Annotated in this window: 55 protein-coding genes (2 of these 55 running past the window's edge); 21 read left to right on the top strand and 34 right to left on the bottom strand. The window is 67.9% G+C overall.

The window, feature by feature from the left end; genetic code table 11:
* Positions 1-671, bottom strand: partial view of a carbonic anhydrase gene (locus tag EV652_RS32240; RefSeq protein ID WP_132213052.1) — the 5' portion only. The gene continues 115 nt to the left of window position 1, outside the view; the window shows 671 of its 786 coding nt (coding positions 1-671); it begins with the start codon at positions 669-671; its stop codon lies beyond the left edge, outside the window.
* A gap of 131 nt (positions 672-802) precedes the next feature.
* On the opposite strand from EV652_RS32240, the gene EV652_RS32235 reads away from it, so the two are divergent.
* Complete coding sequence (locus tag EV652_RS32235) at positions 803-2,095, top strand: pyroglutamyl-peptidase I (RefSeq protein ID WP_132213051.1); 1,293 nt, start codon at positions 803-805, stop codon at positions 2,093-2,095.
* On the opposite strand, the gene EV652_RS44790 is transcribed toward EV652_RS32235, so the two are convergent.
* The 8 genes from EV652_RS44790 to EV652_RS32200 all read right to left on the bottom strand — a co-directional run bounded on the left by EV652_RS44790 (position 2,092) and on the right by EV652_RS32200 (position 10,311).
* The gene (locus EV652_RS44790; protein ID WP_199238504.1) at positions 2,092-2,337 is read right to left on the bottom strand and encodes a hypothetical protein; all 246 of its coding nucleotides are present in this window, start codon (positions 2,335-2,337) and stop codon (positions 2,092-2,094) included. The two genes, EV652_RS32235 and EV652_RS44790, sit on opposite strands and share 4 nt — an antisense overlap.
* On the bottom strand, positions 2,321-3,106 hold the full coding sequence (locus EV652_RS32230) for a Gfo/Idh/MocA family protein (protein ID WP_199238503.1): 786 nt from the start codon (positions 3,104-3,106) through the stop codon (positions 2,321-2,323). Before EV652_RS32230 ends, EV652_RS44790 begins: the two co-directional genes overlap by 17 nt.
* A gap of 10 nt (positions 3,107-3,116) precedes the next feature.
* The gene (locus EV652_RS32225; RefSeq protein WP_132213050.1) at positions 3,117-3,947 is read right to left on the bottom strand and encodes a carbohydrate ABC transporter permease; all 831 of its coding nucleotides are present in this window, start codon (positions 3,945-3,947) and stop codon (positions 3,117-3,119) included.
* On the bottom strand, positions 3,944-4,801 hold the full coding sequence (locus EV652_RS32220; RefSeq protein ID WP_242002137.1) for a carbohydrate ABC transporter permease: 858 nt from the start codon (positions 4,799-4,801) through the stop codon (positions 3,944-3,946). Before EV652_RS32220 ends, EV652_RS32225 begins: the two co-directional genes overlap by 4 nt.
* 116 nt (positions 4,802-4,917) lie before the next feature.
* On the bottom strand, positions 4,918-5,382 hold the full coding sequence (locus tag EV652_RS32215) for a VOC family protein (protein ID WP_132213049.1): 465 nt from the start codon (positions 5,380-5,382) through the stop codon (positions 4,918-4,920).
* Positions 5,383-5,500: 118 nt separating this feature from the next.
* Positions 5,501-7,396, bottom strand: coding sequence for a heparinase II/III domain-containing protein (locus EV652_RS32210; protein ID WP_242002136.1), 1,896 nt, complete (start codon positions 7,394-7,396; stop codon positions 5,501-5,503).
* 189 nt (positions 7,397-7,585) lie between these two features.
* The gene (locus EV652_RS32205) at positions 7,586-8,230 is read right to left on the bottom strand and encodes an HAD family hydrolase (RefSeq protein ID WP_132213047.1); all 645 of its coding nucleotides are present in this window, start codon (positions 8,228-8,230) and stop codon (positions 7,586-7,588) included.
* Positions 8,227-10,311, bottom strand: coding sequence for a DNA gyrase/topoisomerase IV subunit B (locus tag EV652_RS32200; RefSeq protein WP_132213046.1), 2,085 nt, complete (start codon positions 10,309-10,311; stop codon positions 8,227-8,229). The genes EV652_RS32205 and EV652_RS32200 overlap by 4 nt, the downstream gene beginning before the upstream one ends.
* 558 nt (positions 10,312-10,869) lie before the next feature.
* Between EV652_RS32200 and EV652_RS32195 the strand changes: the two genes are divergently transcribed.
* A complete protein-coding gene (locus EV652_RS32195) occupies positions 10,870-11,115 on the top strand; it encodes a DUF7455 domain-containing protein (protein ID WP_242002135.1) in 246 nt (81 codons plus the stop codon).
* A 90-nt stretch (positions 11,116-11,205) separates the two neighbouring features.
* Here EV652_RS32195 and EV652_RS32190 read toward each other — a convergent pair whose 3' ends face one another.
* Entirely contained in the window at positions 11,206-12,684 is a 1,479-nt protein-coding gene (locus EV652_RS32190; RefSeq protein ID WP_199238502.1) for an aminotransferase-like domain-containing protein, read from the bottom strand.
* An 86-nt stretch (positions 12,685-12,770) separates the two neighbouring features.
* Here EV652_RS32190 and EV652_RS32185 point away from each other — a divergent pair, with 86 nt between their 5' ends.
* Complete coding sequence (locus EV652_RS32185) at positions 12,771-13,394, top strand: LysE family translocator (protein ID WP_132213043.1); 624 nt, start codon at positions 12,771-12,773, stop codon at positions 13,392-13,394.
* A gap of 29 nt (positions 13,395-13,423) precedes the next feature.
* Here the strand turns inward: EV652_RS32185 and EV652_RS32180 are convergent, their stop codons facing one another.
* Positions 13,424-15,415 carry an amylo-alpha-1,6-glucosidase gene (locus EV652_RS32180; RefSeq protein ID WP_132213042.1) on the bottom strand — a complete coding sequence of 664 codons (1,992 nt, stop codon included), beginning with the start codon at positions 15,413-15,415 and terminating at the stop codon, positions 13,424-13,426.
* A 43-nt stretch (positions 15,416-15,458) separates the two neighbouring features.
* On the opposite strand from EV652_RS32180, the gene EV652_RS32175 reads away from it, so the two are divergent.
* From EV652_RS32175 to EV652_RS32160, 4 genes are all read left to right on the top strand, one after another.
* Entirely contained in the window at positions 15,459-15,944 is a 486-nt protein-coding gene (locus EV652_RS32175; RefSeq protein WP_132213041.1) for a DUF456 domain-containing protein, read from the top strand.
* 133 nt (positions 15,945-16,077) lie between these two features.
* A complete protein-coding gene (locus EV652_RS32170) occupies positions 16,078-16,620 on the top strand; it encodes a hypothetical protein (protein ID WP_132213040.1) in 543 nt (180 codons plus the stop codon).
* 76 nt (positions 16,621-16,696) lie between these two features.
* A complete protein-coding gene (locus tag EV652_RS32165; RefSeq protein WP_132213039.1) occupies positions 16,697-17,398 on the top strand; it encodes a response regulator transcription factor in 702 nt (233 codons plus the stop codon).
* Positions 17,398-18,879, top strand: coding sequence for a sensor histidine kinase (locus EV652_RS32160; protein ID WP_132213038.1), 1,482 nt, complete (start codon positions 17,398-17,400; stop codon positions 18,877-18,879). Before EV652_RS32165 ends, EV652_RS32160 begins: the two co-directional genes overlap by 1 nt.
* Before the next feature lie 110 nt (positions 18,880-18,989).
* Here the strand turns inward: EV652_RS32160 and EV652_RS32155 are convergent, their stop codons facing one another.
* From EV652_RS32155 to EV652_RS32110, 10 genes are all read right to left on the bottom strand, one after another.
* Positions 18,990-20,045, bottom strand: coding sequence for a Gfo/Idh/MocA family protein (locus EV652_RS32155; protein WP_132213037.1), 1,056 nt, complete (start codon positions 20,043-20,045; stop codon positions 18,990-18,992).
* Position 20,046: 1 nt separating this feature from the next.
* Positions 20,047-20,853, bottom strand: coding sequence for a sugar phosphate isomerase/epimerase family protein (locus tag EV652_RS32150; protein ID WP_132213036.1), 807 nt, complete (start codon positions 20,851-20,853; stop codon positions 20,047-20,049).
* Between the two features lie 35 nt (positions 20,854-20,888).
* Positions 20,889-22,049, bottom strand: coding sequence for an ROK family transcriptional regulator (locus EV652_RS32145; RefSeq protein ID WP_132213035.1), 1,161 nt, complete (start codon positions 22,047-22,049; stop codon positions 20,889-20,891).
* 95 nt (positions 22,050-22,144) lie between these two features.
* Positions 22,145-22,822, bottom strand: coding sequence for a membrane protein insertase YidC (yidC, locus tag EV652_RS32140; RefSeq protein ID WP_132213034.1), 678 nt, complete (start codon positions 22,820-22,822; stop codon positions 22,145-22,147).
* Positions 22,823-22,869: 47 nt separating this feature from the next.
* On the bottom strand, positions 22,870-23,124 hold the full coding sequence (locus EV652_RS32135) for a DUF6412 domain-containing protein (protein WP_132213033.1): 255 nt from the start codon (positions 23,122-23,124) through the stop codon (positions 22,870-22,872).
* 3 nt (positions 23,125-23,127) lie between these two features.
* Entirely contained in the window at positions 23,128-24,447 is a 1,320-nt protein-coding gene (locus EV652_RS32130) for an RNA polymerase sigma factor (protein ID WP_132213032.1), read from the bottom strand.
* Positions 24,448-24,707: 260 nt separating this feature from the next.
* On the bottom strand, positions 24,708-25,328 hold the full coding sequence (locus EV652_RS32125; protein ID WP_132213031.1) for an HhH-GPD-type base excision DNA repair protein: 621 nt from the start codon (positions 25,326-25,328) through the stop codon (positions 24,708-24,710).
* Position 25,329: 1 nt separating this feature from the next.
* Positions 25,330-25,743 (bottom strand): universal stress protein, encoded by a 414-nt coding sequence (locus tag EV652_RS32120; protein WP_132213030.1) that lies wholly within the window; start codon positions 25,741-25,743, stop codon positions 25,330-25,332.
* A 410-nt stretch (positions 25,744-26,153) separates the two neighbouring features.
* Positions 26,154-27,632, bottom strand: coding sequence for a glutamate-cysteine ligase family protein (locus tag EV652_RS32115; protein WP_132213029.1), 1,479 nt, complete (start codon positions 27,630-27,632; stop codon positions 26,154-26,156).
* A gap of 76 nt (positions 27,633-27,708) precedes the next feature.
* On the bottom strand, positions 27,709-28,473 hold the full coding sequence (locus EV652_RS32110) for an MBL fold metallo-hydrolase (RefSeq protein WP_132213028.1): 765 nt from the start codon (positions 28,471-28,473) through the stop codon (positions 27,709-27,711).
* A 57-nt stretch (positions 28,474-28,530) separates the two neighbouring features.
* On the opposite strand from EV652_RS32110, the gene EV652_RS32105 reads away from it, so the two are divergent.
* Positions 28,531-29,886, top strand: coding sequence for a DNA polymerase IV (locus EV652_RS32105; protein ID WP_132213027.1), 1,356 nt, complete (start codon positions 28,531-28,533; stop codon positions 29,884-29,886).
* 102 nt (positions 29,887-29,988) lie between these two features.
* On the opposite strand, the gene ddaH is transcribed toward EV652_RS32105, so the two are convergent.
* Entirely contained in the window at positions 29,989-30,750 is a 762-nt protein-coding gene (ddaH, locus tag EV652_RS32100) for a dimethylargininase (protein WP_132213026.1), read from the bottom strand.
* A gap of 67 nt (positions 30,751-30,817) precedes the next feature.
* Here ddaH and EV652_RS32095 point away from each other — a divergent pair, with 67 nt between their 5' ends.
* Together EV652_RS32095 and EV652_RS32090 are read left to right on the top strand one after the other, a co-directional pair.
* The gene (locus tag EV652_RS32095) at positions 30,818-31,327 is read left to right on the top strand and encodes a hemerythrin domain-containing protein (protein ID WP_132213025.1); all 510 of its coding nucleotides are present in this window, start codon (positions 30,818-30,820) and stop codon (positions 31,325-31,327) included.
* Positions 31,328-31,364: 37 nt separating this feature from the next.
* On the top strand, positions 31,365-32,597 hold the full coding sequence (locus EV652_RS32090) for an MFS transporter (protein ID WP_132213024.1): 1,233 nt from the start codon (positions 31,365-31,367) through the stop codon (positions 32,595-32,597).
* Here the strand turns inward: EV652_RS32090 and EV652_RS32085 are convergent.
* The 4 genes from EV652_RS32085 to EV652_RS32065 form a co-directional block, all read right to left on the bottom strand.
* Entirely contained in the window at positions 32,581-33,312 is a 732-nt protein-coding gene (locus tag EV652_RS32085) for an MBL fold metallo-hydrolase (RefSeq protein WP_132213023.1), read from the bottom strand. The genes EV652_RS32090 and EV652_RS32085 overlap by 17 nt on opposite strands.
* 7 nt (positions 33,313-33,319) lie before the next feature.
* Positions 33,320-33,712, bottom strand: a complete 393-nt coding sequence (locus EV652_RS32080; RefSeq protein WP_132213022.1) for a YccF domain-containing protein — start codon at positions 33,710-33,712, stop codon at positions 33,320-33,322.
* Between the two features lie 148 nt (positions 33,713-33,860).
* Positions 33,861-34,997 (bottom strand): saccharopine dehydrogenase family protein, encoded by a 1,137-nt coding sequence (locus EV652_RS32070; RefSeq protein WP_132213021.1) that lies wholly within the window; start codon positions 34,995-34,997, stop codon positions 33,861-33,863.
* A complete protein-coding gene (locus EV652_RS32065) occupies positions 34,994-35,887 on the bottom strand; it encodes an SDR family oxidoreductase (RefSeq protein WP_132213020.1) in 894 nt (297 codons plus the stop codon). The genes EV652_RS32070 and EV652_RS32065 overlap by 4 nt, the downstream gene beginning before the upstream one ends.
* A 103-nt stretch (positions 35,888-35,990) precedes the next feature.
* On the opposite strand from EV652_RS32065, the gene EV652_RS32060 reads away from it, so the two are divergent.
* The 4 genes from EV652_RS32060 to EV652_RS32045 all read left to right on the top strand — a co-directional run bounded on the left by EV652_RS32060 (position 35,991) and on the right by EV652_RS32045 (position 41,027).
* The gene (locus EV652_RS32060; protein ID WP_132213019.1) at positions 35,991-36,578 is read left to right on the top strand and encodes a TetR/AcrR family transcriptional regulator; all 588 of its coding nucleotides are present in this window, start codon (positions 35,991-35,993) and stop codon (positions 36,576-36,578) included.
* Between the two features lie 72 nt (positions 36,579-36,650).
* On the top strand, positions 36,651-37,454 hold the full coding sequence (xth, locus tag EV652_RS32055; RefSeq protein ID WP_132213018.1) for an exodeoxyribonuclease III: 804 nt from the start codon (positions 36,651-36,653) through the stop codon (positions 37,452-37,454).
* Positions 37,455-37,510: 56 nt separating this feature from the next.
* Positions 37,511-39,610 carry a S9 family peptidase gene (locus EV652_RS32050; RefSeq protein ID WP_132213017.1) on the top strand — a complete coding sequence of 700 codons (2,100 nt, stop codon included), beginning with the start codon at positions 37,511-37,513 and terminating at the stop codon, positions 39,608-39,610.
* A 457-nt stretch (positions 39,611-40,067) separates the two neighbouring features.
* Complete coding sequence (locus tag EV652_RS32045) at positions 40,068-41,027, top strand: sigma-70 family RNA polymerase sigma factor (RefSeq protein WP_132213016.1); 960 nt, start codon at positions 40,068-40,070, stop codon at positions 41,025-41,027.
* Between the two features lie 81 nt (positions 41,028-41,108).
* On the opposite strand, the gene EV652_RS32040 is transcribed toward EV652_RS32045, so the two are convergent.
* From EV652_RS32040 to EV652_RS46065, 3 genes are all read right to left on the bottom strand, one after another.
* Positions 41,109-42,026 carry an endonuclease/exonuclease/phosphatase family protein gene (locus EV652_RS32040; RefSeq protein WP_132213015.1) on the bottom strand — a complete coding sequence of 306 codons (918 nt, stop codon included), beginning with the start codon at positions 42,024-42,026 and terminating at the stop codon, positions 41,109-41,111.
* Between the two features lie 95 nt (positions 42,027-42,121).
* Complete coding sequence (locus EV652_RS32035; RefSeq protein WP_132213014.1) at positions 42,122-42,847, bottom strand: HAD family hydrolase; 726 nt, start codon at positions 42,845-42,847, stop codon at positions 42,122-42,124.
* A 46-nt stretch (positions 42,848-42,893) separates the two neighbouring features.
* Positions 42,894-44,258: a CPBP family glutamic-type intramembrane protease gene (locus EV652_RS46065; protein ID WP_158441328.1), complete on the bottom strand. Its 1,365-nt coding sequence runs from the start codon at positions 44,256-44,258 to the stop codon at positions 42,894-42,896.
* 51 nt (positions 44,259-44,309) lie between these two features.
* On the opposite strand from EV652_RS46065, the gene EV652_RS32020 reads away from it, so the two are divergent.
* The 5 genes from EV652_RS32020 (at position 44,310) to EV652_RS32000 (ending at position 49,496) form a co-directional block, all read left to right on the top strand.
* The gene (locus EV652_RS32020; RefSeq protein ID WP_242002134.1) at positions 44,310-45,275 is read left to right on the top strand and encodes a Dyp-type peroxidase; all 966 of its coding nucleotides are present in this window, start codon (positions 44,310-44,312) and stop codon (positions 45,273-45,275) included.
* Between the two features lie 145 nt (positions 45,276-45,420).
* Positions 45,421-46,956, top strand: coding sequence for an ATP-dependent DNA ligase (locus EV652_RS32015; protein WP_132213012.1), 1,536 nt, complete (start codon positions 45,421-45,423; stop codon positions 46,954-46,956).
* On the top strand, positions 46,949-47,632 hold the full coding sequence (locus tag EV652_RS32010; RefSeq protein WP_132213011.1) for a class I SAM-dependent methyltransferase: 684 nt from the start codon (positions 46,949-46,951) through the stop codon (positions 47,630-47,632). Before EV652_RS32015 ends, EV652_RS32010 begins: the two co-directional genes overlap by 8 nt.
* 88 nt (positions 47,633-47,720) lie before the next feature.
* The gene (locus tag EV652_RS32005; protein ID WP_132213010.1) at positions 47,721-48,590 is read left to right on the top strand and encodes a phosphotransferase; all 870 of its coding nucleotides are present in this window, start codon (positions 47,721-47,723) and stop codon (positions 48,588-48,590) included.
* Positions 48,591-48,623: 33 nt separating this feature from the next.
* Positions 48,624-49,496, top strand: coding sequence for a Sco1979 family transcriptional regulator (locus EV652_RS32000; RefSeq protein WP_242002133.1), 873 nt, complete (start codon positions 48,624-48,626; stop codon positions 49,494-49,496).
* A gap of 120 nt (positions 49,497-49,616) precedes the next feature.
* On the opposite strand, the gene ctaD is transcribed toward EV652_RS32000, so the two are convergent.
* From ctaD to EV652_RS31975, 5 genes are all read right to left on the bottom strand, one after another.
* Positions 49,617-51,404, bottom strand: a complete 1,788-nt coding sequence (ctaD, locus tag EV652_RS31995; protein ID WP_132213009.1) for an aa3-type cytochrome oxidase subunit I — start codon at positions 51,402-51,404, stop codon at positions 49,617-49,619.
* Positions 51,405-51,561: 157 nt separating this feature from the next.
* The gene (locus EV652_RS31990; RefSeq protein ID WP_132213008.1) at positions 51,562-52,092 is read right to left on the bottom strand and encodes a type 1 glutamine amidotransferase domain-containing protein; all 531 of its coding nucleotides are present in this window, start codon (positions 52,090-52,092) and stop codon (positions 51,562-51,564) included.
* Positions 52,093-52,155: 63 nt separating this feature from the next.
* On the bottom strand, positions 52,156-52,944 hold the full coding sequence (locus EV652_RS31985) for an LLM class flavin-dependent oxidoreductase (protein WP_199238500.1): 789 nt from the start codon (positions 52,942-52,944) through the stop codon (positions 52,156-52,158).
* A gap of 11 nt (positions 52,945-52,955) precedes the next feature.
* Positions 52,956-53,777 carry an alpha/beta fold hydrolase gene (locus tag EV652_RS31980; protein WP_132213007.1) on the bottom strand — a complete coding sequence of 274 codons (822 nt, stop codon included), beginning with the start codon at positions 53,775-53,777 and terminating at the stop codon, positions 52,956-52,958.
* A gap of 143 nt (positions 53,778-53,920) precedes the next feature.
* A complete protein-coding gene (locus EV652_RS31975) occupies positions 53,921-55,954 on the bottom strand; it encodes a DUF1906 domain-containing protein (protein ID WP_242002132.1) in 2,034 nt (677 codons plus the stop codon).
* A gap of 213 nt (positions 55,955-56,167) precedes the next feature.
* Here EV652_RS31975 and EV652_RS31970 point away from each other — a divergent pair, with 213 nt between their 5' ends.
* Both EV652_RS31970 and EV652_RS31965 read left to right on the top strand, forming a co-directional pair.
* Positions 56,168-56,743: a TetR/AcrR family transcriptional regulator gene (locus tag EV652_RS31970; RefSeq protein ID WP_132213006.1), complete on the top strand. Its 576-nt coding sequence runs from the start codon at positions 56,168-56,170 to the stop codon at positions 56,741-56,743.
* A 66-nt stretch (positions 56,744-56,809) separates the two neighbouring features.
* Positions 56,810-57,072, top strand: the 5' portion of a protein-coding gene (locus EV652_RS31965) for a Cmx/CmrA family chloramphenicol efflux MFS transporter (RefSeq protein ID WP_132213005.1). 1,012 nt of this gene lie beyond the right edge of the window; 263 of the gene's 1,275 nt are visible here — the first part of the coding sequence; its start codon is at positions 56,810-56,812; its stop codon lies off the right edge, out of view.

The raw sequence follows: 57,072 nt of genomic DNA, 5'->3' as shown, positions 1-57,072 counted from the left end.
AGGTCGACGTTGGCGTGGACGGCGTTGGTCAGGCGGTCTCCCGGCTTCCCCGCGACCTGGCGGACAGCCGGAGCGAGCGAGTCGACCAGGTAGCCCATCTCGCCTGCTTCGGCGGTGCGCTGACCGGAGTCGAGTGCCTTGATGGTGGCGGTCAGGGCGCCGCAGCGCTGGTGGCCAAGGACCATCAGCAGCGGCGTGTCCAACTCCGCGACACCGAACTCGAGGCTGCCGATCACTGAGTGGTCAAGCGCCTCGCCGGCACTGCGTACGACGACCAGGTCGCCGAGTCCCTGGTCGAAGATCAACTCGATCGGCACCCGGGAGTCCACGCAGCCGATCACGGTGGCGAACGGATGCTGGCCCTGGCTCACGGCAACCCGCCGGGCCACTCCCTCGTCGAGGTTCTCATCGCGGTCGGCGACGAAGCGCGCATTGCCCTCCAGCAGCCGCTGCAGCGCTTGGTTGCCGTCCACAACAGGCGGCGGACTCGGTGGGTTCGTCCCGATCGTCTGGGCGGCCGGGGCGGACGTCGTACCGGACTCCGCGCAGGCAGTCAGGGCGGCGCCGCCGGCGCCGGCGACGAGAGTAGTGTGCAGGGCGGTGGTCAGGAACCGGCGCCGCGAGGTGACGGGCGCCGCGGCAACCGACCGGCGACGAGATGTGATGCTCAACTGTGCTCCTTGGACAAGGCGGCGTGGGCGAACACCCGCCTTCTGAAGGTAACCCCTTGGATACTGTCTGCAATACCCGGGGTCTGTTCGGATGTCTCGGCGGATGTGGACGGATCTGATAGACAGCCCTTATGAGACTCCGCCCCAGTTCGTTCTCACGCTCACTGCTCGTCGGTGCGATCGCCCTGACCACCGCTCTGTCTGGCGCTCCCACAGTCCAGGCGGCCCCGATCACCGGCTGCCTCGAAACCGGCGTCAACGGCACCGTCGAGGAGCAACGTCTCGACAATGGTGTCGCCGGCGGCCCCTCGGTTCCGGCGGAGATCCTCCGCCGCTCCGGCTTCGACCGACACGTCGCACTCTTCACCCGCCTGCTCTGCTCGGCGCCGAACTCACGAGCCGCCGCGGTCCTAGTCCGCGTCCAGGGTGAAGCCCTCTGGCGTACGGCGACCCACCGCGCCCAACGCCCGCAGACAGGACCCGGCGCACTACCTGCGACCGACGACCGCGGCCTCTACTGGGCACGCATCTCGATGGCCCTCGCCCTCCGACAGTGGCAGCCGGACTTCGACCTCGGTACGGCGGAACGCGCCGGACTGATCCGGTCACTCGAATACGCGTCGCGTGGCATCACCAGCACGCGCCTCGCGCCCGGCGTACGGAAGATCCTGGTGACCGGATTCGACCCGTTCACCCTCGACGCGGACATCCGGATCGGCAATCCGTCCGGCGCCAACGCCTTGACGCTCGACGGTCAGCGCTGGGTGGTGAACGGCAAGACGTATGAGATCCAGACCGTCGTCTTCCCGGTCAGGTACACCGACTTCGACGCGAACATGGTCGAGAACGCACTCGCCCCGCACTACCGCCCCGGACCACAACGGGCCGATCTGGTCATGACCGCGAGCCAAGGACGGGTGGGGATCTTCGACCTCGAGGTGTTCAACGGCCGGCGCCGTTCGGTCAGCTCGATCGGTGACAACAACAACCTCTGGGGCGGCGGCACCATCAGCGCACCTGTGGTCTCTCCCAGCATGCCGGCCGGTCCCGAGTGGCTGACCTCGAGCCTTCCGCTGGCGCGGATGTCCCAGGCCGACGTCACGCCGTTCCGGATGCGCGTCAACACCTCGGTCCTCGAGATCCCGGCCGGGCAGACTCAACCGGTCCGCCAGCCGCTTGGACCCACGCCAGGTTCGATCGCGTCCGAGGGCGCCGGTGGCGGTTACCTCTCCAACGAGGTTGCCTACCGCAACACCCTGCAGCGTGACCTCCTCGACCCGTCGACGCCTGCCGGCCATCTGCACGTCCCGGTCCTGTCCTTCGACCCCGCCAACAAGACCGCCATCACCGACCCGACGTACGAGTCAAACCGCGAAGCGATCGTTCGAGGTGCCCACGCGGCCTTGCGCGCAGCGCTGAGTTAGAGCTTCAGTACGTCGGCAGTCCGGACCGGCTGACCTGTTTCGAACGACCGGTTTGCAGCCAGGCCGGTGACCAAGGCCAGAGCTGCCTGCCGGGCGTCGGCGATGTCTACGCCATCGGAGGAGTCGGTCGCACCGGTGTCGTAGGACACCAGCAACGCCATGTCGTCCTCGATCGTCACCCCTGGCGCGAAGACGTTGCGATCCCGGTAGTACCCGTCTTCGGCCTCAGCGTCCAGGTACAACTCCCGCAACGTCGCGTTGTCCGCCAGGTGCAGCGCGAACGGATCGTCGAGCGCCGCGGCCGAGGAATGCGCCCGCGAGTACTCGCGGGCGGGCGTACCCATGCCGCCGACCAGGACCGTAGAACGCCGACTGTCCTTGCCCGTAGACAAGCTGAGGCTCGGCGCCGAGCCACCAGTTCACCAGGTCGAAGTGGTGACTGGCTTTGTGCACCATCAAGCCGCCGGAGTTCGCCTTGTCGCGATGCCACCGCCGGAAGTAGTCGGCACCATGCGACACGTCGAGCAGCCATTCGAAGTGCACCGAGTGCACGTCACCGATCGCACCCTCGGCCAGCAAAGACCGCACCCGCCGATGCACCGGGTTGAACCGGTAGTTGTACGCGACGGACAACGAGCCACCCGTCTCCCGCAAGGTATCGAGAATGCTTTGCGCCTTCTCCGCATCGGTCGTCATCGGCTTCTCGCTGATCACCCGGACACCGGCCCGCAGCGCGGACTCGATGTAGCGGTCGTGGGTCGCGTCGACGCTCGTCACCACCAGCAACTCGATCCGCTCGACCCGCAACATCTCGTCGAAGCGCGCCGGCGGCCATTGATGAGCGGTACGGCGACCAGCCGCGAGCAGCATCCGGTTGTGGAACGCCATCCGCACCGAATTCGGGTCGCACAACGCCACCACGTCGTACCCGTCCCGCTTGGCGAGCCCTTCGGTGAACAGCTGGGCCCGGTTGCCGGTGCCGACGATCGCGGTCCGAATGGGTAAGGACATCGATGACCCCCTATTGCTTGACCGCAACGGCCAGGCCGTTGACGAAGAACCGTTGCAACAGCAGGAACAGCAGGGTGATCGGGGCGAGCGTGATCACGGTCCCGGCACACAGGAGCGTCCACTCGGTCGAGTTCTCCCCGATGAACGCGTACATGCCGATCGCGAGTGTGCGCAGCTCCGGCCGGCCCAGCGTGAAGACCAGCGGGATGAAGAAGCTGTTCCACGCGGTGATCGCGGTGAACAACCCGACCGTGGCCAGCATCGGCCCGGACAGCGGCAGCATGATCCGCGCGAACGTCTGGTGGAAGTTCGCGCCGTCGACCTGGGCCGCGTCCTCGAGTTCGCGGTCGATCGCCATGAAGTAGCCCATGAACAGGAACGTGCCGAACACCACGCCGCCGGACGCCTGCACGACGATCACGGCCCACAGGCTGTTGAGCAGGTGCAGCCGCTGCATCAGGTCGAAGACCGGAATGATCGTGTAGCCGTGCGGCAGGAACAACGTCGCCGACACCAGCCCCAGACAGAACCCCCGGCCCGGAAACCGTGTTCGGGCAAGTACGTACCCTGCGGTGGAAGTGACTACCAAAGTGACCAGTACCGTCCCGAGGGTGATCAGAAAAGTGTTCATGAAGTACCGGCCGAACGACGCCTCGCGCCACGCATCCAGGTAGTTCGACCACAAGAACTGCGACGGCAACGGGCTCAGCCCACGACCGAAGAACTCGTCGTCACTCTTCAGCGAACTGCCCAGAGCCCAGAACAGCGGATACAACCAGGCCAGACCGCTGACGAGTAAGGCGACATGCGTCATCACCGTCACCGCGCGACCACGCTTCATCGGCGGCCTCCTGTCCCCCGGCGCTGCGCGAGAGAGCGCAGTACGACGACCTGGACGACCGAGAAGACGATGAGCAGCACGCCGTAGATGAACGACGCCGCCGAGGCGAGCCCGATGTTGGGCTGCACCGCGTTGGCATTACTCCCGCCGAAGGCCAGGTGGTAGATGTAGGTGTTCACGACCTCGGTGGAGAAGTACGGCCCGCCGCTGGTCAGCACCTGGACCAGGTCGAAGATCTGGAACGTCCCGATCACCGCCAGGACGACGATCACGACGCCGACCGCCCGCAGCATCGGAATGGTGATGTACCGGAACTGCGCCAACCGGCCGGCACCGTCCAGCCGCGCTGCTTCGTAGAGCTCCTCGGGGATCGTCTGCAGACCAGCCAGGAAGTACACGAGGTTGTAGCCGAACGTGTGCCAGATCCCGACCAGGATGATGATCGCCAGCGCGAAGTGCGGATCCCCCAGCCAGTCGATGTGCCGATCGATCAGATGGAGCTTCAGCAGCAGGTTGTTGATCGAGTCGCCGAAGTTCGACACCAGCAGCTGGATCACGACCCCGATCACCGCGGCAGAGGTCACGACCGGCAGGAAGAACAGCGTCCGGTAGAACGAGGCGAACCGCAGCCGCTTGTTGTTCAGCACCAGTGCAAGTGCCAGTGCCAGCACCAGCTGGATCGGTACGACGAAGGCGGCGTACACGAAGGTGTGGCCGAGCGACCGCCAGAAGATGCTGTCGTGCACGATCTGCCGGAAGTTGTCCAGGCCGACGAAGTCGGTCGGGTCGCCGATCCCGTCCCACTTGTAGCCCCAACCCGTTGCCTCCGGCACCATTACGCTCGAGGGCCTCACCTACCGCGACCACACCATCGACGTGCACATCGCGCCCGACCGCAGCGAGATCACCGTCGACGGCCGGCGACTCTCCGCCGGCACGCACATCGCTGTACCGCCGCGCTGAGCCGGCCTCACTCCTCCGCGAACCCGGCCCTCGCCGCCTCGAACTCCTCGTCGCTCACCTGCCGGACGTGCGTCGCCAGCATCCAGCGAACCCCGAAGGGGTCGACGATCGTCGACGTCCGCGCGCCGTGGAAGGCATCCGCCGGCTGCCGCTCGACCGTCGCCCCAGCCTGCTCGGCCGCCGCGGTGGTGGCGTCCACATCCGGCAGATAGAGATTCAAGGCGTACGTCGGAAGCCGGCCCGGCGTTGGGGCGTCGACCAGCTCGGGATAGGCGTCCGACAGCATGATCATGGCGCCGTCGATCTCGAGCTCGGCATGACCGATACGGCCGTCGGGGTCGACAAAGGGATCCCAGGTCAGCCGTGCGCCGAACACTTCGCCGTACCACTCGATGGCCCTGGCGGCGTCGCGACAGCATAGGTACGGCGTCAGCACGCGGCCTTTCGGCGGGACGTAGGACTTCTCGCTCATACTCTCCCCCTCGGAGATGGTCGGTGTGTCCATCCTGTACCCGTCCACCGGCAAATGGACCCGCACCAGCAGGAGAGCGGTCTGCGCCCAGCCTGAGCTGGGCGCAGACCGGCCGGATCTACGTGATCCGGAAGACCGAGCCTCCTGCCGATACTCCGACCGAGACTCGTTGACCTGCCACGTTCAGGTTGATGACGAACGTCGTACCTGACATCCGGGTGGTGTAGGTGACCGAGCCCGTCGTCCGGACCGGGACGACGAAGGACAGGATCGAGGCCGAGTAGCCGGACCGGGCGAACATGAGCGTCGGCGCCGACTTCCGGATGAAGATGGTCCGGTAGTGCCAGCCCTGGATCGGATTCGTCTGCGCCTGCTTGATCAGGATCGCTCCAGCCGGCAGGGCCTGCCGGTACGGGATCTGGAACAGAATCGTCCTGGTCGAGTCGCCCGGCGCCGCGGCCACCGCGGCCGTGCGGGAGTAGACAGTCGCTCGCTGATCCGACGGCAGATGCCACAGGGTCTGGAACTGCTGCGCGGTCTTCGACGACCCGCGGTCCAACGTGACGATCAGATCCGGATCCTTCAGCACCAGCACCGCTCGGACCCGGCTGATCCCCGTCGCGGGAGCATCGACGAACTCGAAGAACTCCGCATTCGCCGTGACCAACGACCGGGTCAGCTTCGTCGCGGCCGCGCGGTCCACCGACAGCGGGGTCGTCATCACGCTGTGCGCGGTCGGGCCCTCCGCCCACGTCCGCCAGACGTCGTTCTGATAACCCGCGTGACCACTGTCGACCACGATGTCCCGCCCGCGGGAGGTGTAGGTCATGCTGGTGTGGTCACTGTGCCCGTGGAACCCCCTGACCCCGCCGAACCGGATGCTGTACGCCGATTCCCCGGCGAAGCCCCGGGTGGCACCCCAGCCGGTGCGGCCGAAGATGTATCCGGCCGCGAAGATGCCGACCCGCTTCGCCGGCGCCGCGCCCCTGGCCCCCAGCGAGCCCGCGTACTCCATCGGCGTGCCCACCCACGGATAGGTGGACACCACCTCGGAGTCCCCGATCTGGTGCAGCTTGCCCATCGAGTTCGTCGCCAGCGCGAGCCAGGTCGCCATCAGCGCCCGCCGGCTCGCGATCGTGGTTCCCGGATTCACCCCGCAGTTCTGCAGCACTGTCGCGGCCCGGCCCCAGAGCGAATAGTTGAACTGCGCGTAGGCCGTCGACTGCTCGTTCGTCGACCCTTCCGCGTCGATGGACGTGGTGATACCCGCGGCCAGCCGCTGCTGGGCCAGGTTCTTGTAGTCGGTGCGGTTCACCGTGCAGCCGACTCCGAAGAGCGCGATGCTCTCGTCGGTGCCGTGGTTCCACGCACCGCTCCAGTTGTAGGTGAGGAATCTCGCGTGACTCAGCAGCGCCGTATCCACCCAGGCGTACCGGGCCGGCAAGGTCGTTGTCTGAAGCCCTGAAATGATCGCCTGCCGCAGGCAGATCAGCACGTTGGTGCGGTGCATCGTGGACTCCCAGGCGCCGATGTCGCCCTTCCAGGAGTACGGATTGTCCCGGAACCAGTCGTAGGCGATCGTGTTCACCCGGGTCATCGCGGTCAGATCACCCTTGCCGGCGGCAATGATTCCCTGGCCGATCCAGCGCAGCGAGTGGAACCACATGTACCAGCTCGCGTTCTTGTACGGATTCAGCCGCCAGTTGATGTTTCCACCACCGTTCCCGACCTTGTACGGCGGGAACGGACCCCAGGTGTAGGCATCGCCGTAGAGGTTCTTGAGCGGGGTTTGGTCATCGACCGTGCCGAACCCCGAGCAGGTGTAGAAACCGGCGGCCGCTGACTGCATCGGGACCGCCCCGATGTCCTTCGCCGCCGGCGCGACCGGCGCGACGACAGTGCCCTGACCCGGCGCGAACTGAGCCTCCCCAGGCTCTGGAAGATCCGGTTGGATCGTGATTCCCGGTGGTGCCGCTTGTCCCGCCGGTGCGGATGAGGCGGAACTGACTCCCACCACGGCCACCATCGCAGCGAGTCCCCCAACCACCCCCGGCCACTCTTTTCAATTTTTCCAGCATGCTGCCACTCCCCCAGCCCCCAGGACGCCGCAAAAGAACGGCATCGTGGCATTCGACGCTACGCGGGGATTGGACAGCGTCGACAGAGGCTTAAGTCCCGATTCGACAGCCCCGGGCAGTGGCCGTCAGCTGGCGAGAATGACCGGGAACGCGTCCACGACCGACATCAGGTGGTGGTCCGCAATCGGCGTCGGCACGTCGTGATGGTCGCCGATCCGGATGGTGCTGAGCTTGGCGTTGATCCCACCGGCGATGTCGTACGGCGGATGGTCGCCAACCATCCACCCGTCAGCCAACGTCGCCCCGGCCCCCTCGGCCGCAATCGCGAAGATCCGAGCATCAGGCTTCCGCACACCGGCCGCCTCGGAGATGCAGCAGTAGTCGACCGCCCCGGCAATCCCAGTGTGCTCGAGCTTCCGGCTCTGCTGGACCACGTTCCCGTTCGTCACCACAGCCACCCGCCACCCCGCCGTACTCAACGAAGCCAGACCATCCAGCACTGCCGGCTCGACCCAGGTGAACCCCGGGTGCTCCCGATCGTAAGCAGCCACCAGCTCCTCGACCGACGTCACCACACCAAAGGCTTCGCGAGCCCCCGCGAACAACTGCGCCCGCGGCGTGAACCCACCGTTGTCATGAGCAACCAACCACTCGACCGCATCCGCACCCAGCCCGGACCGATCCACCCACCACCGGGCCCAGGCCAGGAACGCACCGTCCCGATCGATCAGGGTGTTGTCCAGATCGAAGCAGGCCAGCCGGGCCGTCATACGTCGATGCGGTTCTCGTCCAGTTCGTAGGCGCCCTGGACCAGGAACTCCTTGCGCGGCGCGACGTCGTTGCCCATCAGCAGGTCGAAGACCTGGGCGGCGGCTTCGCCGTCGTCGACGGTGATGCGGCGCAGGGTGCGGTGGCGGGGGTCCATGGTCGTTTCGGCCAACTGGTCGGCGTCCATCTCACCGAGACCCTTGTAGCGCTGCGGCGGTTCCTTCCAGCGCACACCCTTCTTCATCAGCTCGGCCGTCTTCCGCTGGTACTCGGCATCGCTGTAGGTGTACAGGAACTTGTCCTGCCCCTTCTTCGGGTTCGTCAGCTCGAACCGGTGCAGCGGCGGTACGGCGGTGTAGACCCGACCCGCGTCGACTAGCGGCCGCATGTAGCGGAAGAACAGCGTGGCCAGCAAGCAGCGGATGTGCGCGCCGTCGGAGTCGGCGTCGGCCATGAAGATGATCTTGCCGTAGCGGACCTGCTCGAGGTCGAAGCTGCGGCCCGACCCGGCACCGACCACCTGGATGATCGAGGCGCACTCGGCGTTCTTCAGCATGTCGCCGACCGACGCCTTCTGCACGTTCAGGATCTTGCCCCGGATCGGCAGCAAAGCCTGAAACTCCGAGCTCCGGGCCAGCTTCGCCGTGCCGAGGGCCGAATCACCCTCGACGATGAAGAGCTCGGACCGGTCCACGTCGTTGCTGCGGCAGTCCGCCAGCTTGGCCGGCAGGGCCGACGACTCGAGTGCGGTCTTCCGCCGCTGCAGCTCGCGGTGCTGGCGCGCGGCGACCCTGGTCCGGGAGGCGGCGACCACCTTCTCCAGCACGGCACGCGCCTGGGCCTTGTGCTCGCGCTTGTTCGAGGTGAGGAACGCTTCCAGCTCGTTCTGCACGACCTTCGCGACGATGCGCGAGGCGGCCGGCGTCCCGAGGACCTCCTTGGTCTGGCCGTCGAACTGCGGCTCGGCCAGCCGGACCGTCACCACCGAGGTCAGCCCCTCCAGGACGTCGTCCTTGATGACCTCCTCGCCGTTCTTCAGCAGCCGGGTGCCGTCCAGCGCGTTGGTGAAGCTCTTCGACAGGGCACGCTCGAAGCCCGCCACGTGCGTGCCGCCCTTCGGCGTGGCCACGATGTTCACGAAGGACCGGAGCTCGGTCTCGTACCCGTCGCCCCAGCGGACCGCGATGTCGACCTCGAGCTCGCGCTCGACGTCGGTCGGGGTCATGTGGCCGGCGTCGTCCAGCATCGGCACGGTCTCGGTGAAGTTCCCGGTGCCGCTGAGCCGGATCACCTCGGTGACCTTCTGGTCGGTGGCCAGGAACTCGCAGAACTCGCTGATCCCGCCGTCGTGCTTGAACGACTCCTCGGTGGCCTCGTCACCGCGCTCGTCGCGGATCACCAACTCGAGCCCCGGCACCAGGAACGACGTCTGCCGCGCCCGGGTGACCAGCTCGTCGTAGTTGAAGGCCGCGTCCCGGGTGAAGACCTGCCGGTCCGCCCAGTACCGGATCCGGGTGCCGGTGACACCCTTCTTCGCCCGGCCGGCCTTGCGCAGGCCCTTCGCCGGGCTGAAGCTCGCGTTGGCGCCCTCGCCGTCGAACTCTCCGGCGACGCCGCGCCGGAAGGAGGTGGTCCAGACCACACCGCCGCGATCGACCTCGACGTCGAGCCGCGCGGACAGCGCGTTCACCACCGAGGCGCCGACACCGTGCAGGCCGCCGGAGGCGTTGTACGACCCGCCGCCGAACTTGCCGCCGGCGTGCAGCTTGGTGAACACGACCTCGACACCGCTCAGCTTGGTCTTCGGCTCGATGTCGACCGGGATGCCACGGGCGCGGTCCTTCACCTCGACCGAGCCGTCCTTGTGGAGGACGACGTCGATCCGCTCGCCGTGTCCGGCCAGGGCCTCGTCGACGGCGTTGTCGATGATCTCCCACAGGCAGTGCATCAGGCCGCGGCTGTCGGTGGACCCGATGTACATACCGGGCCGCTTCCGGACCGCCTCGAGACCTTCGAGGACGAGCAGATGGCGGGCGTTGTACGTCGGGTCGAGCTCGGTACTGCGAGGCGTCGGGGCGGCCACTGGGCTCCTTCACTGGTTCACAAGCTGACTGCACCGCGTCCCGGACCGGCCGGGTCCGAACGCATGTTCACACCCTATGCCGCCGTACCCCCAAAACCTGGAAGGCGGGGCGGAGCTCTTGGCCGGGCCTTCGGCACCGGCGGGGTCATGGGGCCTTGGCTCCCGGCCTTCCCTCGTCACTCCAGTCGCTTCGCTCCCTGCGCTCCTCAGTCCAGGCCGGGAGGCCCCATGACCGGTCCAGGTCAGCGCCGGGGTACACCCGGAGCATCGATCGGCAGAGGAGAAAGGTGCTTCGGCAGGTATCGATCCGGACTCGATCCGGAGTGGTGTACGACACTCCGATCTTCAGCGCGCAGTGACGATGTCATGGCGCACAGTGAAAGAGGACACGCCCGACACGCGCCGGAAACAACAATTCGACTGCATCCGAAACGATTCCTCGTCAGGATGCGTCATACGGGAACAGGTGGTTCGTCTCACATACGGACACGCTGCCCCTACCGGGAAGCGATCCGCATGTCAGGATGTTGCTATCTGGTGAGTACGGAACTAGATGAGATGAGGCCTCAAGTGACTACAGCACTCGCCCCGAGTTCGACCCTGTCGGCTGCGGACCGTTGTGACCGCTGCGGCGCGCAGGCCTACGTCCGTGTCACCCTGACCAGCGGTGGGGAGCTACTCTTCTGCGCCCACCACAGCCGGGAACACGCGGAGAAGCTGCGCAACATCGCAATCACCATCCACGACGAGACGGGCCGCCTCGAAGCCGCCCCGACCGTCGCCGCGGCGGAGGACGAGCGGTAAGCCCTAGCTTCATAAACGCGCCAACGACGGCGCCAAAGTCATAGAGGCTCCGATGGCGGTCACCCGAGAGGGTGACCGCCATCCGTCACGTCAGACCATTGGTACGTCGGGTGGTGGGCCGTGGCGGCGGAGTTCCTGCCAGGCCCGGGCCAACCGGTCCACTGCGTCGTCGAGCACCGGCTCCGGATACGCGAACGGCACCCTCAGGTGGTCGTCGTACGCACCCGTCGGATCCATCGCCCGGCCGGCCACCACCTCCACACCATGTCGCAGCGCCACCTGGGCGAACACCCGAGCATCGGTCTCCGGCAACTTGATCCACAACGCCGACCCACCTTCGGGCTCCGACCATTCCCAGTCGGGCAGTCGTTCGGTCAGCAACTGACCCATCAGCTTCCGCCGCGCCGTCGCGACCCGCGCCCGCGCCAACGTCAGCTCCGTCAACCGAGGCAGCAGCCGGGCCGTGAGCGCCTGATCGATCACCGGACTCCCGAGATCGGCCAGCGCCTTGTGCCGGGCCAGCCGCTCCGCCAGCGGCCGCGACGCCCGGATCCACCCGATCCGCAGACCACCCCACACCGCCTTCGACACCGACCCGATCGACAGCACCTCACTACCGTCTGGGGCGTACGCCGCCACCGGCGGTGGGATCGACGGTCCGGCCGGGTCCCAGGCCGAATACGCGTTGTCCTCGACCACCACCACGCCATGCTTCGCCGCCAACTCCGCGACCTGCCGTCGCCGGTTCGCCGACATCAGCCGCCCGGTCGGGTTGTGGAACGTCGGCATCACGAACAACATGGCCGGCTCGTGCTCCGCGAACGCAGCGGTCAGCAGGTCGGGCCTGATCCCCGCGTCATCCAGCGGTACGCCGACCACCCGCCCACCGGCCGCCCCGAACAGATCGAAGCAGCCGGGCCAACTGGGCTGCTCGATCACCACAGCCGCGCCGCTGCGCAGATACATCTGGGTCACCAATGCGATCGCTTGATGCGCACCCGTGGTCACGACGATCTCGTCGGGCGACGTCGGCAGACCGGACTCGTCGAAGTGCTCGGCGATCCGCTCTCGCAGCACCTGCAGTCCACGCGGGTGATAGCCGACGTCGTCGAGCAGCGTAGGTAGGTCGCTCGTCGCCAGCTCGATCAGTTCGCCGGCGAGTTCCGGCATGCCCGGGTCGACGGCGTACGTCAGCGAGATGACCTCGCCCGGCCCGACCGCGATCCGGTGGAAGAGGGATTCGCCGTACCCCGCCGGCATCCGCTTGTCCGCTCGTGAACGACCACGGCTCGCGGCCCGCGCGACCGTCGTACCGCTGCCCCGGCGGCTCTCCACCAGGCCACGTGCGCGCAGTTCGTCGTACGCCGCGACGACGGTCGCACGACTCACCGCCAGGGCCTCGGCGAGGCGGCGTTCGGCGGGCAGGCGGGCGCCGACCGGGAGCTCGGCCGAGCCGATCAGCGCGGCGATCGCATCGGCCAGCCGGCGGTACAGGCCACCACCGCCGCGTCCGGTCAGCCGGCCGCCGATCAGGTCCGCCAGGACGGCCGCATCCCCAGAACGGTCCACTTCTCCCCCTATTGGCTCGGGTGGACTGCTTCTCGCGCCGCCAGGCTAGTACCAGAAGGCAGTCCAGTTCGAGAGGGAGAGAGATCATGGGGATCGCGCAGCTGTTGGGATTCGCCGGTACGACGGTGGTGCTGGTCGGGATGCCCGGGCCGAACAACCTCTACATCTCGCTCCGCAGCCTCACCCAGGGGCGCCGGGCCGGGGTGGTGTCCGCACTGGCGATCGAGACCGGCACGCTCGTCTACATCGTCGTCGCCGCGCTGGGGCTGGCGACGCTGGTCAAGGCCTCACCGGCCTTGTTCACCGCGATCACCCTGACCGGCGCGCTGTACCTGGCCTACCTCGGCGTGAAGATGCTCAAGGCACCCACCACCGAGCCGACCGGCGGCGTCCCGCCCGCACCGCTCGCCCGGATCTTCCGCGACGGCGTGGTGGTGAACCTGCTCAACCCGAAGGCGGCCCTGTTCTTCCTGGCCTTCCTCCCCCAGTTCACCAGCCGCGGCGCCGGCCCCGACCAACTCCGCACCGAGATGCTCCTGCTCGGTGTCGGCGCGCTCATCATCGGACTGTCGCTCGACCTCTGCTACGCCGTCGGCGCCGACGCCATCGGCCGCCGCGTCCGCTCCGTGCGTACGACGAGCCAGTGGCGCAACCGTCTCGTCGCCGCGGTCTACCTGGTGCTCGCGACGGCCGCCGTACTCACGGTCTGACCCCCGCGACCAGACGCACCGACCCGCGATCAGTGCTGGAGGTCCTTCGGGGCCTCCAGCACTGTCAGTTCGCCGGAACGCCACTCCAGTGACAGCGGGTCTTTGCCCAGCCGCAGGCCGGACACCTTGAGGAACTCCCAGGGCATCGACTCTGCCGGGTTCAGCACGAGCGTGCCGCCCGGGACGTCGGGTTCGATCCCCAGTGCCGCGACGACCACCGCGATCGCGGAGGCGGCCGCCCAGGCCTGCGGACGGCACGACAGCGGGTACGGCGTCGGCGTCGACTCCTCGAGCAGGCCGCGGCCGCCGTACAACTCCGGCAGCCGGTAGTCGAAAGCTTCCGCGGCACGGATCAGGCCCTCGACGTACGACGATGCGCGGGCGGACTCCCCGGTCGCGTACAGGCCCTCGATCGCCATCGCGGTGTCGTGCGGCCAGACGCTGCCGGTGTGATAGCCGAGTGGGTTGAACCGGGTCATTGCCGTGGACAAGGTTCGCAGCCCGAAGCCGCTGTCGAGATCCCCGCCGGCCAGGACGTCGGCGACGGTCTGCTCTTCTTCCGCGTCCAGCAGCCCGGTGCCGAGCAGATGGCCCATGTTGGAGGCGCGGCCCGCGACCGGGTTCTTCTCGCCGTCGAGAGCGATGGCCGGATAGCCGTCGACCCAGAAGGCGCTGCGGAACCGCTCCTGCAACGCGGCGGCCCACTCGCGCCACTCGTCACCGGACTCGTCGTGCGCCTCCAGCAGCTCGGCTCCCTTGACCGCTGCTGCGTACGCGTAGCCCTGGACCTCGCACAACGCGATCGGTGCGCCGGCAATCGTGCCGTCCGGCCACTGCACCGCGTCGGCCGAGTCCTTCCAGCCCTGGTTGGCCAGGCCGTGGCCAGACTCGTCGACGTACTCGAGGAAGCCGTCGTCGTCAGGGTCGGCGTACGCCTTCATCCAGCTGAGCGCGCGGGTGAGGTTCGGCAGCAGCTCCCTGACCTCGTCGGCGGGCATGCCCCAGCGCCAGGCCTTGTGCAGGGTCATGATCCAGAGCTGGGTCGCGTCGTGGGTACCGTAGTACGCGGCCGGCAGGACCAGGCCGCCGCCGTGATCGGCGACCTCGGCGCGGAGCTCGTGCGGGATCTTGCCCGGCTGCTCGGCCGAGTCCAGGTCGACCTTGGTGCCTTGCCACGCGGCCAGTGCCCGGAGCGTTCCTGCGGCCAGCTCGGGATCGACCGGGATCAGCATGCCGGACGAGATCAGCGAGTCGCGGCCGAAGAGCGTCAGGTACCAAGGCGGTCCGGCGCCGAGGTAGCGGTCGTCGCCGGCCGCGAGTTGCAGGGCCTGCAGATCGGCGAGCGACCGATCGACCCAGCGTTCCACTCGCTTGTCGTCACAGTGGACGCCGAACTTGTACGGCAGCTGGGGTGCCGGTGGGTCGATGCTGAAGTCGGTGGTGCCCTTCGGGAAATCGGCGGTGACCTGCACGGTCAGGGTGAACTCCTCCCCCGGCTCGAGCCGCGGTCTCGCGGTCACGCCGGGGTCGAGGCGAGCGGTCACCCGGGTCCCGGAGTTGTCCCAGTGCAGCCGGGCCGGGCCGTCGTACGCCGGGCTGAGCTCGGGCAGGTCCGCGGCGGCTCCGCTGCGGACCGCCGCCGTCCCGGCCAGATCGGTGCCGAGGGCAACGTCCAGGCGGCACGCGACCGTCTCGCGGGACCGGTTCACCAGTCTGATCCGCTCGGTCATACCGTCGGTGCCGACCTCCCGGGTGCGGTACAGCATCACGGTCGGGTCGTGGCGGTTGGAGTCGCCCAGTCCTTCGACCACAGCGACGTACTCGTGGGACGAGGCGGTGCGTTCGTCCGCGTGGATCGGGACCGGGGGCTCACCGTCGACCGTGACGCTGAGCCGGGACAGTATCCGCCGGTCCCGGGCGTAGACACCCTCCGCGCCGGTGGCGGTGAGCTGACCGGAGCGCGGCGAGAGAACCACCCAGGGAGCAGCGAGTGCGGTGACCAGTTCGTGCAGCTGGGGCATGTGCCCACCCTACGGGGCCCTGTTTTGCGGCAGAGTGGCCCATGTGAACAGTGTTGGGACGGTCCTGGTCGGGGTCGCGATCTTCGTCGGCATCGCGGGCATCGTCATCCCAGTGCTGCCCGGCGCGCTCCTGAGCCTGGCAGCGATCCTGGTCTGGGCGCTGGAGGAGCAGAGCCCGACCGGCTGGATCGTGCTGGCCGCCGCGATCGTCCTGATCGGTGCCAGTCAGGTGGTCAAGTACGTCGTACCGGAGCGGCGGCTCCGGGAATCCGGAGTACCCCGGCGATCCATGTTCGTCGGCGTCCTGCTCGGCATCGTCGGGTTCTTCGTGATCCCGGTGGTCGGCATGTTCGTCGGCTTCCCGCTCGGCGTCTACCTGTCCGAGCGGCAGCGGCTCGGCGCCCACGCGCACGCCTGGACGTCGACCAAGCACGCGCTGCGGGCGACCGGCCTGTCGATCCTGATCGAGTTCATCGGTGCGTCGCTCGCCGCCGCGGTGTGGCTGACCGCCGTGCTGTTCCTGGTCTAGTCGCGCTCTGCAGCCGTCCGATTGCCAGGGTTTTCTTAGCCGCACCGGAGCTTCGTCCAAGGTTGGCAAGGCAGCGTAGGAAGGACCAGTGCCAGGTGCTCGGCCTGGCACGCAGTACGGAAGGCACTTCAGCATGGCGTCGTACCAGAAGCTCATCGAGAATCGCTGGCGGCTGGCCGGCACGGCGGCAGCGGTGGTGGCCACCACCGTGGCAGGCGGAGTCGCGTGGGCATCGTCCAGCGCGGACCCGACCCCATCCCCCTCGGCCTCACCGTCCAACCCTTCCGCCACGCCGGACAAGCCGGGTGAGCCAGGCAAGGGTGGGCCAGGTCACCGCGGCCAGTTCGGCCTCGGCGGCGCACTGCACGGCGAGTTCGTGGTCAAGAAGGACGACGGGACCTACCAGACCGTCGCCACCCAGCGCGGCGAGGTGACGGCGGTCAGCAAGGACTCGATCACGGTCAAGAGCGAGGACGGCTACAGCCGGACCTACGCGATCACCGAGGACACCTTGGTGAACGCTGCCCGGGACGGCATCGACGACGTGAAGACCGGCAACAAGGTCACCGTGTCCGCCGTGGTTGCCGACGGCAAGGCCACCGCCTCCTCGATCAACGACGGCACGGTCCGCGAGGCCGCCGGCGAGAAGTGGGGGTTCGGCCGCGGTCCCCGGTGATCTCGGGGTGACGACTCACAGCTGATTGCCAGGAACCTTCCAGGCTTCGCACGGGGAGGAGCGGCAGACTGAGGGCATGAGCCCGCATCTGCTGGTGGTCGACGACGAGCCGAACATCGTCGAACTGCTGTCCGCGAGTCTGCGTTTCGCCGGGTACGAGGTCACCACGGCGACCCACGGCGCCGAGGCGCTGCGCAAGGCCCGGGAGGTGGAACCCGACCTGGTCGTGCTGGACGTGATGATGCCCGGCCTGGACGGTTTCGAGGTGGTCCGCCGGCTGCGCGGTGAGGACCGGCACGTACCGGTGCTGTTCCTCACCGCTCGCGACGCGGTCGAGGACAAGGTGCTCGGTCTGCACACCGGCGGGGACGACTACGTCACCAAGCCGTTCAGCCTGGACGAGCTGGTCGCCCGGGTCCGCGCACTGCTCCGCCGGTCCGGCCACCGCGAGCAGACCACGACCGATGCCGCCGTACTGCGGTATGCCGACCTGGAGCTGAACGAGGACAGCTACGAGGTCTTCAAGTCCGGCCAGGCCGTCCAGCTGTCACTCACCGAGTTCAAGCTGCTGCGCTGCCTGCTGGAGAATGCCGAGCGGGTGATGTCGAAGGGCCAGATCCTGTCCGCGGTCTGGAACTACGACTTCGCCGGTGACGCAGGTGTGGTCGAGTCGTACATGTCGTACCTGCGCCGCAAGGTCGACACCGGCGATCAGAAGCTCCTGCACACCGTCCGGGGCGTCGGCTATGTCCTACGCACGCCGCGAGGCCCGAACTGATGCAGCTCACCCACCGGCGTTTCACCGACCGGTACCCCCTCCGCGTCACCATCGTCGTCGTACTCCTGACGCTGGTGGCGCTGGCCCTGGTCGCGTCCGGTGTGCTGGCGACGACGATCATGCGCGGCTATCTGGTCGACCGGGTCGACACCCAACTGACGAAGACGGCCGCCGCGTTCCAGCAGGACGACGGCACCTCCAACCGGCCGCCCCGGCCAGGACCTGGCCGGAACCGGCCGCTGCCGAGCCTGATCGTCGTCCAGTTCAACGACTCCGAGGGCACTCCGGACGAGTCGCCGTTCCGGGCGCCGCTGGCCGAGACCGAGCCGCTGCCGGACCTGCCCAAACTCAATCTCAACCAGGTGCGCGCCCTCGAAGGGAAGCCGTTCAACACCGACGCCGTGTCCGGCAACGCGACCTGGCGCGTCGTGGCGTTGCCGCTGGACAACGGCAACGGTTCCGTGACAGTGGCCCAGAGCCTGGGCGACATGGACCGCACCATCCAGCGACTGATCGGCGTACAAGCGGCGGCCGCCCTCATCCTGCTGGTGTTGCTGGCCGGCGTCGGGACGTACGTCGTACGGCGAAGTCTGCGCGGTTTGGAAGACGTCGAGCACACGGCCGTCGCGATCGCGGGTGGTGATCTGAGTCAGCGGGTGCCGCAACGGGATCCGCGGACCGAGGTCGGCCGGTTGTCGCTCGCGCTGAACCAGATGCTCGGGCAGATCGAGACCGCGTTCGCGCAGCGGACCGCGTCCGAGTTCGCCGCCCGCCGGTCCGAAGACGCTGCCAGGCAGTCGGAAGACCGCATGCGCCGGTTCGTGGCCGATGCTTCCCACGAACTGCGGACACCACTGACCTCCATCCGTGGATTCGCGGAACTCAGCCGGCAGCGCGGCGACGCGGTGGATTCGGACACCATGCGGCGGATCGAGGACGAGGCCAAGCGGATGGGCCTCCTCGTCGACGACCTGCTCCTGCTGGCCCGTCTGGATCAACAGCGGCCGCTGAAGATGGAGCCGGTCGACCTGCTGCCGGTCGCGGCGGACGCGTTGCACAACGCCCAGGCGGTGCAGCCGGACCGCGACATCTCCCTGAAGATCCTGCCGGGCTCCGAAGCACCGGTGGTCGCGGGCGACGAGGCGCGCCTGCGCCAGGTACTCGGCAATCTGGTCAGCAACGCGCTCCACCACACCCCGCCCGAGGCGCCGATCACGGTCTCGGTCGGCACCCGCGACGGCGAGGCGATTCTCGAGGTGAGTGACACCGGCCCCGGGCTGACCGAGGAGCAGAAGGCCCGCGTCTTCGAACGCTTCTACCGCGCCGACTCAGCCCGTGCCCGCGCCACCGGCGGCTCCGGTCTGGGCCTGTCCATCGTCGCCGCGCTGGTCGCCGCCCACCGGGGAAGGGTGACCGTCACCGACACCGATCCCCACGGCGCGACGTTCACGATCCACCTTCCACTCCCCCGGGAGACCTGAGACGTTCATTGGTGCCGCATCGCCTCCAGCCGGGCGCTTCTTGTCGTTGCCTTTGACAACGGTCGGCAAGCTGGGCCGGCGAGACTGGGGTCCAGCCTCGCCGGCTCCGGTCAGCGAGTGATGGGCACCTCGGATCCGGTCCTGGCGGACTCGTAGATCGCCGTCAGGATGCGAGCCATCTCGAGGCCTTGCTCCGCCGTCGCGTCGGCCGGGATCTCACGGCGGCAGATCCGCAGGAAGTGATCGATCTGGTTGGCGAAACCGGTGCCGAAGTCGAACCCGAGAGAATCGATCTGCGGCTGGATGTGCAACAGGGTGTCGTGGCGCTCGGTGATCATCAGCAGCTCGGGCTCGATCTCCGCCCCGCCCTTGTCGCCGTGGATCTTCACACTCGTCGCGTTGCGCGCGTGCAGGGAGTACGACGTGTCCACGTCGAGGACCGCCCCGCCCTCGAACCGGATCTGTGCGGTCGCGTAGTCCTCGACGTTGTTGACCCGCGACTCCGACGCGGCCCGGTACCGGGAGAGGTGCTGGATGTTGTCCCGGGCACCGAGCGGCGAGAACGTCGCCCCCGACGCCGAGACCGCGGTCGGCATGCCCATCAGGTACCAGCACAGGTCGATGATGTGGACACCCAGGTCGATCAGTGGGCCACCACCGGAGATGTCGACGTCGCCGAACCATCCACCGGGGTTGCCGGCGGCACGGATGATCGTCGCCCGCGCGGCGTAGATGTCGCCGAACTCGCCCTCGTCCAGGAAACGCTTTGTCACCAAGGCGTTCGGGGCGAAGCGCCGGACGTAGCCGATCTGCAGAGCCTGCCCGGTTTCCTGGGTCGCCCGGACCAGCGCTTCGGCTTCGTCGACCGTCACGGACATCGGCTTCTCGACCAGCACGTCCTTGCCGGCTCGCAGCGCCGCCTCCGCGATCTTGGCGTGCAGGAGGTTCGGCACGCAGATACTCACAGCGTCGACCTCGGGATCGGTCAGGATCTCGTCGACCACATCCGTTGCCCGCGGCACACCGAACTCGTCGGCTCGCGCCTTGGCACGCACCCGGTCGATGTCACACACGGCCACCAGTTCGGCCTGGGGGTTCTTCTGGTACGAGATCAGGTGCTGGGTCGCGATGGCGCCCAGTCCGATGACAGCAACTCGCGTCGTCATATCAGGCAACACCTTCCGCGATTCGGAGGACGTTCGCGAGCCCGCGCTCGATGGCCTTCGGAGTCGCCTCCAGGCCCTCGAACTCGAGGCTCACCGGCAGCTCGGGCTTGCTGCTGACCACAGCCAGCAGGCCCGCCAGGTCCATATCGCCGTGCCCCGCGATCGTGCCGAGCAGGTAGTCCCCGGCCAGCGTCTTGAGCCAGCCGTCTCCTGCCGACCGGCGGATGTGGAAGTCCTTCACGCCCACGGACGCCGCGATGTCGATCAGTCCGGCGGCAGTCTTGCCGGGCACCTCGCCGACGCAGAGTCCGTTGCCGAGATCGAGTGTGACCCGGAAGTTCGGGCGATCCACGGCGTGGACCAGCCGGGCCAGCCGGTCGCTGCCGTTCATGAAGAAGCCGTGGTTCTCGATCGTCGACACGATGCCCAACTCCGCGGCGTGGTCGGCGACCGCACGGCAGCCTTCCACGACCCGCTCGAACGTCGACTCGAACTCCCCCGGGTCCTGCTCACGCCAGTCCCACGGGGCGACGTCGTGGCGGAAGATGCCGGCGCCGAACCGGTGGGCGACATCCAGCTGCCGGCGGAGGCGGTCGATCTCCTTGTCGTCGGCCGTCCGCAGGTCGCCGCTGACCAGGTAGTTCACGATCGGTACGCCGATATCGTCGGCCTGCTTGGCCGCATCGCGCACGAGGTCGTCGTGCTCCAGGTAGAACTCCCCGTCCATGCCGGCGATCTCCAGGTGCCCGGCCGACGATGCCGCGACCCAATCCAGAACACCGATCAGGTCCATCTCGCCGCTCGCCATGAGCGAGTGAAAGCAATATGTGCTGACTCCTAGCTTCACTTACTGGTCCTCTCCACATCGTGGGTGAGCTGGGTCCACGGACTCGGATAGTCGTGGACCCCGTAAATGCCGGAACTGAACTGGTCGAACGCGTTGCCGACCGCCCCGAGCACCACGGCCTCACGGCCCAGGGCCGAGGCGACGAACGGTGGGCGCTCGGGGAAGACCAACTCCTTCTCGACCGCTGCGGCGAGCGGACGAAGGAGCGCGCCGGTGTCCTGCGGGAGCCCGCCCCGCACGACCACGACTTCCGGATCGACGACCAGCAGCACGGTCGCGATGCGTCCGGCGATCTGCTCGCAGAAGTCCTCGACCTCTGCTTGGGCGTCCGGATCGCCACCAGCTGCCGCCGTCAGCACGGCCTCACTGGTCGGATGCGACGTCCACTTCAGCTGTCCCCGCTGGGCATTTCGCGTCCAGCGCATACCTCGCTGCGCGCCGAGTTCACCGGCGAGGCGGTGGCGTCCTTGCCGGATGACTCCGTTCAGCACGATCGACACGGACAACCGGCGACCGATCTGGAGGTAGACGACATCGGAGTACCCGCGCCCGGCGCCGGCGCGCTGCTCGGCCAGTGCGGCCAGCTTGATGTCGTTGTCGATGGCAACTGGACAGCCCAGGTCCTGGGACACGGTCTCCGCGACCGGCAGGCCGACCAGTTCGGGCAGCGCGAGACTGGCGCGCAGGTGACCGCTCGTCTCGATCACACCGGGCAGAGCTACGCCGACCGCACGAAGTCTCCCGACATCGATCGAGCCCGCATCCGCCGCGGCGTTGATGGCGCGCTGGATCATGGCGACCTCGGCGCGCCGGTCGCGCTTGAGTTCGGTGTAAGCCAGCCGGCGGCCGGACAGATCGCAGATGACGGCCCGTGCCCCGCGCGGGCCAAGGTCCACACCGGCAACAAGCCCAGCTTCCCGAGCGAACCGAAAGGCACGCGCCGGCCGCCCCGGCCCGACCGTCGACGGTTCGGTGGACACCACCAGACCGGCCTCGAGGAGATCGTCGAGGACGGCGTGCACCGTGGGTCGCGACAGTCCGGTCCCCGCGCTGATGACCCCGACCGTCTGCGCACCATCGGTGTCAGCCAGGAAGAGCAAACAGGCGGCCTGATTCGCCGATCGCTCGACCTGAGCGGCTCCTCGGGTACCGTCCATGACCCCTACTCATTATGCAACCGGATTTATTAAAGACGGTAGCAGAATCGTCCAGCGGGTCGCAACGAACTGTCCGAGCTCTGATCGTGCAGGTGTCAGCGTTGCAGGATGGTCCGTTCGACCACCGTCCAGGTGGTCGTGGTCAGCAGGTACAGGCCGGCCGCGAGCGGGACGAAGGCCGCGGTGGCCAAGGTTCCGAACGGAAGGATCCGGGCCAAGCCGCGGGTCAGCGGTGTCGCCGTGTCGTCCAACTGCCGAACCTGCAGGCGGGCCGAGAACCAGGCGACGACCGCGAGCAGTACGGCGAGGGCGAGGAACGCGGGCGTCCCGGTGAGCACCGGCCAGTGCTGACCGAGCGGCGCACCGAGCAGGCTGCCGCTGATCAACTGGTTCGACTCCCCCGCCACCGCCGCGCGGGAGAACAGCGTGTACATCAACCAGAAGAACGGCAACTGCGCGAGCATCGGCAGGAAGCCGGCGAACAGCGTCGTCCCCGACTCCGCCTGCAGTTTCGCGACCTCACGCCGTACGCGCTCCGGATCTTTCTGATGTTGTTGCGTGATCTCACGCAGTTGAGGCATCAGCTCGGCACCGGCTTTCAGACCACGGTGAGCCCGGAGGCTGAGCGGAAGCAGCAGCAGGCGTACGGCGAGTGTGCACAAGACGATCGCGACGACCGCGGCATATGCACCGGTGAGCGGCTCGATGGCTGTGACGAGTGAGGTGATGAGGTGATAGGCACCGGCGACCGGTGCCTCCAGGAAAGAAGGCATGACGAAACTCCACGAGTGAGAGACGGATCGGTCAGCGAGGCAGTGCGCTAACGTCCGGGTGCTCGTGGGTGGGGCCGTCCGGCGGCGTCGGGATCGCGGAGCCGCAGGAACGCGGTCTCCTCGGCGATCTCACGGACCGAGGTGGCGATCGCGAGAAGTGGAGCGGTCGCGGGCGCGGTGGACCGGGCGACCAGGAGAAGCGTGAACAGCAAGGCCGCCGCCGTGAGCACGGTGGCGGCCAGTGAAGCCGTATCGAGGACAGGGATCACCAGCGCGAGCACGCCGGCGATCCACTGGCCCATCAATCAGTCCAGGTAGTCCCGGAGGACCTGCGAGCGGGACGGGTGGCGCAGCTTCGACATCGTCTTGGACTCGATCTGCCGGATCCGCTCCCGGGTCACCCCGTAGACCTTGCCGATCTCGTCCAGCGTCTTCGGCTGGCCGTCGGTCAGACCGAACCGCATCGAGACGACACCCGCCTCGCGCTCGGACAGCGTGTCCAGAACCGCGTGCAGCTGCTCCTGCAACAGCGTGAAGGAGACTGCCTCGGCCGGCACGATCGCCTCGGAGTCCTCGATCAGGTCGCCGAACTCGGAGTCGCCGTCCTCACCGAGCGGAGTGTGCAGCGAGATCGGCTCGCGACCGTACTTCTGCACCTCGATGACCTTCTCCGGGGTCATGTCGAGCTCCTTGGCGAGCTCTTCCGGAGTGGGTTCGCGACCGAGATCCTGCAGCATCTGCCGCTGGACACGGGCCAGCTTGTTGATGACCTCGACCATGTGCACCGGGATCCGGATGGTGCGGGCCTGGTCGGCCATCGCGCGGGTGATCGCCTGCCGGATCCACCAGGTGGCGTACGTCGAGAACTTGTACCCCTTGGTGTAGTCGAACTTCTCGACCGCACGGATCAGGCCCAGGTTGCCCTCCTGGATCAGGTCCAGGAACAGCATGCCGCGGCCGGTGTAGCGCTTGGCCAACGACACCACCAGGCGCAGGTTGGCCTCGAGCAGGTGGTTCTTCGCCCGGCGGCCGTCCTCGGAGATCCAGTCGTACTCGTCGCGGACCTTGTCCTTGAGCTTGGCGGCCTCGTCGCCCAACTGCTCCTCGGCGAACAGGCCGGCCTCGATCCGCTTGGCGAGCTCGACCTCCTGCTCGGCGTTCAGCAGCGGGACCTTGCCGATCTGCTTCAGGTAGTCCTTCACCGGGTCGGCGGTCGCACCGGCGACCATGACCTGCTGCTCGGGCTCGTCGGTCTCGTCGGCCTCGGAGACGACGAAGCCTTCGTCCTCGGTGAGCTCCTTCTCCAGCGGCTTCACCGCGTCAGGGCTGAAGTCGGTTTCGTCGACCTCGTCCAGCGAGCGCGGCTTGCCGGTCTTGGGATCGATCGCAAGCCCGGCTTCGGAGACGGCCTTCTTCGCCGGCGCCTTCTTCGCGGCGGCCTTCTTCGCGGGGATACCGTCCTCCTTGGTGGCGGCAGCAGACTTGGCCGCGGCCTTCTTCACGGCCGCCTTCTTGGCGGGCGACTCGGTCACTCGGGCGCTGGTCCTCGGAGCCGTGCTGCGGGCAGTGGCGGCCACGGCCCGGGCTGACTCGGCGGGAAGATTCTCGGACGAGCTGGACGACACGAATTACCTCTCGTCTGACGCAGGGTTTGTAATACGGCGGTACGACGTTGGTGGTGCTGGCGATGCTGATTCCGGATACGGCTGAGTGCGGCTGCTCGCTGGTCAGGCGGCGGCAACACTACATTGTAATCCGCGAACCAAGCCCGAGCGCGCCGCGACCCCCCGAACGACGTAGTCAGGCCCCTGCCGGGCGGTCGACGCCGCACCGGGAGAGGCCCGAACACTTCAACGTTCAAATACTGTCGCCTTCTGAGTCGTCCTCAGCCGTTCCGGGTCCGCCGCAGCGGCCGGGCCACCACGCGTTGCTGGACCAGCTGCTGTTCCTGCTTGAACTGTCTCACCTTCACCAACGACGCCACATCGATCACGTCCGCGACGGACTTGTACGCGCCGTCCTCGCCGTACGGCTCGGATGCCTCGCGCCAGCCCCGCGGCCGGACCTTGAGTTGCTTGCCGAGCAACGCGACGAAGATCTTCGCCTTCTGCGCGCCGAACCCCGGCAGGGCCGACAGCCTGGCCAGCAGGTCGTCCCCTGACTTGACATCGGACCACAGGCCCGAGGCGTTACCGCCGTACTCCTCGTCGAGGTGTTTGGCCAGGGTCTGGATCCGGGCGGCCATCGCGGTCGGGAACCGGTGCACGGCCGGCGGGCCGGCCACCACCTCGACGAAGGCGTCCGGATCGTAGTGCGCGACCGTGGAGGGATCGAAGGGACCGGCCATCCGCTTCGCGATCGCGACCGGGCCCGCGAACGCGCGCTCCATCGGGATCTGCTGGTCGAGCAGCATGCCCACCAGGAGTGCGAACGGATCTCTGCTCAGCATCTCGTCGGCGTCGGGCTGCTGTGCGAGGCACAGCTTCTTGCTGCGTGTCGAAGTCACCTCAGTCCTCCCCTTCGTCGGCCTTCACGGCCAGCACCGGACACGGAGCGTCGAGCAGCACCCGTTGGGCGTTGCTGCCGAGGATGAGCTTGCCGACCGGGCTCCGGCGCCGAAGGCCGATCACGATGAACTCCGCGTGCACCTGCTCGGCGACGGCCACCAGGTCCTCCGCCGGGTCGAGTCCACGCACCAGCTGCCGCACCTCGTACGGCACACCGGTCGAGTCGAGTTGCTCCCGTACCTCTGCCAGGGCGGCGTCACTGGCCGACGCCTCGTCGCTGTCGAAGCTCCGCCCGCCCCTGTGTGAGTTCACCACTACCAGCTTCGCGTCACGAAGCGTCGCCTCTTCCGCCGCGCGTCGAAGGGCTGCACGGCCCTCCGCCTTCGGCACGTAACCCACGACGATGGTCGTCATCGCCCTGCCTCACCTCCGGGTGTCGTGTCGACCCGTTCCGAACGATACTGCTCTCGACCGTGGTCGGCATCCGCTGCATTTACACCAGCTGTGTCGCGGTCGTGACGGACGGCTGATCGTCGTGCGGGTAGCACTCCACCATCGGCGCAGCGGCCGTTGCGGCAGTCGCGCCGGTGCCCGAGTACTACCCGCGACGGGTTTCTCTAACCTTCCGGTGCGCACACCTTTGCAGGGCTGTCACCCAACGCGCCACCCCTGTAGTCCGGGTCGTTATCGAACTCCCCGCCCAGTTGCCTTGGGCAAGTGCGCGGCAGTTCCGCCCGGCTGACCGAAGTTCCGCCCGCAACCCCATCGGTCACCGATGGAAGTGAGGCCATGCTTGTCCCACGTTGTCTGCGTGGCTAACCGGTTCAGTCGATCGGCCACTCGTGCACAGGAGTGTTCTCGTGCATGTGGTCGGAGTACCGGCGGAGCATGCCGCGCAACGCGTCGCGACGTCCGTGCGATCCCTTTGTATACAGTCGATGAAACTCGTCGGCCTGCCACGCGGCACCGTTGCGATTGGTCAGGCAGCGTTGCTCGATGATGCCCAGCAGACGGTCACGTACGGCAGCGTCCACACCCCAGGCATCCAAACCCCGAGAAGCCAACGGCAGCAGGCGTCGCAGCACGAGTTCGGTCGCGCGCGCCGTACCGACGCCGGGCCAGAAGACCTCCGCGTCGATGCCGTGCCGGGCCGCTTCGTGGAAGTTCTCTTCCGCCGCGCTGAACGACATCTGCGACCAGATCGGCCGCTCGTCGTCGGCCAGCGCGCGGACCAGGCCGAAGTAGAAGGCGCCGTTGGCCATCGTGTCGACGACGGTCGGGCCGGCCGGCAACACGCGATTCTCCACTCGCAGGTGGGGCTTCTCCCGGACAACGTCGTACACCGGGCGGTTCCAGCGATAGATCGTCCCGTTGTGCAGCCGCAATTCCGAAAGGCCCGGGGTGTCGCCGCGGTCCAGGACGGCGATCGGGTCCTCGTCCGTGGTGACCGGCAGCAGTGCCGGGTAGTAGCGCGAGTTCTCCTCGAACAGGTCGAAGATCGAGGTGATCCATCGTTCACCGAACCAGACCCGCGGCCGGACGCCTTGGGTCTTCAGCTCGTGCGTGCGGGTGTCGGCGGCCTGCTCGAACAACGGGATCCGGGTCTCCCGCATCAACTCCTTGCCGAACAGGAACGGCGAGTTGGCGCCGACCGCGAGTTGCACCCCGGAGATCGACTGGGCCGCATTCCAGTACCGCGGGAAGGCTTCCGGCGTGACCTGCAGGTGAAACTGTGTCGACGTACAGGCGGCCTCGGGCACGATGCTGTCCGCGGTCACCGCCAGCCTCTCGATCCCGTCGATCGAGATCTGCACGTCCTCACCGCGGGCGGCGAAGATCTGGTCGTTCAGCAACGCGTAGCGCGGGTTGGTACTGAGCGCCTCGCGGCGGATGTGGTCGGTCATCAGGGTCGGCAGGATGCCGACTATCACCATCGACGACCCGGTCCGGGTCGCCTTCTCCTCAGCCGCGTTCAGGCTGTCGCGGATATTCGACTCCATCGTGTCCAGCCCGATGCCGTCGATCTGGCCGGGTGGCACGTTGATCTCGATGTTGAACTGGCCGAGCTCGGTCTGGAACGCGTCGTCCTCGATCGCGCTCAGCACCTCGGAGTTCTTGAACGCCGGGTCGAAGTGCTCGTCGACCAGGTTCAGCTCGATCTCGATTCCTGTCATCGGCCGCTCGGGGGCGAACCGGGCCTCGCGCAACATCCGTGCGAACGCGTCCAGGTTGCGATGGACCTGGTCGCGGAACGCGGTCCGGTCCGCCCGGGTGAACTCGACCCGGTCGACTTCCTCACCCATGATGGCCTCCCTGCTGGCTCCTGGCCTCAGTGTGCCTGAAGGTGCCCACAGATGTGAGGCGCAATCGCGTGGTGCCTCAGACCGGGTAGACGATGAAGTCGTCGCGGACGATCCGGGCGGGTTCCGTGCCGGCCTCCTCGAGCACCTCCGCGAGCTCGGACAGTACGGCGGGCGCCAACTGCAGCACGTGCTCGCCCGGGTGTTTGTCCTCCCCCATCTCGTAGTCCTCCCCCGGTCGCGCGGTCAGCTCGATGTGCGCTCCCAGGACCCACTCGACAGGATTGCCCTCGGCAACAAAATCGGCCAGCCGGGACACGCTCGCCCGGAACGCGGGCCAGTCGAAGACGTACAGCCGGCCCGGGTACAGCGAGTCGCCGCTGAACAGCAGCCGCGTCGTCCGGTCGTAGACGGCGATGTGAGAGGCGTGGTGCCCGGGGATCGGGATGATGTCGAGGACCCGGTCGCCGAGGTCGAGCTGGACCACGTCGTTCGGCCAGTCGTCGACGCCGAAGTACATCGCCACGTCCTCGGCCGACTTGCCGACGACGTCCTCGAACTCGGCATCGCCACCGATGTGATCGCCGTGGCTGTGCGTGTGCGCGACGATCAACCGCTGACCGGACAGCAGCCTGTCCACGACCGGCCGCAGCTTGGCGTCACCCGTACCGGTATCCAGGAGCAGAGCCCGCTCGGTGCCGAGCAGCAGGTAGATGAAGGGGCCTTCGAAGTTGGTCCGCAATGCCTGCCGGATGATGACGGTGCGGTCGTCGTACCAATGGATCTGGTGGGCGGGGCCGGCGGGATCGGTGCCGTCGTCCCACTGCTCCGGGAAGCTCGTCATGTCTCCGATAGATAGCACGTGGCCGAAATTGTCCGTGCTACCGGCGAGACTGGGTCCGTGCGTGGTGAACCGTCGGTGCTGCATGTCGATCTGGACGCGTTCTTCGCGGCCGTCGAGCAGCGGGACAAACCGTCGTTGCGGGGGAAGCCGGTCGTGGTCGGCGGGATCGGCCTGCGCGGAGTTGTGTCGACCGCGTCGTACGAGGCACGCAAGTACGGCGTCCGGTCGGCGATGTCGACCGCGGAGGCACGATCGCGGTGCCCGCACGCGGCGTACCTGGGGCCTCGGTTCGAGGTGTACCGGCGGACGAGTCAGCTGGTGATGGCGGAGATGCGGGCGCTGTCGCCGCTGGTCGAGCCGCTGTCGCTGGACGAGGCGTTCGTCGATCTGTCCGCGGCCGGGCTGACCGGGCTCACGGTCGACGACGTGCACGCGATCGCGATGGACCTGAAGGCAGCGATCCAGAAGGCGAGCGGCGGTCTCACCGCGTCAGTCGGCGCCGGTACGTCGAAGCTGATCGCGAAGATCGCCAGCGATCTGGACAAGCCGGACGGCGTGGTCGTCGTACCGGCGGGGACTGAGGCCGAGTTCCTCGCGCCGATGCAGGTGACCGTCATCCCAGGTGTCGGGCCGGCGACCGCGCAGCGGTTGAGCATGGCCGGTGTGCGGACCGTCGCCGAGCTGCAGCAACTCAACGAGGACGAGCTGATCCGGCAGGTCGGATCGGCGCACGGCTCGAGCCTGCACCGATTGGCGATCGCCGCCGACGACCGGCCGGTGGTGAGTGACCGCGAGACCAAGTCGGTCAGTGTCGAGGACACCTTCGAGACCGACATCATCGACCGCTCACTGCTCACCGCGATCGCCGACCGGATGGCCCACCGCGTCGCCGAACGCCTGCAGAAGGCGCAACTGTCCGGCCGGACCGTGACGGTGAAGACCCGGATGCACGACTTCACCACTCACACCCGGTCGTCCACGCTGGCCGGGCCGACCGACGACGCGCGGGTGGTCGCCCGGGTCGCCCGCCGGCTGCTCGAGGAGAGTGACATCTCCGGCGGCATCCGGTTGCTCGGTGTTGGCGTCTCGTCACTCGCCGACTGGATCCAGGACGACCTCTTCACCGAGAGCGAGTACGCCGACGCACCGCCCGATGTGGTCGAGCTGCCGGAGCGCGCTCGCGACCTCACCGGGTACTACCCCGGTCAGGATGTCGCGCATCCTGACTACGGCCGCGGCTGGGTGTGGGGCTCCGGACTCGGCCGCGTCACCGTTCGGTTCGAGACCGCGGACACTCCGCCCGGCCCGGTGCGGACCTTCGCCGTCGACGATTCCGCACTGGCAAAAGTGGCACCAAGCGGACCGGATGACGACGACGAACCCGCGAGTGACCAGAATAGGCCGAATGAATGAGGACCGGCCGGGGGTCTATCCGTTCTGCGCACCCTGCACCGCGTCGTCGATCGCCTGGCGCGCACCCGACGCTGCTCGCGGCTGAAGCGGCGATGCACTCGCTCAACGGCGCAAGCGCACCGACAAGCAGGTGACGCAGCCCTCGAGCTTCTCGAACTCGCTGATGTCCACGACCACAGGGGTGTAGCCGAGCTGCTCGAACTGCTCCGCGGACTGCGGCGCGGACGCGGCCATCAAGAGCCGGTCCTCCCCCAGCAGTACTACGTGCGACCCGGACTCCTCGGGGACGGGTTTGAACACCTCGAACGCCTGCGGGTCGTCAACCAGCGGCTCGTATCCGATGACCGTCCCGTCAGGTAATGCTGTGACCGCGGACTTCAGGTGCAGCACCTTGCTCACGGGTACGGCGTGCACGGTCGCGCCGAGCGGCTCGAGCGCCCCGGCCAATTGACGGATGCCCTCCTCGTTCGTCCGGCCGCCGAGTCCGGCGTACACGGTCGAACCGATCTTGAGGATGTCGCCGCCGTCGAGTGTGCCGGGCTCGGTGATGTGGGTGACGCGGTAGCCCTGCGCGGCGACGGCCTGTTCGGCCGCCGCGGCTTCCGGCCGGCGCTCCTCCGCGCCTGCGCGGGCGATCACCGCCAGGTCGCCGTACACGACCATCGTGTCCTCGATGAAGACGCCGTCCGGGCACTCGTCGATCGCCGGCACCTCGACCGTGGTCCAACCCGTGGTCCTGAGCGCGTCGACGTACCGCTGCCACTGCTGGACGGCGAGGTCCGCGTCGACCGGCGTGCGTTCGATGTGGGTGACGATGCCATCGGCGAGGCGAGGGCTGGGGCGTCGGACCAGGGCTGTCGGCATGCCTGCAGGTTAACCGGTATGGACCTGGGTACCGGCGCGGCAGACAGTCGAGAGAGGGAGGCGCCAGATGCCGAAGATCCTGCCGGCGACCGGTGGCGACGTGGTGGAGATCATCCTGGCCGATCACCGGTGGTTCGAAGAGGCACTGCGCGAGCTGCGGGATGTGCAGAGCGATCGGTCCGCCGTACTCGCCGACCTGGCGACGGTGCTGATCGCGCACGCGGAGGCCGAGGAGTCGAAGGTCTATCCGCAATTGCGGAAGAAGGACGCGATCGACGCCGACGAGGTCGAGCACTCCGAGCACGAGCACGACGAGGGCAACGCGGCGCTCCTCGAACTCATGGAGGTCGAGGACACCGGCAGCGAGGACTTCAGCGAGAAGCTGCACGAGCTGTCCGAGGCGCTTTCGCACCACCTCGACGAAGAGGAACGCGACGTGCTCAACCCGGCGCGGACGGACGTGTCCGAAGAGGTACGCCGTCAGTTGGGCGACGCCTTCGCCGAGGAGCGTGCCCGGCTGATCGATTCCGGCTGTGGTGACATCGCCAACGTCCGAAAGCTCGTCGAGGCGTCCTGACCTGAGAGCTGGGTGCCACGCCGCATAGGGTTGCGGCGTGGCCGGCCTGCTGGAGCACCGCGGATACGTCCGCTTCTGGATCGCCGACGCGGTCTCGATGGTCGGCTCGTCCATCAGCGGACTCGCCCTGCAGGTCGTTGCCGTCGTCACCTTGCAGGCTTCCGGCACCGAGGTCGGGATCCTCAACGCGGCCCGGTGGTTGCCGTATCTCCTGTTCGGCCTGATCGCCGGAGTGATCGTCGATCGGTACCGCCGCAAGCCGCTGCTCGTGGGCGCCGATCTCGCCCGGGCGCTCGTGCTGGGCGTCATCCCGCTGGCTGCGATGCTGGACGTCCTCAGCCTGCCGCTGCTGATCGCCGTCGTCCTCGTCTTCGGCACGTTGTCACTCGCGTACGACGCCGCACACCAGTCGTTCCCGCCATCGCTCGTGCCTGCCGAGCTGCTCACACCGGCGTACGCGCGACTGGAGCAGACGAGTGCGGTCGCGCAGACCGGCGGACCGGTGTTCGCGGGTGCACTGATCAAACTGATCGGGGCGCCGGCCGCGATCCTGGTCGATGCGGTGTCGTACCTGCTGTCCGGCATCGTCCTGGCCACCGTCCGGCCGCGAACGCCGGAAGTTGCCAACGGCACCGGTCAGCCGCGGAACCTGCGTCGGGAGATCCACGAAGGGCTCAGCTGGGTCTACCGCAACAGCACTCTCGGACCGCTCGCGGTGACCTCGCACGTGTGGTTCGTCTTCCAGGGTCTGCTCACCACGGTCTACGTTCTGTTTGTGCTCAATACGTTGGGATTGAGTGCGTTCTGGCTCGGGGTGACGTACGCGTTCGGCGGCATCGGCTCGGTCATCGGCGCGACCGCGTCCGGTTGGGTCGGCCGGCGGTTCGGGGTCGGACCGACGATCATCGCCTGCCGCTGGCTCAGCCCGCTCGCCTACCTGACTGCGCCACTCGCCGGCGACAACGCTGTCGGGATCGTCCTGCTGTGCGCCGGTCAGTTCGTCCTGGGTCTGTCACTCGGCATCGACAGTCCGATCGAGATGGGCTACCGCCAGTCGATCACGCCGGCCGGCCTCCTCGGCCGGATGAACGCCACGATACGTTCCCTCAACCGAGCCGCCATCGTCATCGGTGCACCCGTCGGTGGCCTCCTGGCCGATCACCTCGGCACCCGCACCGCCCTCTGGATCGGGGTCGGCGGAATGGTCGTCCAAGCCGTACTCCTGCAGCGCTCGGCCTTCCGGCACGCGCGCCTCACAGTGGAATCGTGAGTCCCTCCTCGGCCGCGATCACCTCGCCGCTGAACTCTTGACGCGCCTCGGCGACCGACACCGACCGGTCCGAGCCCGGCCAGAAGTGGGTCAGCAGCAGCCGCGTTGCTCCTTGGGCTCCGTGAGCTGCTTCGGTCGCGGTCATCACGTACCGCGGAGTGGTCTGCGGTGACGGCCCCTGGAGAGTCGCGTCGGAGATGAACAGATCGGTGCCCTGGGCAAGCTTTGACAGGTCCGGGGAGGGTCCACTGTCGCCGGTGTAGGCGACGGACACGCCAGGTGCGGTCAACCGGATACCGAGGTTCGTGACGTAGTGCGGCAGCAGCACGGTCTCCAGCGTGAACGGCCCGATCTCCTTGGTCGCGGCGAGGTCGTGGACGTCGAAGACCGTCGCCGGGTCCGGGTTGGGCTCGAGCGCTCGCAGTACGTCGAGTACACCGGGCGGACTGTAGAGCGGTATCGGCGCCGCATCAGGTGCCTCGTAGTACCGGACCCGGGCGAGTGCACTCACGTCGACACAGTGGTCGGGGTGCTGATGCGTGACGACGACCGCGTCGACCTCACCGGTCGGCAGATAGCGCAGTAGCTGTGGCAGGGCGGCGTACCCGAGATCTAGGACGACCTTGAAGCCGTCGTACTCGAGCAGGAAGCCGGCGCATGCGCGGCCGGCTTCGGGCCACGCGCCGCACGAGCCGAGGACGGTGAGCGACCTCACCAGACGCTCACCGGGTGGCGAACGGCTGGTCGGTCGGCACGATGTCCTTGCCCAGCGGCAGCAGCGAGATCGGGATCAGCTTGAAGTTCGCCACTCCGAGCGGGATGCCGATGATGGTGAGGCAGAGTGCGATCCCGGTGACCAGGTGGCCGAGGGCCAGCCACCAGCCGGCGAAGATCACCCAGATGATGTTGCCGAGGACGGCGCCGGCCCCGGCGGACGGCTTGTCCACGATCGTCCGGCCGAACGGCCAGAGGGTGTATCCGGCGATCCGGAACGCCGCGATACCGAACGGGATCGTCACGATCAGCACGCAGCAGATGATGCCGGCGAGCGCGTAGCCGATGGCAAGCCAGAACCCGGCCAGCACCAGCCAGATCAGGTTGAGAAGTGTCCTCATGCCCTCCAGCCTGCCACCCGGCGGGTGTGCTTCAGTACCAGCCTCGCCACAATCCCGGGATCATTCCGGGGCAACCAGTGCCCGCCCCTGACAATCTCGACGCTGAGGTTCGGGGCCCAAGCGCGATCTGGGCTAGTAGTGGTCTGGGTTAGTAGTGGTCGGTGCTGAGGGTGGCAAAGCTCATGCCTGCCTTGACGAGGCGTTCTCGGAGGGCTGGGCCCATGGCGGCTGCTGTGGTGGTTTGGCCCGCTGTCTTGGGGAGGTCGTCGAGGGCTAGGCAGAGGGCGCTTTCGCCGAGCATCTTGGCTGTCTCGCCGTACCCGGGATCGCCGCCCGCGACCTCGGTGATGACCTGCTTGCCACCACCGCGACCGATGAAGCGGACGTTGAACCAGGACTTCGCGCGGCGTTCCGGACTGGGGCCGTCGCCTGGCTTGAGCCGGTTGAGCAACGCGTTGCGGGCCAGCGGGATCTGGGCGGCGGCGGCCAGGAGCGCGACGCCACCGATGCCTCCGGCAACCATCGGCAAGCGTTTGACTGCGGCGTAGTGGGAGTAGCGGAAGTCTGGGCCGTAGCGGTCGAGCAGGCGGGCGGAGTAACCGACGATCTGCGGGTCGACGGTCGGCAGCGGTACGGCCCAGAATCCCTGCGTGCGATGGAGCTTGCCAGGGACCGCCTTCGCCGATCGGTCGTCGGGACGCGGCTCGGCGCGACGCCTGGCTCGGTGGGCTTCGAGGTTCTGCCTGGGGCGTGAGAGCGCGGTGATCGCGGTGTGGAAGGTACCGCCGGAGGGTCGGCCGCCTCCGCGGATCAGGCCGTCGACCTGGATCGGGACGCGCTCGGGCAACTGCTCGACAGTGAACTGGACGCCGAGGTCGTACGGGATCGAGTCGAAGCCGCACGCGTGGATGATGCGCGCACCGGTCTCGACGGCTCGCTCGTGGTAGCCGACGTACATCCGGTCGACGAATTCGGACTCGCCGGTCAGGTCGAGGTAGTCCGTGCCCGCGTCCGCACAAGCGGCCACCAGTGGCTCGCCGTACTGAACGTAGGGGCCGACCGTGGTGACCACGATCCGGGTCGACTCGGCGAGGTCCTTCAGCGACTGTCGGTCGGTCACGTCGGCGTGGAGGACGTCCTTGCCGAACCCTTCCAGCTTCGCTAGGTTGCGTCCGGCAACTGCCCACTTGAGGTCCGCCGGGGCATTCTTCGCGAGGTACTCCGCGGTCAGGGCGCCGGTGAACCCGCTCGCACCGAGGAGCACTACGTCGTACTTGCGGCTCATCGGCCCGCAGCCTTCTCGGAGTCGGCGAGGCCGCCGGCGCCGGAGGCGCGGGTGGAGGCCGCGGCGCCACGGGCCTGGATGTCGGCGAGCGCAGCCCGGTCGGCCTTCGGCACGCTGAACCGCGAACCGGCCTCGATCACATGCGGGACCAGCCAGCGGAACACCTTCATCGCGCCGATCCACCCGGGCACGTGCACGACCCGCGAACGCTTCTCGATGCCCCGGGTGAACTTCTCCACCGCGAACTCCAGCGGGTACACCTTGCCCGCCAGCGGCACCCCGGTCCGCACCTTGCCGAACACCGGGTGCTCGTCGACCCCACGCACCATGTCGGTGTCCACGAAAGTCATATGCGCGACGCCGACCCGGACGCCGAGGTGCTTCAACTCGACCCGCAGGGTGTCCCCCATCGCCTCCACACCGGCCTTGGCCACGTTGTACGACGCGAGCCCGGGGATGTGCACGATCGCCGCGAGGGACGACACCAGGAGCAGGTAGCCCTTGCTCTCCAGCAGGTACGGCAGAGTGAGGTGGACCGTGCGCCACACGCCGTACAGGTTGACGTCGAGCACCCGCTCCCACACCTTCGGGTCCATGCTCCGGCTGAACCCGGGCGCCGCGATGCCGGCGTTGGCCATCACCACGTCGATCCGGCTGTACCGCTCGACCACGCCTTCGACCGCGGCCCGCAGCGACTCGGTGTCGGTGACGTCGGCCTCCCACCAGCCGGCGTCCGGGCCGCAGTCCTCGGCGACCTTCTTCAGCTCGTCCGGCTCCAGCCCGATCAGCGCCAGGGTCGCGCCCTGCTGCGCGAGCTTGCGGGCCACCGCGGCGCCGATGCCGCGAGACGCTCCGGTGATGAGGACGACCTGGCCGGGCAACGGACGCATCGGGACCTCCAGCTTTGTTGAGTGGGTACTCAACAGTAAGTGACTGTTGACCGTTTACTCAATAGACTGGCTGTATGACAGTGCGTCCAGGCCGTGAGGCCCTATGACCGGGACCTCGTCTGCCCGGCTGCGGCCCGACGAACGGCGCGCGCAGATCCTCGAGGCTGCCCGCCGGGTGCTGGTCGCCGACCCGCATCGCGAGCTCAGCGTCGAACTGGTCGCCGCCGAGGCGCAGGTCTCCCCTGCGCTGCTGTTCCACTACTTCGGCTCGAAGAAGCAGTTCCAGTACGCCGTCATCGAGGAAGCCGCCGCGGAAGTCATGCTGCGGACCGCTCCCGACCCGTCCCTCCCGCCGGACGAACAATTGCGCTCCGGCATCCGCGCGTTCGTCCGCGCCGTACTCGAAGCGCCCCAGCTCTACCGGGCGACCCTGCTGATGTCAGCGGCCGGCGATCCCGCCGTACGCGCGCTGCATTCGGAGATCCGTCAGGTGTTCAGCACTTGGGTGATCGGCGCCGTCGCCCAGCGCGGGATCGAGATCACGCCGACCGTGGAGCTCGCGTGTCATGGCTGGCAGGGGTACGTCGAGCAGACCCTGATGACCTGGATCGACAACCCGACGATCACCGCCGACGAACTCGAGCACCTCTGCGAGGGCTCGCTGGACGCCATCCTCAATACGACTCGCTGAACGCGGTCAACGTGTCGAGACTCGCTTTTGGCCATGCGGTCCACCTGGTCGGGAGCAGGTTAGGGTTTGGGCGTGCTGACGGTCGCCACGGTGAATGTGAACGGGATCAGGGCTGCGTACCGGCGTGGGATGGCGCCGTGGCTGGAGCGGACGGATCCGGAGCTGCTGCTGATGCAGGAAGTTCGGGCCACTGACGAGGTACTGCGGGAACTCCTCGGCGGCGACTGGAACATCGCGCATGCCGAGCCGTCGATCGACGGTCACAAGGGCCGGGCAGGGGTGGCGGTGGCTTCGCGTCGTCCGATCAAGGCGGAGCAGGCCGAGGTGGGGCCGGAGCGCTTTGCCGGATGCGGGCGGTGGATCGAGGCGGACGTCGTACTCGATGACGGGTCGACGTTGACGGCGGTGAGCACGTATGTGTTCACCGGTGAGTTCGAGACGCCGCCGCGGCAGGAGGAGAAGTACGCGTTCCTGGACGCGATCACCGCGCGGCTGACGGAGTTGCGGGCCGACGGGCGGCACGTGCTGATGTGCGGGGACCTGAACATCGCCCACCGCGAGGTCGACCTGAAGGCGTGGAAGGCGAACCGCAAGAAGAGCGGCTTCCTGCCCGAAGAACGCGCCTGGATGGACCGGCTGTTCGAGTCCGGCTGGGTCGATCTCGGGCGTCGCTTCGGTGGTGAAGGACCCGGGCCGTACTCGTGGTGGTCGTGGCGCGGGAAGGCGTTCGACAACGATGCGGGCTGGCGGATCGACTACCAGATCGCGTCCCCGGAACTGGCTGCCGCGGCCACCGGATGCGAGATCCACCGAGCCCCGACGTACGCCGAACGGTGGAGCGACCACGCTCCGGTGGTGGCGACGTACTCGCTCTGATCCGAGGCTGTGGAAAGCCGCGACCGGTTGTCGCCGGTTGCGGGTAGTCTCGCGGCATGTCCGAGTTGAACCCCGCCGCAGAGCACCCAGTCTTGAAGCCCCCGGTCGCCACCCGGAAGCCGGTCGAGCGTCGTCATCACGGCGACGTGTTCGTCGACGAGTACGAGTGGTTGCGGGACAAGTCCGACGACGAGGTGCTGGGGTACCTGCGCGCCGAGAACGAATACACCGAGGGCCGGACGGCCCATCTGGAATCGTTGCGTGAGGCAATCTTCCAGGAGATCTCGGACCGGACGCTGCAGACCGACCTGAGCGTGCCGGCCCGGCACGGCGGGTACTGGTACTACTCGCGCACGATCGAGGGCAAGCAGTACGGGATCCACTGCCGGGTGAAGGCCGACGGCGACGAGCCGCCCGCGACCGACGGCGAGATCCCGGGCGAAGAGGTGATGCTCGACGGCAACGAGGTGGCCGGCGACTCGGAGTTCTTCGCGCTCGGCACGGTCGACGTCTCCCCCGACGGCCGGCTGCTCGCCTACTCCGTCGACCTCAAGGGCGACGAGCGGTTCACCCTGCGGATCAAGGACCTGTCGACCGGCGAGCTGCTGCCGGACGAGCTGCCCGAGGTGCACTACGGCTCGGCCTGGTCCGCCGACGGGTCGACGATCTTCTACACCAAGGTCGACGACGCCTGGCGGCCGTACCAGATCTGGCGGCACGCTCTCGGCGCGACCGACGACGTGCTGGTGCTGGAGGAGCCGGACGAGCGGTTCTGGGTCGGCGTCGAGCTGACCCGCAACGAGCAGGCGATCATGATCGGGCTCGGCAGCAAGTTGACCAGCGAGGTCTGGCTCCTCGACGCCAACGACCCGTCCGGCCGGCCCGGCGTGGTCGCACCGCGTCGCGAGGGCGTCGAGTACGACGTCGAGCACGCCGGCGACCAGTTGCTGATCACACACAACGCGGACGCGGCGAACTTCTCGCTCGCGACGTCTGCACTCGACTCCCCCGGCTCGTGGACCACGCTGATCCAGGGCGACGAGACCAGCCGGCTGCTCGGCGTCGACGCCTTCGCCGACCACGTCATCCTGCATCGCCGGCGCGACGCGCTCACCGAGCTGGCGATCATGCGCCGTACGCCGGAAGGCTTCGGTGAGCCCGAGGTGCTCGAGTTCGAGGAGCCGATCCACACCGTCTCCCCCGGGCGCAACGACGAGTGGCATGACACGCGCTACCGGTTCGGCTACACGTCGCTCGTCACACCTGGTTCGACGTACGACGTGAACCTTGCGACCGGCGAGCGTCGTCTGCTCAAGCAGCAGCCGGTCCTCGGTGGGGTCGATCTCGGCGCCTACACGCAGTACCGGGAATGGGCGACCGCGGCCGACGGGACGTCGGTGCCGATCTCGCTCGTCGCACGCAAGGACGTCGCGAAGGACGGCAACGCGCCGGTCGTGCTCTACGGATACGGGTCGTACGAGAGCTCCATGGATCCGTGGTTCTCGATTCCGCGACTGTCGTTGCTGGACCGCGGTGTGGTGTTCGCGATAGCGCATGTGCGGGGTGGGGGTGAGCTCGGGCGGCAGTGGTACGACAACGGGAAGATGCTGACCAAGCGGAACACGTTCACCGACTTCATCGCGGCGGCCGAGCACCTGGTGAAGGAGGGCTGGACGAGGCCGGAGCGGATCGTCGCGCAGGGCGGTAGCGCGGGCGGGCTGCTGATGGGCGCGGTGGCGAACCTGGCGCCCGGAGCGTTCGGCGGCATCGTGGCCGAGGTGCCGTTCGTGGACGCGCTGACGACGATCCTGGACCCGTCCCTGCCGCTCACGGTGATCGAGTGGGAGGAATGGGGCAATCCGCTCGAGGACGCCGCGGTGTACGAGTACATGAAGTCCTACTCGCCGTACGAGAACGTCAGCGCGCAGGAGTATCCGCGGATCCTGGCGATCACCAGCCTGAACGACACCCGGGTGTTCTTCGTCGAGCCGGCCAAGTGGGTCGCCAAACTCCGCGCCACCGCCGCCGGAGACGTCGACGTCCTGCTGAAAACCGAAATGGAAGCCGGCCACGGCGGCCGCTCGGGGCGCTACGACGCCTGGCGGGAACTGGCCTTCACCCTCTCCTGGGAACTCGACACCCTGGGCCTCGCCTGACCCGAGCCACCTGAGCCCGGGCGGCGCGCTCGCAGTCGCGAGGCGACGCCCGGGAGGCGGTCGACGGCAGCGCGTGACGGTTTCGCGCGGAACACGGCGGGTACCTGCAGCGTTGCTGTTCGATGGAGATCACTTTTGGTGTGTTGTGCACCACATTCGGCGGCTGGAAAGGCCGGGATTCTGCAGAGATTCTCAGCTTCGGCCGCCGGTGTGCTGCTGGACCCGGCCGGCGGGATTCCGGCAAAACCCTGCGGAAGTTGCGTGATCACGCCGAAATGCGCACACGTTCGGGCCGCGACGTCCGGCAAGTGGCCGCGAACGGGCCGGCAGAACCGGGTTTCCGCACCTGATCGGTGCCGGGAACTCTCAGGGAACGTTCAGGCTGTTTACACACTCGTCGTGGAATCTTGAACCTCACTCGAGCGTTGCTCTCCATGTAACGACGAAGGGAGTTTCGGTGGCTCGCACGACTCGTGTCCGCACCGCGGACGACGGTATCGACGGCAAGGACAGCGTCGGTCTCTACCTTGAAGAGATCGCGCGTACTCCCTTGCTGACCGCTGAGGAAGAAGTCGAGCTCGCTGAGACGGTCGAGGCAGGTCTCCTCGCGGAGCAACTGCTGGCCGAGGGGCGGGTTGGACGTAAGAAGGGCGGAGCGCCCAAATATGCGACGGAGGAGGAGCTGGAGTGGCTGGCCGAAGAGGGCCAGCGCGCACAGCAGCGGTTCGTGACCGCCAACCTCCGCCTGGTGGTGTCGATCGCTCGACGCTACGGACGTTCCCAGATGCCGCTGCTGGACCTGGTCCAGGAGGGCAACACGGGTCTGATCCGTGCGGTGGAGAAGTTCGACTACCGCAAGGGATTCAAGTTCTCGACGTACGCGACCTGGTGGGTGCGGCAGGCCATCACCCGCGGTATCGCGCAGCAGGCCCGCGTGGTCCGGCTGCCGGTGCACGTGGTGGAGCAGCTGAACCAGATCGGGTCGGCGCGGCGCACGCTGGAGCGCAAGCTCGGCCGGGAGCCGGAGATCGACGAGATCGCAGCTGAGCTGGACCTGGACGAGGAGCGCGTCAGTGAGCTGATCCGCATCGGCCGGGACCACATCAGCCTGGACAACCCGATCGACGACGAGGGTGAGACCTCGCTGGGCGACCTGATCGCGGCCGAGACCGCGCCGGGCCCGGACCAGCTGGTCGCCGACGCGTCGGATCGCTCGGGCCTGTTCAGCCTGGTCGACCAGCTCGACCCGCGGTCCGCGGACGTGATCCGGCGCCGGTACGGCTTGCACGACGGCCGCCAGGCGAAGCTCGCCGACATCGGCGCCGTGCACGGCATCTCCGCCGAGCGCGTCCGTCAGATCGAGCGGGAGGCTCTGGGCCGGCTGCGTCTGCTCGCCGACCCGACCCTGGCCGCGTAACGCACTACCCCGAAACCCCCAGCAAGGACCCCCGAGCTGCTCTCGCGGCCGGGGGTCCTTTCACGTCCGGCGTGTCACAGATCAGGGCAAGTGGATCCAGGACTCGACCGGGAGGTGGTCGCTGGGGAACTGGCCGTCCTTGCTGAAGGTGTTGATCGAGGCGTTCGAGACGCGCAGGCCCGGAGTGGTGAGGATCCAGTCGATGCGGTTGCCGTTCGGGGTCAGCGGCCTGTAGCCGTGGAAGGTGCCCCAGAGGGCGCTGCGGCGTTCGGCAGTCAGCCAACTGTCGGCGAGCTTGCCGCTGGTGACGAGCTTGTCGTAGACGTTCACACCCGCCGCGGCCGCCTCGTTGAAGTCACCGGTCATGATCACTGGCACCGCTGGGTCGAGCGCGGCCATCCGCTGCAGGATCAGGTCGGCCGACTTCGACCGCGCAGTCGCATCGAAGGCCTCCAGGTGGGTGTTGATCGCGTAGAACTCCTTCGACGTCGCCTTGTCCTTGAACCGGACCCACGTCACCATCCGCGCGCAGCAGCCACCCCACGTCTTCGAGCCGATCACCTCAGGTGTGTCCGACAGCCAGTAGTGGTCGAACTCGAGCGGCTGCAGCCGGCGCGTGTCGAAGAAGATCATCATGAACTCGCCCTTGCTGCCGCCCTCGCGGCCCAGCCCGATCGAGTCGTACGACGGCCCGAGGTCGGTGGCGATGTCCTGCAACTGGGCGTACAGCCCCTCCTGGGTGCCGATCAGCTGCGGCCGCGCGAGGCGCAACTGCTCCCGCATCACCGGCCGCCGGGCACTCCACTCGTTCGGCGGGGTGTCGCTGGCGTACCGCAGGTTGTACGACATCACGTGCAGCGGATCGTCGGTGACGGCCGCCACTGCGTCGGTCTCCCGTGCGGCCTGCTCGCCGGCGGCCTGCGAGACACCGCTGGTGAGAGTGAGGCCGAGCGCGGCGGCTGCCACGAGCGCGGCGAATCTACGGCGGGTGCTGAGCATGGTCAAAAACCTCCATGGGCGGATTGCTCGGAGGTTGGACGTTAACCAGAGTCGGTGTCCGGCCGCTAGCCGTAGCGCGTCGAGTACGTGACGGTTTAGGCGGCTGCCTGGTTCCAGGTGTCGATCAGGGTCGGGAGCTCGGAGAGCCGGTGGATGGTCGCGTCCGGCGTACCTTCCGTGTGGCCGATCTGCTCGACCGGGATCGCACTGTGCGGAATGTGAGCGGCCCGCATGCCGACGTTCTGCGCGCCCCAGACGTCGTCGAACAGCCGGTCGCCGACATACAGGCACCGGGCCGGGTCAGTCGCCCCGACCGCCTTCATCGCGGCCAGGAAGGCCTCCGGGTGCGGCTTCGAGTACGGGATCTCGCTGGTGTAGACCGCGCCGTCGAGCAGGTCCAGTACGCCGTCGCGCGCGAAGATCTCCTCGTGGTGCCGGCGCGACCAGATCGTGTTCGACAGCACGCCGAGCTTCAGGTCGCGGGCCCGGAGGTCTTGCAGCGTCTGTACGGCGTCGGGCTCGAGCTCGGTGTGCGGGTGCCATTGACGCTCGTACTCGGCCAGGGCCGCCGGCGTCATCACCACGTCGGCCAGCAGGCACACCTCGTCGAGCGTGCTGCTCAGGTGCTCGTCGCGGGACCGCCGCCACACGGAGCTCTCGGCCGTGTGCAGCCGCGCCGCCAGCTCGTCCGCCCGGGCGTCGTCGATCAACTCCGCCACCGACCGCCACACGGCGTACAGGTCGATGTCGTGCCAGGTCGCCAGCGTGCCGCCCCAGTCGAACAGGACGGCCTCGATCGGTTCGGTGTTCACGTTCGTCACAGCGAATACCCTGCCAGACCGCGCCGACAATTCTCCCCCGGTTTTCTCAGCTCACCCTGGCGATCCGGTGGCGCTTGGCCAGCCAGACGACCGTGGTCGCGTAGAGCGCCAGACAGGGCACGTCCACGAGCAGCAAGGTCCACGGTGCCCCGCCCTGCTCGTCCCAGCCGTCCAGCTGGCCCATTGCCGCAGGCAACATGAACGCGAACAGGTTGTTCAGCGCGTGCAGCGAGATGGCCGCCTCCAGTCCTCCGGTCCGGACGGTCAGCCAGCCGATCGTCATCGCGAACACGAAGATGTCGGCCATCGCCCAGCCGGTGTACCCGTGGGCCGATACGAACACCACGCTGCTGATCACGATCCCGGGCCACGGCGTACGGAGTACCGCCTTGAACCACCGGCCACGGCCGGCCACCTGGTCCGGTCCGTAGGCGCCGATCGCCTGGATCAGCCAGCCGCGGAACACGAACTCCTCCGCCGCCGACTGGAACGGGACCAGGAAGATGATCACCAGCGCCGGTACGACGAACGCGGCGAGACCGATCCACGAGCCGTCGTCGGCCGCGACCGGGTCCTCGCTCGGGAAGATCTGCTCGACCAGGAGGCCGAGGGCGTAGGAGAGCACGAGGTAGCCGAGGCCGGGCAGGCAGCACAGCAGCAGCCAGCGCCAGCGGACGCGGTTGAGGACGGACGCTACGCTCAACCACGGACGGCGTTGCACCAGCCAGGCGGAGAGAAGCACCAGCGGCGTGAGGATGCCGAGCATCACCAGCGTGACGGCGAGGTTCTCGGTGTCGCTCGGGAAGATGTCGTTGCCCTGCGGCTCGGTGAACTCGCCGGTGATCAGGCTGTGGACGATCTCCCAGCCGACGAGCACGGCCGCGGTGAGGAAGAACGCGCCGGCGGCGAGGAACAGCGTGCCGACGATCGGGCGCCACCAGCGGTGCTTGGGTGTGCGGGCCAGGCGGTGGTACGGCGTACCCGGTGGAGCCGCGACGATGCTGGGCTCGCGGTAGTACGGCTGCGCCCCCCACGGCTGTGGCTGCTCCGGCGACCAGAACGGCGGCTGCCCGGGCGGCGGGTACTGCCCCGGCGGGTACTGACCGGGCGGTGGGTATTGGCCCGGCGCTGGATAGGCGCCCGGCTGGGGGTACGGCGGCTGCTGGGGGTACGGCGGCTGCCGGGGGTACGGCGGCTGCTGGTACGGACCCGCCGGCGGATACGGACCTTGCTGCGGGTGGGGTGCCGGAGGTGGGTACTGCCCAGGCTGCGAATATGGGCCGGGCTGCGAGTATGGGCCAGGTTGTTGCGGGTTCGGCGGGACCCACGGTTGCGGCCGGCCGCCGGGTGGTGGCTGGCTGCCTGGGGGCGGCGAATCCTGCGGCCGCGGCTCGCCTTGTTGCGGGTCCATGAGTGGACTCTAGAAGATCGGGACAAGTAGCACTCGGAGGAGTGGCCAGTGGTGACAGATCCGACCCCGGGACCGACCGCGTCGACGCGAGTCCTGCCGCAATCGGTGCTGATGCCGCTGACCGGATCGGCCATCTTTCTGGTGGTCCGGATCGAGCCGGGCGGCGAGGAGAAGACCCGCGATCTGCTCGAGCGGGTCAGCGGTCTCACCCGCTCGGTCGGCTTCCGCGTGCCGGCCGGGAACCTGTCCTGCGTGACCAGCATCGGCTCCGACGTCTGGGACCGCCTGTTCAGCGGCCCGCGCCCGGCCGAGTTGCACCCGTTCGTCGAACTGCGCGGCGCCAAGCATCACGCCGTCGCCACCCCCGGCGACCTGCTGTTCCACATCCGCGCCGCCCACCAGGACCAGTGCTTCGAGCTCGCCGGCCAGATCATGAACGGCCTCGACGGCGCCGCGACGGTGGTCGACGAGGTCCACGGTTTCAAGTACTTCGAGATGCGCGACCTGCTCGGTTTCGTCGACGGTACCGAGAACCCGGTTGGCTCCGAGGCCGAGGACGCCGTACTGATCGGAGCCGAGGACCCGGACTTCGCGGGCGGCAGCTACGTCATCGTGCAGAAGTACCTGCACGACCTGAAGGCGTGGAACGCGCTCACGGTCGAGCAGCAGGAACACGTGGTCGGCCGGACCAAGCTCGAGGACATCGAACTGCCCGACGACGTGAAGCCGACGAACGCGCACATCGCGCTGAACGTGATCGAGGACGAGGACGGCAACGAGCTGCAGATCCTGCGCGACAACATGCCGTTCGGGACGATCGGAACGCAGGAGTTCGGCACCTACTTCATCGGCTACGCGAAGTCGCCGTCGGTCACCGAGCTGATGCTGCGCCAGATGTTCATCGGCGAGCCCGAGGGCAACTACGACCGCATCCTCGACTTCTCCACCGCGGTCACCGGCAGCCTGTTCTTCACCCCGACGGCCGCCTTCCTCGACGACCTCCCGCCGACTCCCTGACCCACCCTGAAGGGTCAGGGAGCCGGGGGAAGACTCACTCCCCGAACAGCGGGTCGCCGGCGGTGGCTTCGTACAGTTCGATGCACGGGCGGCCGGGAAGGTTTTGGTGACCGAAAGTGTCGGCGGGATGGGTGAGACTGGGGGCATGTTGCTCTCCGAGGTGGTCGAGACGTCGACCGGGCTGGCCGGGACTCGCTCGCGCCTGAAGAAGGCCGAGCTGATCGCCGGGCTGCTGGCCACCGCGACCGATCCGGACGAGACCGAGGTCGTCGTCACCTACCTGTCCGGCGAGCTGCGTCAACGCCGCACCGGGGTGGGCTGGCGGACGCTGGCCGACGCGCCGGAGCCGGCCGAGACGCCATCGCTGACGGTCGCGGAGGTCGACCGCGCGTTCGCGGAGCTCGCCGTCCTGGCCGGCCCTGGGTCACAGGCGCGGAAACGGGAGGCGGTCGACGCGCTGTTCGGGCGGGCGACCGAGGCCGAGCAGCAGTTCCTCCGGCTGCTCGTCGGCGGCGAGCTGCGGCAGGGCGCGCTGGACGGGGTGATGGCCGACGCGGTCGCGCGGGCGACCGGGATTCCGCTGGAGAAGATCCGGGCCGCGACCATGCTGCGTGGCGCGGCGGCTCCGGTGGCGGTCGCCGTACTGACCGAAGGAGAGGCCGGGCTGGCGCAGTTCGGCTTGGAGGTCGGTCGTGGGGTGCAGCCGATGCTGGCGCAGTCCGCAACCAGTGTGGCCGAGGCGCTTGCGAAGACGGGTACGCCGGCCGCGCTCGAGTGGAAGCTGGACGGGATCCGCATCCAGGCGCACCGTGACGGGTCCAAGGTCGTGGTCTACACCCGGACGCTCGACGACATCACGGTCCGGGTGCCCGAGGTGGTCAGCGCCGTGCTCGCGTTGGATGCGGAGCAGGTCGTGCTCGACGGTGAGCTGATCGCGTTGAAGTCCGACGGGCGGCCGGAGGCGTTTCAGGTGACGGGATCGCGGACGGCGACGCGTGCTGCGACCGGGCCGGATTCGGTGCCGTTGACGCCGTACTTCTTCGACATCCTGCATCAGGACGGTCAGGACCTGCTCGGGCTCGACGGCGCGACGCGACACGAGTGGCTGAGCAAGCTGATCCCTGAGGAGCAACGGATTCCGCGGCTCGTGACCGACGATGCCGAGGCGGGGCATGCGTTCTTCGCCGATGCGGTGAAGCGCGGGCACGAGGGCGTGATGGTGAAGTCCCTGACGGTGCCGTATGAAGCCGGTCGGCGTGGATCCGGCTGGGTGAAGGTGAAGCAGACGCACACGCTCGACCTGCTCGTGCTGGCGGCCGAGTGGGGTCACGGTCGTCGTACCGGCTGGTTGTCGAACCTGCATCTGGGCGCTCGGGACTCGGAGACCGGTGAGTTCGTGATGCTCGGGAAGACGTTCAAAGGGCTGACGGACGAGCTGCTGCGGTGGCAGACCGAGCGTTTCCAGGAGCTCGAGGTACGACGGGACTCGTACACCGTGTACCTGCGTCCGGAAGTCGTGGTCGAGATCGCCTTCGACGGGGTGCAGACGTCCCCGCGGTACCCGGCCGGGATGGCGTTGCGGTTCGCGCGAGTACTGCGTTATCGCGAGGACAAGCGACCCGATGACGTTGATACCGTGCAAACCGTGCGGGCTATTCACGAGGGAGCTGTGGATGAGTGAGCCGGCGGAGGATCCGGACGTCGTGTCGCGGCGGATCGCCCGAGAGTCGCTGGACCAGGACGATCCCACCGGATGGTTCGAGCGCCTCTACTCAGCTGCGTCGGAAGGCGATGCGGTGGTGCCGTGGGATCGCGGTGCGGCGCATCCGTTGCTGGCCGAGTGGGTCGAGGAGTCGCAGCCTGCGGGCGCCGGCAAGACCGCACTGATCGTCGGCGCCGGGACAGGGTGGGACGCGGAGCTGATCGCGGACCTCGGGTACGACACGACCGCCTTCGACATCTCCCCCACCGCGATCCAGGCCGCGCGCCGGAACCACCCCGGTTCTCAGGCGCACTATGTCACCGCCGATCTCCTTGCCCCGCCAGCCGCGTGGCATCATGCCTTCGACCTGGTCGTCGAGATCTATACCGTCCAGGCCCTCCCCGTCGAGCTACAACCAGCCGCAACCAAACAGGTCAGCGAACAGGTAGCCCCCGGCGGCACCCTCCTGGTCATCGCCGCCGCCCGCCCCGACGACGTACCTGACGAGGCCGTCGAAGGCCCGCCCTGGCCGCTGACCCGCGCCGCCATCGACGCCTTCGCTACGCCTGGCCTCCGCCTCATCGAGGTCATCCAATCGCCCAGCCCGGCCGATCCGACCATCCAGCGCTGGCGTGCCGAATACCTTCGCGAGTGACCCGGAGTCAGACCACAAAACGTTCGACACGGGTGGCTCCACCCAGCAGACTGCGCACTTTGGCGGTGCCTTTCTGACGAGGAGCTGAATGAGTTCGCCTTGGGGTCGGGTCGAGCGGATGGATGCCGAGCGGGTGGTCGCTGAGTTGGCGGAGCAGACCGGCGTACGGCTGATTGTTGAGGGACCGTGCTCCGGCGGGGAGGTCGGGGCTGCGTTCGTGCGGTGGCCTGACGGTCGGCGCTCGGTGTTGAAGTGGCGGCCGGGCACGCGGCTCGAGGATCTGCTGGCGGGTCCGATTGCGGTGTCCGAAGCAGTGCGTGCTGCCGGTGCGCCGGTCCCGGAGACGCAGTTGGCTGTGCAGCTGGGTCCCGCGATCGCCACCGTGCAGGAACTGTTGCCTGGGGCACCGATCACCCGGCTCGACTCAGACGGGCTGGACCAAGCGCTGGCGTTCAACGACCTGCAGGCCGGCCTGCTGGCCGACCGTCCCGAGATCCCGGCGCTCGAGTTGTTCCTGCGCGAGGACGGGCCGGGCTTCTGCCTGCACGGTCCCCTTCGCGCGCACAACCGCCGTACCGCTCGCCTCGACGACTGGATCACCACGGTCGGCGCCGAGCACCCCGGCCCGCTGCATGGCGACGATGCGGTGCACGTCGACTACCACCCCGGCAACCTGCTCGCCGTCGACGGCACGATCACCGGCATCATCGACTGGGACGGCGCAGGTCGCGGCGATCGCCGACTGGACCTGGTCACGCTCCGCTTCGGGCTGCAGGGTGACAAGCCCGACCCCACGGTCGTCGCGCGGCTCGACGCCGCACTCGAGACCCTCCCGGACGACGTACTCAGACCTCTGTGGGCAACCATGAGTCTGCGCATGGTCGACTGGGCGATCCGCCACTTCACGCCCGCCGCGGTCGACCACTGGCTGGACCTTGCGGAGTCTCGAACGGACTAGAACATATGTTCGATAGTGCTGTATTGTTGCTCTATGGCGGGGCACGGTGAGGTTGGGCCGACAGCGCTGCGGATGATGCTCGGCAGTCATCTGCGGCGGCTGCGTGAGCGAGCGGGGGTGAGCCGGTCGGACGCCGGGTGGGCGATCCGATCGTCGGAGTCGAAGATCAGCCGGCTGGAGCTCGGCCGGGTCGGGTTCAAGGAGCGCGACGTCCAGGACCTCCTGACTCTGTACGGCGTCTCCGAGACGCGCGAGCGGGAGCGACTGCTGGAGCTGGCCCGGGAGGCGAACAACCGCGGCTGGTGGCATCGGTACGGCGACGTCACGCCGGACTGGTTCGACGCCTACCTCGGGCTCGAGGCGGCGGCCGAACTGATCCGGACGTACGAGATCCAGTTCGTGCCAGGCTTGCTGCAGACCGCCGACTACGCCCGCGCTGTCGCCCGGCTGACCCCCGACAGCGCACGCTCGGAGGCCGAGGTGGAACGCGTCGCCGACCTCCGCACCAGACGGCAACGCGTCCTCGATCGTGAGCCCCCGCTGAAGCTCTGGGCTGTCATCGAGGAGTCCGTCCTGCTCCGCCCGATCGGCGGCGTACAGGTACTGCGCGATCAACTCGACGCACTCCGCTCCGCCGTCGAACGCCCGAACATCACCCTGCAGATCATCCCGGTCGACAGCCCCGGCCACGCCGCCACCGGGGGTGCGTTCACCATCCTCCGGTTCCCCCAGCGCGACCTCCCCGACGTCGTCTACCTGGAGCACCTGACCAGCGCCCTCTACCTCGACAAACGAGAAGACGTCGACACCTACACCCAGGCCCTCAACCTCCTGGCCTCAACCGGCCCCCCACCCCAGTCCGCCCACGACCACCTGACCACCCTCCTCAACGAGCTCTCCGCTTAGCAGCTGGTTGGGTTTGGGACAGCCGGAGGCGTCGCCGACTGCGGGTCGGCGTGACCGGCTGGATGCCGGGTGGGCGCGGGGCAGCCGCCGGACTCTTCGGCAGGCAGCTGCGCGCGGCGGTTACGGGTGTGGGGTTGGTGGGTCCTCGTCGGTGGTTGGGGATTCGGTCTTGAGGTGTTCCACGCGGCCTTGGTCTTCGCCGGCGTCCAGGAGGTTGTCGGCGGGAGCCCGGTTGGCGGCGTACTCGGCGAGGGCGACGTCGGGGTGGTGGTGGTCGAAGGCGGGGCTCTCGGAGCGGATGCGCGGAAGCTTCTCGAAGTTGTGCCGCGGAGGCGGGCAACTGGTCGCCCACTCCAGCGAACGGCCCCAGCCCCAGGGGTCGTCGATGTTGACCCGTGGGTGGCGGCGGGACTTGTAGACGTTGTAGAGGAAGGGCAGCAGCGAGATTCCGAGGATGAAGGCACCGATGCTGGACACCTGGTTCAGCGTGGTGAAGCCCTCGTGCGGGCCGTACGCCGCATAGCGCCGAGCCATCCCCTCGACACCCAGCCAGTGCTGCACCAGGAACGTGGTGTGGAAGCCGATGAACAGCAACCAGAAGTGCAACTTTCCCAGCCGCTCGTCCAGCATCCGGCCGGTCATCTTCGGCCACCAGAAGTAGAACCCGGCGAACATCGCGAACACCACGGTCCCGAAGACGACGTAGTGGAAGTGCGCGACCACGAAGTAGGAGTCGTTCAGCTGGTAGTCCAGCGCCGGCGAGGCCAGGATGATCCCGGTCAGACCACCGAACAGGAACGTCACCAGGAACCCGACCGCCCACAGCATCGGCGTCTCCAGCGACACCGAGCCGCCCCACATGGTGCCGATCCAGTTGAAGAACTTCACCCCGGTCGGCACCGCGATCAGGAACGTCATGAACGAGAAGAACGGCAGGTTGACGCCACCGGTGACGAACATGTGGTGCGCCCACACCGCGATCGAGAGCAGACCGATCGCCATCGTCGCCGCGACCAGACCGAAGTACCCGAACACCGGCTTGCGGCTGAAGACCGGCAGGATCTCGGTGATGATGCCGAAGAACGGCAGCGCGATGATGTACACCTCGGGATGCCCGAAGAACCAGAACAGGTGCTGCCACAACAGCGCACCACCGTTCGCCGCGGAGTAGACCTGAGCCCCGAGGGCTCGATCCGCCTCCAGCATCAGCAGGGCGGCGGCGAGGATCGGGAACGCGATCAGGACGAGGATCGACGTGATCAGGATGTTCCAGCAGAAGATGGGCATCCGGAACATCGTCATACCCGGTGCGCGCATGGTGATGATCGTGGTGACGAAGTTGACGCCACCGAGGATGGTGCCCAGACCGGCCATCCACAGACCCATGATCCACAGATCGCCGCCGACGCTGGGTGACCGTTCGGCCGTCGACAGCGGTGCGTACGCCGTCCAGCCGAAGTCGGCCGCGCCGCCCGGGGTGAAGAACGCACCCATCGTGATCAGTCCGCCGAACAGGAACAGCCAATAGCTGAACATGTTCAAGCGTGGGAATGCGACGTCCGGCGCACCGATCTGCACGGGCATGATCACGTTCGCGAAACCGACGAACAGCGGGGTCGCGAACAGCAGCAGCATGATCGTGCCGTGCATGGTGAAGAGCTGGTTGTAGACCTCTTCGTTCACGAACTGCAGGGTGGGTTCGGCCAGTTCGGCGCGAATGATCAGCGCCATCACGCCGGCGACCATGAAGAACGCGAACGACGTGACGAGATAGAGCTGGCCGATCACCTTGTGGTCGGTCGTGGACAGCAGCCGGCCGATCACCTGCCCGAGCGGCCGCCGTTCCCTCCCGACGACGACCGGCCCGGTGCGTTCGGTGATCCCGGTACGTTCGCTGACACTCGCCATGCGACCTCCCGTGCCCCCACTCCGCGACCGGAGTGCTCACATTCCTCTCGATTACACACCCGTCCGCAGCCGGACAACAGATGCAATCTCCAGTGACGCTCCGTAGCCACGTACGGCGCGATCGCGGCAACGACCGGTTCTGGCCGACTGGATCGGCTCAGCCGACAGCTTCCAGCAGCGTCTTGGTGAAGGCCGGGAGATCGTCCGGCTTGCGGCTGGTGATCAGGTTGCCGTCGGTGACGACCGTTTCGTCGACCCACTCGGCGCCCGCGTTGCGCAGGTCGGTTTGGACGCTGGGCCAGGACGTCAGGGTCCGGCCACGGACGACGTCGGCCTCGATCAAGGTCCAGGGCGCGTGACAGATCGCCGCCACCGGTTTACCGGAGTCGACGAAGGACTTCACGAACGCGACGGCCTTCTTGTCCAGGCGCAGCGCGTCCGGATTCGCGACACCACCCGGCAGGACCAATGCCGCGAAGTCGTCCACCGAGGCGTCGCCGACCGCCTGGTCGACCGGCAACTTCTCCGACGCTGTCAGGTGGTCGAAGGTCTGTACCTCACCGGTCTTCGGGCTGAGCAGCACCGGCTGATGACCGGCGTCGGACACCGCCTGCCACGGGTCGGTCAGCTCGACGCGCTCGATCCCTTCCTTCGCAACGAGGAACGCGATCTTCTTGCTCTCTGCCATGACAGTTCAACTCCTCTCGAGATCTCCCGCCGGGTACCCGAGTCCCCCACCATCGACACGTGATCAGCGCGTCGGTCCGTCCGTGATCACTGCCTGTACGTCGGCCAGTCGCAGATCGGATGGGTCGAAGTCTGTGAGGCACCAGGTTGCGCCGGCGGTGGCGTGCGGGCGGGGGTCGGTTGACGGAGGCAGTGCGATCACGACCTCGAAGCCGTCGAGCGAACCGCGTTCCGCTGCTACTGCTGCGACGGCGGAGGCCACCTCCTCCGATGACGTGAGGTTCACCGGGAAGTAGCCGTCGTACCGTGCCGCTCTGCGGATCGGCTTGAGCTTGCCCGGGAAGCCGGCACCCCAGATCGGGATCCGGCCGGCCACCGGCCGGGGCTCGAACCGCACCGAGTCGACCAGGTAGTGCTTGCCGTGATGGTCGACCGTCTCCCCCGACCAGCCGGCGGTCAGGATCTCCAAGCACTCGTCCAACTTCTCGGCGCGAACCCGGTCGTCCACCTCGTCACCGGACCGCGAGAACTCCCCCGCGAACCGATCGCCGCCCAGCCCCACGCCGAGCGTCAGCCGACCAACGCTCAACACATCCAATGTCGTTGTCTCGCGCAACAGCTTCACCGGCCGACGGCGGGCGACCGGTGTCACCATCGGCCCGATCCGCAGCCGCTCGGTCGCGACGGCGACAGCCGTCAACGTGATCCAGGGATCGGCTACCGCAGAGATCGGCGGCCGCCACCACAGTTGATCCCAGACGAAGAACCCGTCCCACCCGGCCTCCTCCGCCGACGCCGCGAGCCGCGACACCACGCGCGGATCCGCCAACTCGTCGAACAACGGAATCCACACTGCGTGCAGCATCATTGACCTCCGGTGTGCTGTACGACGGCATCGACGAACTCGTCCCACAATGCCTCGGGCACCCCATGCCCAGCACCCTTCAACACAACAAGCGACGCACCAGGCACCGCATCGCGCACCGCCTCCCCATGCTCCAGCGGCAGCAACGGATCCAGCTCACCGTGGATCACCAGCACCGGCATCGAGAGATCACCGAACCCGCCGTGCACCGGGCCGTCGAAGTCCATCGCGTAGTGATTCGTCAACGACGCCTCGAAATCACGAGCCCGCGCGATATCCCGCCGTACCAGGTCCCGCGTCGACTCCACGTCGAAAAGCCCACCCATCTCCGCGCCGGCCGACTGTACGACGTACTCCTCCAACGCGGCCCGGTCCGTGAAGTCGGGAGGCCCGAAGCGAGGCATATCGGCAGAGGGCGGTGGAAGGTCGTCGGCGCCGGTACTCGTCGACACGAACGTCACGGACGCAACCCTCGTAGGATTGTCGACACCGAGGATCAGCCCCACACCACCGGACATCGACTGAGCGACCACATAGGCCCGATCGATGCCCAAGGCATCGAGGAGACCCACCGCGTCGGCGGCCAGATCCCGCATCGAGTACCCAGGGCGGCCGGGCGGGTACGACGTCGATCGCCCGGTGTCGCGCTGGTCGTACCGGATCACGTACCGCCCGCGGCCGGCCAACTGCGAGCACAGGCTCTCCGGCCACCAGAGCATGGACGCCGAGGCGCCGTGGATCAGCAGGACAGCCGGGTCGGCCGGGTCACCGAAGGTCTCGGCACACAGTTCGACACCGTTGACGGGATAGATGGTTTCCATACCCACGACGCTAAGCGGCGAACAGCATCACGAAAAGCGATTGTTTCCGATCAAGATGATCGCCATCAGGAATACGCCCTCCGCCGCGCACACCAAAGTCAGGCCGGCCACACAGGGCGGCCGGCCTGACTACAAGGACCAGCTCAGCTGACGGTCAGCACCTTCGACGCCGTCTGCGTGCCCTGGTGATCGGCGTCAGCCAGCCACACCACCCGGTACGTGTACGTGCCACGCGCCGTCGGCTTGATGCTGAACGCGTACTTCCCGTTCGTCGCCAGCTTGCCCGTCGTCACCGCGACCCAGCTCGTCCCCGAGCGCCGCTGCAGGTAGACGGTCATCCCCGCGTGCGGCGGGTTCAGGTAGCCGTACAACGCCGCCGCCTTCCCCAGCACCATCGACCCCGGGACCAGGTACGCCGACATCGCAGGCTGCACCTGGACGAGGACAGCAGCGCTCCGCGTGCCCAGCAGGCCGGTCGCGCCGTTGTAGCCCCACATGTAGTACGTCGACACGGCCGGCGTCTGGGCCGAGCTGACGACACCGTTCGCATCCGACGTGAACTGGCCGGCCACGGCCCACTTCGACGCGGTCTTCGCCTTCGAGTACAGCACGACCGGTACGCCGGCCAGCTTGGCGCCGTCGTTGATCCGCGTCACCGTGGTGCTCAGTGTGGACGCGCGGGTGTACATGATCGACGCCGCACTGGCCGTGATCGTCGACTTCGTGCCGATCAGCCGCGTGTCGACACCCGGACCGATCTTCCCGGTGCTGTCCTTCACGAAGACCCGGTAGGCGTAACTGGCCGAGTTCGGCAGGCCAGTGACGGTGAATGAGCTCGCAATGCCGTTGTAGATCGCCGCACCGGCCGTCGGCAGCGCCGGCGAGGTGTTGCCCGATGCGCCACGGACGATGATCTGGCCGACGGTGACGTTGGCCGGCTGGGTCCACCGGAGCGTTGCAGAGCCCGCCGAGCCGGTGACGCTGAAGCTGCTGACCGGTGGCGGCGGTGCAGTGAGGTCCACCCAGTTCTTGTCGATGTTGACGGTCACGCCGCCGTTGGTCTCGCTGACGTTGCCCTGGTACTGGTGCACCCGCTGGTGGTTGGTCCAGGACGTCGCCGGGATGAACCTGCTCGTCCCGACCGGCGTCGCGCCCCAGTGTGCGAACCACAGGTTGTCCGGCCGCGTGTACGCCGTACTGCTGTAGGCACTCACCAGGTCGACACCACCCGAACCGGCTGCGACGTACGCACCGCCGACGTAGCCGCGGGCGTTGAGCTCCTGGGTCCAGCCGCTCAGGTAGGACAGCACCGAAGCCTTACAGGCCGCTGTGGACGGGTAGGCCTCGATGTCGCTGTAGATCGCACTGCGCTGGGCGAAGCCGAGTGCTTGCGCGGCCGCCACGGCGTTGGCCGCGGCAGTCTTGCCCTGCGCGAGCGCGGTGGCCGGGACGGTCGACATCTTGCTGCTGTAAATGGTGCACGGCGCCTGCATGCCGACGTCGATCAGCAGGAACTGCCAGCCCTTGCTCGCGTTCGTGGACACCCAGCCCGGAGTCAGATTCGGCTGCTGGCAGGCGCGCAGGCCGCCGCTGATGTAGATTCCGACGGCCTTGTAGGCCGGCAGCCAGGCGTCCATCGTCGACTGGCTCGGCGCCGCACAGGTGTCGAAGGCGTTGCCCTTGAAGGTGCCCGAAGCAACCACGGACTGCGCGACCGCGGCAGGCTGGACAGGCTGTGCCGACTTCGACTTCGAGACGACCCGGCCGGTGGCCAGTACGTCGTCCGCAGCCTGCTCGTCACCGGGTGCGTAGTAGGCGGTCGCCAGTACGCCGGCATCCGGTACGACGCGGCGCAGCAGACCGGGGGTGGACGACTCGGCCGTGGTCAACGGCTCGAGCACGATGCCCCCGCTGCGGCCGACCAGGTGGGCAGGGCAATCGGCCTGAGCGGTACTGCGGCCCAGGTAAACAGCAGGGCGGTCGAGACGAACACAGGCGGTCGGAGTGGCGGCCAGGTCCACGACCGGCCAACTCACGGGCACCTGCACCTCGTATCCGCGGTAGGACACGGTCTTCGTCTCATCGGCGGCAGCCGGGCGACTGATGGTCACCACTGTGGCCACGCCGGCGACCAGGGCGAGGGCAAGTGCCACCGCCCCGGGTTTGTACAGCCTCACAAAAGCTCCTCACTTTCGGCGGACGGCCGGTCCCGAAAGCACACAGAGCCCCCCAGTCCCAACCCCAGATCCCCAAGTCAAGGCGAGTGCCCGCCGCTCTGTCGAAGAGCTTCCGGCACTCGCCTCGATGGCCAAATGCTATCGATGCAGATCACCGGGTCTCGACCGGGCCGTTTTGGATCGTTCAGTCTAGAACATGTTAGGCTGATCGACATGGCCAGGCCGAGGACGTTCAACGAGGATCGCGCCGTCGATGCCGCGATGACGTTGTTCTGGACGTTCGGCTACGAAGGCACCTCGACGCAGCAACTCTGCGAGGCCACCGGACTGGGCCGGAGCAGCATCTACAACACCTTCAAGAGCAAGCGCGAGCTGTTCGACCGGGCCCTGCGGCGCTACATGGAGACGAAGACCGCGAGGCAGCTCGAGCTGATCGAGAGCAGCGACCTGCCGATCCGCGAGCGCGTCCGCCAGATCCTGTGGGACGCGGTCGAGCCGGACCCAGCTGACCCGCTCGGCTGCCTGGTGGTCAACACGCTCGTCGAGCTCGCACCACACGAGCCCGAGGTTGCCGAGCTGCTCGACCGCGACCATGCCGTCAAGATCGAGGCGCTCGCCACGGCGTTCCGCGCCGCACAGGCCGCGGGCGAGGTCGATGCCGATCATGACCCGACCGCGCTCGCCGACTACGTGTTCGTCGTACTGAGCGGGCTGCGTGTCGCGGCCCGCGCCGGCGCAACCCGGGCCGGCCAGGAGGCCGTCGTCGCCTCCGCACTCCGAACCTTCTGACCCAACCGTCCCGCAGTGCTGCACGCCCACGTTTTGCACTGATTGATCCAATATGAGAGGAATCCGATGCCGCTCGCTGTCTACGTGCTCGGCCTGGCGATCTTCGCCCAGGGCACGTCCGAACTGATGCTCGCCGGTCTGCTGCCCGAGATCGCCGCTGACCTGGACGTGTCGATTCCGGCTGCCGGCCTGCTCATCTCCGCGTTCGCGGCCGGGATGCTGATCGGCGCCCCGATCCTGGCCGTCGTGACCCTGCGCTGGTCCCGCCGCGCCGCCATGCTGGCCTTCCTCGCCGTCTTCGCCGTCACGCACGTCCTCGGCGCGCTGAC

Source organism: Kribbella steppae, assembly GCF_004342025.1.
Lineage (GTDB): Bacteria > Actinomycetota > Actinomycetes > Propionibacteriales > Kribbellaceae > Kribbella > Kribbella steppae.
The sequence above is the reverse complement of the archived record's forward strand: the minus strand, read 5'-3'. Positions and strand labels throughout refer to the sequence as shown.

What these genes read in the sequence shown, in the direction of transcription:
- EV652_RS32185 (WP_132213043.1), top strand. Translation starts at nt 12,771, where the DNA reads ATGGGGATCGCGCAGCTGTTGGGATTCGCCGGTACGACGGTGGTGCTG.
- EV652_RS32135 (WP_132213033.1), bottom strand. Translation starts at nt 23,124, where the DNA reads ATGGGCCAGTGGATCGCCGGCGTGCTCGCGCTGGTGATCCCTGTCCTC.
- EV652_RS32235 (WP_132213051.1), top strand. Translation starts at nt 803, where the DNA reads ATGAGACTCCGCCCCAGTTCGTTCTCACGCTCACTGCTCGTCGGTGCG.
- EV652_RS32165 (WP_132213039.1), top strand. Translation starts at nt 16,697, where the DNA reads ATGAGCCCGCATCTGCTGGTGGTCGACGACGAGCCGAACATCGTCGAA.
- EV652_RS32145 (WP_132213035.1), bottom strand. Translation starts at nt 22,049, where the DNA reads ATGGACGGTACCCGAGGAGCCGCTCAGGTCGAGCGATCGGCGAATCAG.
- EV652_RS31970 (WP_132213006.1), top strand. Translation starts at nt 56,168, where the DNA reads ATGGCCAGGCCGAGGACGTTCAACGAGGATCGCGCCGTCGATGCCGCG.
- EV652_RS32010 (WP_132213011.1), top strand. Translation starts at nt 46,949, where the DNA reads ATGAGTGAGCCGGCGGAGGATCCGGACGTCGTGTCGCGGCGGATCGCC.
- EV652_RS32120 (WP_132213030.1), bottom strand. Translation starts at nt 25,743, where the DNA reads ATGACGACCATCGTCGTGGGTTACGTGCCGAAGGCGGAGGGCCGTGCA.
- EV652_RS32095 (WP_132213025.1), top strand. Translation starts at nt 30,818, where the DNA reads ATGCCGAAGATCCTGCCGGCGACCGGTGGCGACGTGGTGGAGATCATC.
- EV652_RS32110 (WP_132213028.1), bottom strand. Translation starts at nt 28,473, where the DNA reads ATGACGAGCTTCCCGGAGCAGTGGGACGACGGCACCGATCCCGCCGGC.
- EV652_RS32080 (WP_132213022.1), bottom strand. Translation starts at nt 33,712, where the DNA reads ATGAGGACACTTCTCAACCTGATCTGGCTGGTGCTGGCCGGGTTCTGG.
- EV652_RS32155 (WP_132213037.1), bottom strand. Translation starts at nt 20,045, where the DNA reads ATGACGACGCGAGTTGCTGTCATCGGACTGGGCGCCATCGCGACCCAG.
- EV652_RS32160 (WP_132213038.1), top strand. Translation starts at nt 17,398, where the DNA reads ATGCAGCTCACCCACCGGCGTTTCACCGACCGGTACCCCCTCCGCGTC.
- EV652_RS32170 (WP_132213040.1), top strand. Translation starts at nt 16,078, where the DNA reads ATGGCGTCGTACCAGAAGCTCATCGAGAATCGCTGGCGGCTGGCCGGC.
- EV652_RS32050 (WP_132213017.1), top strand. Translation starts at nt 37,511, where the DNA reads ATGTCCGAGTTGAACCCCGCCGCAGAGCACCCAGTCTTGAAGCCCCCG.
- EV652_RS32065 (WP_132213020.1), bottom strand. Translation starts at nt 35,887, where the DNA reads ATGCGTCCGTTGCCCGGCCAGGTCGTCCTCATCACCGGAGCGTCTCGC.
- EV652_RS46065 (WP_158441328.1), bottom strand. Translation starts at nt 44,258, where the DNA reads ATGGACCCGCAACAAGGCGAGCCGCGGCCGCAGGATTCGCCGCCCCCA.
- EV652_RS31980 (WP_132213007.1), bottom strand. Translation starts at nt 53,777, where the DNA reads ATGGAAACCATCTATCCCGTCAACGGTGTCGAACTGTGTGCCGAGACC.
- EV652_RS32115 (WP_132213029.1), bottom strand. Translation starts at nt 27,632, where the DNA reads ATGGGTGAGGAAGTCGACCGGGTCGAGTTCACCCGGGCGGACCGGACC.
- EV652_RS32070 (WP_132213021.1), bottom strand. Translation starts at nt 34,997, where the DNA reads ATGAGCCGCAAGTACGACGTAGTGCTCCTCGGTGCGAGCGGGTTCACC.
- yidC (WP_132213034.1), bottom strand. Translation starts at nt 22,822, where the DNA reads ATGCCTTCTTTCCTGGAGGCACCGGTCGCCGGTGCCTATCACCTCATC.
- EV652_RS32040 (WP_132213015.1), bottom strand. Translation starts at nt 42,026, where the DNA reads ATGCTCAGCACCCGCCGTAGATTCGCCGCGCTCGTGGCAGCCGCCGCG.
- ctaD (WP_132213009.1), bottom strand. Translation starts at nt 51,404, where the DNA reads ATGGCGAGTGTCAGCGAACGTACCGGGATCACCGAACGCACCGGGCCG.
- EV652_RS32195 (WP_242002135.1), top strand. Translation starts at nt 10,870, where the DNA reads ATGAGGCCTCAAGTGACTACAGCACTCGCCCCGAGTTCGACCCTGTCG.
- EV652_RS32015 (WP_132213012.1), top strand. Translation starts at nt 45,421, where the DNA reads ATGTTGCTCTCCGAGGTGGTCGAGACGTCGACCGGGCTGGCCGGGACT.
- EV652_RS32150 (WP_132213036.1), bottom strand. Translation starts at nt 20,853, where the DNA reads ATGGCGAGCGGCGAGATGGACCTGATCGGTGTTCTGGATTGGGTCGCG.
- EV652_RS32060 (WP_132213019.1), top strand. Translation starts at nt 35,991, where the DNA reads ATGACCGGGACCTCGTCTGCCCGGCTGCGGCCCGACGAACGGCGCGCG.
- EV652_RS32000 (WP_242002133.1), top strand. Translation starts at nt 48,624, where the DNA reads ATGGCGGGGCACGGTGAGGTTGGGCCGACAGCGCTGCGGATGATGCTC.
- EV652_RS32005 (WP_132213010.1), top strand. Translation starts at nt 47,721, where the DNA reads ATGAGTTCGCCTTGGGGTCGGGTCGAGCGGATGGATGCCGAGCGGGTG.
- EV652_RS32180 (WP_132213042.1), bottom strand. Translation starts at nt 15,415, where the DNA reads ATGCCCCAGCTGCACGAACTGGTCACCGCACTCGCTGCTCCCTGGGTG.
- EV652_RS32225 (WP_132213050.1), bottom strand. Translation starts at nt 3,947, where the DNA reads ATGAAGCGTGGTCGCGCGGTGACGGTGATGACGCATGTCGCCTTACTC.
- EV652_RS32215 (WP_132213049.1), bottom strand. Translation starts at nt 5,382, where the DNA reads ATGAGCGAGAAGTCCTACGTCCCGCCGAAAGGCCGCGTGCTGACGCCG.
- EV652_RS32205 (WP_132213047.1), bottom strand. Translation starts at nt 8,230, where the DNA reads ATGACGGCCCGGCTGGCCTGCTTCGATCTGGACAACACCCTGATCGAT.
- ddaH (WP_132213026.1), bottom strand. Translation starts at nt 30,750, where the DNA reads ATGCCGACAGCCCTGGTCCGACGCCCCAGCCCTCGCCTCGCCGATGGC.
- EV652_RS32230 (WP_199238503.1), bottom strand. Translation starts at nt 3,106, where the DNA reads ATGTCCTTACCCATTCGGACCGCGATCGTCGGCACCGGCAACCGGGCC.
- EV652_RS31990 (WP_132213008.1), bottom strand. Translation starts at nt 52,092, where the DNA reads ATGGCAGAGAGCAAGAAGATCGCGTTCCTCGTTGCGAAGGAAGGGATC.